Source organism: Candidatus Pelagibacter sp. HIMB1521, assembly GCF_052047875.1.
Lineage (GTDB): Bacteria > Pseudomonadota > Alphaproteobacteria > Pelagibacterales > Pelagibacteraceae > Pelagibacter.
The window spans coordinates 1-57,165 of the sequence record NZ_JBNAIZ010000008.1; the positions used below are offsets into that span (position 1 = coordinate 1).

The following is a 57,165-nucleotide window of genomic DNA, read 5'->3' on the forward strand; positions in this document are numbered from 1 at the left end:
CATTAAATTATAATATTCATTAGTTTGTTTTTTACATAGATTTTCTTTTTTATTTTTTTATCTATTAAATATTTAACAATCACTTTATCTTTGATAATTTGTTCAAAAATATCATCCTCTTTTGTATCTTTTTTAAAATTTAGGATATTTCTTTTTTTACATTTATTTGAACTACTATATTTGTTTCGTCTTCTTCAATTAAACTTTTGTTATATTGTGGCCATCTTAAATCTTGACTATCTTCAAGTTGATCAATGCACTCTGATGAAAAGTGAGGAATAATTATTGATATTGATATTAAAATTTTTTTATAATTTTCAATTAAGGTTGTAGATTTATAATTTTTTAAAAGTATCTTATTTAATGTAGAATGGGCTTCGTGCATGTTTGCTATGATAATATTGTAACTAAAATTTTTTAAATTATTTTCTAATTTGTGAATAAATTTGTTTGTAAATTTTATCAATTCATCATCTTGATCTTTTAAATATTTCTTATTTATTTCCTCGTGAAATTTACTATTTAATATCCAAAGTTTTTGAATAAATTTATATGATGCAGAAATCCCTTCCTCAGACCATTGCACGTCTTTTTCAGGTGGACTATCAGATAGTATAAATAATCTAACAGAATCTGCACCAAAATTATTAATAATATTTTCTGGATCAATAGTATTTTTTTTTGATTTTGACATCGACTCTGATGATCCAACTTTTATCAATTTAGAATTATCAGATTTAAGAACTTTTTTTCCATTAATTACTTCTATTTCATCAGGACTTAACCAATTATTGTTATTGTCTTTATATGTTTCGTGACAGACCATTCCTTGTGTAAACAAACCTTTAAAAGGTTCCTTTAGATTAAAATTTTTACTTTTATAAGATAAGGCGTTCATAAAAAATCTTGAATACAATAAATGTAAAATTGCATGTTCAACGCCACCAATATATTGGTCAACTGGCATCCAATAGTCAACATCTTCTTGACTAAATCCGTAATTATTATTTTTTGGAGAGCAGAATCTTAAAAAATACCAAGATGAATCTACAAAAGTATCTAAAGTATCGGTTTCTCTTTTAAAGTTATTATTATTAATTTTGATATTTTTCCAATCACTTATCCTGTCTAGAGGATTTCCAGTTTCATCTAATTTTTTAATCTCAGGTAATAATACCGGTAACATTTCCTTAGGAACTTTTTTTGGATTATTATTTTCATCATAAATTATAGGAATGGGGCATCCCCAATATCTTTGTCTCGAAATACCCCAATCCTTTAATCTAAAATTTATTTTTTTTTCTCCTAAATTTTCTTTTTCTAAGAATTCTATAGTTTTTAAAATTGATTCTGAAGGAGATTTTAATCCATCTAAGAAATCAGAATTAAAAATATATCCTGGTCCAGTATAGGCTTTGTCATTAATTACTAAATCTTCTCCTAATTTTGGTGTAACAACAGGTAAAATTTTTAAGTTATATTTTTTTGCAAAGTCCAAATCTCTTTGATCATGTGCTGGACATCCAAAAACCGCTCCTAACCCATAATCCATTAATACAAAGTTAGCAAAATAAACTGGAATTTTTATATTCTTGTCTAAGGGATTAATTGCAATTAAATCTGTTTTAAATCCTATTTTTTCAGCATTTGCAATCGCTTCTTCTGTTGTCCCAGTATTTGAACATTTATTTTTGAAATCTAGAAAGTCTTTATCTTCTTCGTAATATTTTGATAAGGGGTGGTCAATTGATAAAGCTAAAAATGATGAACCAAATAATGTATCTGGTCTTGTAGTAAAACATTTTATTTTTTCTATTGGTTTGGAGCTAATAATTTTAAATGACACTTCACATCCAAAGGATTTTCCAATCCAATTTTTTTGCATTATTTTTACTTTATTAGGCCATTCATCAAGTGTATCCAAGCTTTCCAATAACTCGTTTGAAAATTTTGTAATATTAAAAAACCATTGATTTAATTTTTTTCTCTCAACAGGATGACCCGATCTCCAACCTTTCCCATCTATGACTTGTTCATTAGCAAGTACAGTTTGATCTACTGGATCCCAATTTACATACTGTTCTTTACGATATACTAATCCTTTGTCATAAAGTTCTAAAAAAAATTCCTGTTGATGTTTGTAATATTCTGGTGAGCAAGTTGAAATTTCTCTATCCCAATCGATAGATAAACCAAGTTTTTTTAATTGTCTTTTCATATTGGAAATATTTTCTTCAGTCCATTGCTTTGGATTTAAATTGTTTTGTTTTGCAGCATTTTCTGCTGGCATACCAAAAGAATCCCAACCCATTGGATGCAAAACATTAAAACCTTGCAATTTTTTGAAACGTGCCAAAACATCACCAATAGTATAGTTTCTAACATGTCCCATATGAATTTTTCCTGAAGGATATGGAAACATTTCAAGACAATAAAATTTTTCTTTAGATTTATCAGTAGATGTTTGAAAAGTTTTATTTTCTTCCCAAAAATCCTGCCACTTCTGTTCGATTTCTTTAAAATTATATCTTGTCACAGAATGATTTAATCGTCATTTAGACTATTACCTGCGTAAGGCTTAAAATTTTTATCTTTATTTTGTTTTTTATATATCGCAGCTTTTTTTAAAATTTCTTTAGTTAGTTCAGATTTTAAATTTCCTTTATAATCTGAAATTGTACAGTTAACTAAATTTTCACATTTTTTATAAAAAATTTTTATGTCTAAAGCATCCGATCTTACTTCGTTACTTAAAAATCTTATTGTAACTTTGATTGCTTCATCGGGATTTTCAGAATACCAATCTGTTATAATTATCCCTCCACTATAATTTGCTGAAGTCAATGGCATAAAATCAATTATATCTAAAGAGGCTCTCCATAATTCATTTGAGCTTGCAAATTCAAAACTTCCAACACCACCACCTGACATATTTTTCATAGCAGTATCAAGTCTGAAACCTTTTCCTTCCTCTAAATTCTTTTTAACTCTTTCTCTTGGATCAGGGGGATTTTTTCTTGCATCTCCTCCTTTGCAATTTAACAGAAGTAAACTTGTTAAAACGGTTGCTAAGATAATTTTGAATAATTTATGAGACATCTTAATTGGTAATATAAAAGGGATTATATACATTAAAAAAAAAAATTAAAAAAACCTTATATTTTACTGTTATTAATAGTGTTGTAAAAATACAACATAAGGTAAAAAAAACCATTATTCTTGGATTTTAGGGAAAAAAAAACACTAAAAATGTTAAAAGTTCAGCGTTTATTATTAATAATAACAATTAAAAAGGAGTAATTAATATGAACAACTTTAAAAAAATTGGATTATCAGCATTAGCTGGTTCTCTAGTTGCTGTTTCAGCACAAGCTGCTGATGTATCACTTAGTGGTGGTGCTTCTGTTGCTTTTACAAGTGCTTTTGACAGTGACAAAACTGGTTACTACATGAATGACAGTGTAACTATGACAATTTCAGGTGAAACTGATAATGGTTTAACTGTTACTACTAGCTTAGAGCTAGATGGTGCTGGTGCGGCTTCTACAGGAAGTTTCGATAACAGAAGCATCAAAATTGGTAACGATGAAATGGGTACAATTACTTTTGCTGGTCACGGTGGTGATTCAGTAATAGGTGGTTGGGATGATGTGATGCCAACAGCTTATGAAGAAGTATTTGCTCTAACTAAGAAAAGAGCTGATGGTACTACTGATGGTAACACAGTAATCGCTGGTTATGGCGGAGATAACTTATGGAGATATGACTCACCAAGTATTAGCGGTGCATCATTCCATATGGCTTACCAATCAACTGGTACTACAGCTGCTTCAGGTGGAACTCCAGCTAGAGTAAGCTCATACAGTGATATGGGTATCCAAATAGCTCCAGAAATGGTTGAAGGTTTATCTATCGGTTATGCAGTTGGTGAGTATGACGAAACTGCTACTAAATCAATCGATGTTTCAACTTTATGGGTTAAATATGCAGTAGGTTCATTTACAGTTGGTGTTCAAGAATCTGAAAGAGATGGATCAGCAGCAACTGACCATGATTCTTCTGACTCTTGGGGTGTATCATACGCTGTGAACGATGACTTCTCAGTATCTTACGGACAACACACGTACGAAGAAGGTACAAGTACAACTGAACAGGAATCATCTGGTTTCTCTGCTTCTTATACATCTGGTGGTGTATCAATAAGTGCAGCGTTTAACTCGACTGATAACATTCAGAACAGTGCAACTGACGACGAAGATTCATACGAAATCGCGTTCTCATTTGCATTCTAATCTAGTTAGATTGTAATTTATAAAAAGGCCTCTTTTTTAAGAGGCCTTTTTTTTATTCAAAATAAGATATTCCAGCAAATTTAGATTGATTTAAAATTTTGAGTTTTTTTATATTTTTTTTAGAAATACCACCCAAAGTAACCACCTCTTTTTTTGTAAGCTTTGAAAGTAATTTAAATTTATTTATTCCTAAATAATTTTTATTCTTTTTAAATAATGATGATAAGAAAATTTGATCAACTTTTTGTATTTCTTTAATTTTTATTTCTTTAAGATTGTGTGCAGATCCTACAATTTTAAAATTTTTTTTTAAGGAATAGGATAAATGCTTTGTATAATTATTAAATGATGGAATATACGCCCCGTCTAAATTAAGTCTTATAGCAAGTCGAATGTTATTAGAGAGATAAAACTTTATTCTTTTTTTTTTACAATAGTTTTTAATTTTTAAAATAAGTTTTTCATCTGCATTTCCTGATGAATAGTTTCTATAAATAATAATAGTTTGCTTATCTTGTTTATCAATATTGTTTGTTTCAAATTTATTTATGAAGTAATATTTAGTATTTTTATGCATAACACTGTTAAAAATTTATTAGATATTGATAATAATATTCAAGTTAATCTCAATAAATTTAATATTAATAGAAGTCCTAAAATTATAGCAGTATCCAAAACTTTTGAAATTGATAAAATTTTACCACTTATAGAACATGGACATATTGATTTTGGAGAAAATAAAGTTCAGGAAGCAAACGAAAAATGGTCGGAAATTAAAAAAAATAATTTGCATATAAAATTACATATGATTGGAAAATTACAGACAAACAAAGTAAAATACGCAGTGAGAATATTTGATTATATCCATTCTGTTGATAGTGCGAAACTTGCCAAAAAAATTGTTGATGAACAAAATAAAATAAATAAAAAAATTAAAGTTTTTTTGCAGATAAACATAGGTGAGGAAGAACAAAAATCAGGTGTTAAAAAAGAAGAAACAGGGCAGCTAGTTTCTTACTGTAAAGAAATTGGATTAGATTTAATAGGACTCATGTGTATTCCCCCAGCAAATATTGATCCCAATAATTATTTTGAAGAGATGAGCAAACTCAATAAATCTTTCGACTTAAAGGAGTTAAGTATGGGTATGTCTTCTGATTATCTTTTTGCCATTAAACATTCCGCTACATATGTTAGAGTTGGTTCTAGTATTTTTGGTCGACGAAATTAAAAAATTTCAATTTTAGAATTTTTTTTGATTAATTTAAGTAGAATTAAAAAATCTTTTTTTTTTAAAGCAATACATCCAGCTGTAGGTTTAAAATCTTTCGTTAAGTGAATAAAAATGCAACTTCCTAGTCCAGTAACAGGTTTCTCAAAATTGTATTTAATTGGTATTAGCAAATCATATTTATGATCACTTCTTCGTAATTTTTCATGTCTAATTTTTTTTTTAATTTTGATAATTTTGTTATATTTTTTTGGAAAGTGAATATCATTGCACCAACCCATATTTCTTTTTATCTCAATTGTTTTAAGTTTTGTTAGTGGTTTTTTTAAACGATCTTTCCTAAAGTAAAGGTTTTCAAGTTTGAATGTGCCTTTTGGAGTTTTTTTGTCTCCCTCTTTCTTGTTTTTTGTTGATCCTTTTTTTCCTATACAACAGTTAAATGTAAATTCATCTAGTTGAAGAGTATGTTTATTTTTTACCAAAATTGTCATAATCTACATCGATGTTAACTCAGAATATAATAGTCTATAAATTTTTAGAATTATATCATATTTTAGAAGAACTTTGCTCAGATTTAAATTTTAACATTTTATATGCAGATGATAAAAATATTTTAAATGATAAATTAAAAAATCTTGATAATTATTTAGTTATTACAAATAATAAAAACTTAAATATCAATCGTCAATTTGTTTTAAATCAAACACCTATAAGTATTTATAAATTAACAGAAAAAATTAACATTGAATTTCTAAAAGCACAGTTCAATAACCAATCAGAAGTAAAAGTAAAAAATTATATTATTGATTTAAATTCTAGAGAAATGTTATTAAAAAAAATTAAGCTTAAATTGACTGAAAAAGAAATTAATACAATTATATTTTTATCTAAATCAAATAAACCAGTTAGCGTTGATGAGTTACAGGAAAAAGTATGGAGTTATCAATCTGATATAGAAACACATACTGTAGAGACTCATATATATCGCTTGAGAAAAAAAATTTTAAATACTTTTAAGGACAATGAATTTATAATTAGTAAAAAAAATGGTTATCAAATTAAATAAAAAAAATCCAATTGCTAAAGACTTATTTTCCAAAAAGTATATACCTAAGACAGTTAAGCCAAAAAAAGGTAAAGGAAGTTTTAAAAGAAAAAAAAATTAATCTAAAGTCTTGCACCGATTTGCTGTATTACTTTAGATGACATTTCGGTACCTTTCTCAAGGCATTTTTTTGTGTGTAATTTATTAATGTATCCATGTAAAAATCCAGCAGCAAATAAATCACCTGCGCCTGTAAGATCAATAATTTTTAAATTTTTTTGAATATCACTTTCAAATACCTCGTTCCCATCAACTGCAATTGCCCCTTTTTCACCTCTAGTTATAATGATTAATTTATTTAGTTGTTTTGAAAAACTTACAACTTCATCAAAATTTTTTGCTTCAATTAAGGATATGATTTCTTGTTCATTCGTAAAAGTTATATCAAGCTTGTTTTTAACTAAGTTTAAAAAATGAGGTTTATGTCTTTCTACACAAAATAAGTCAGAAAGTGACATAGCAACTTTTTTTGCATTATTTATTGCTTTATCGAAAGCTTTCTTAGGTTCTCCCTTGTCCCACAGATATCCCTCTAAAAAAATTATCTCACTTCTTTTAATAGCATTGGTATCAACATCGTTTTCATTAATTTTTCCTGCTGTACCTAAAAAAGTACACATAGTTCTCTCTGAGTCTGGAGTTATCAAGATTAAACATGTTCCTGTTGGTAATACTTCTTTTTTTTTTGAATAAAAATATTCTACGTTTTCCTTTTTTAAACCTTCTTCATAATTACTACCAAATTTATCATCTGAAATTTTTCCTATAAATCCAACTTTATTACCAAGTTGAGATATACCGACTATAGAGTTTGCAACTGATCCTCCAGAAACAGTTTTTTCTATTTTAAGATTTTTTAATAGATTTTTGAACTCATTTTCATCAAATAATAATTTCATAGTACTTTTTGTAAGATTATTTTGCTCAATGAAATTGTCATCTACTTTACAAATTACATCTACAATAGCATTACCTATTCCCAAAATTTTCATATTAAGCTTTTTTTGTAATAACAGGTTTTTTTCTATTTGGGTAGCACGTAGTACATATTTTACAACTTAGCCCATAACAATCTCTAGCTTTACAATATTCTCTACCATAAAAAATTATCTGTAAATGAAGTTTTGACCAGGTTTTTTTTGGAAAAATTCTTTTTAGATCTTTCTCAGTCTGAACTACATTTTTTCCATTTGTTAAACCCCATCTTTGTGCAAGTCTGTGAATATGAGTATCTATAGCAAAAGCTGGAAATCCAAAACCTTGAGACATTACTACACTTGCTGTTTTATGGCCCACACCAGGTAATTCTTCAAGTTCTTCAAAAGTTCTAGGTACTTTACCCTTATGTTTTTCTAGCACTTGTTTTGACATCAAGTAAATGCTTTTAGCTTTGACTCTAAAAATCCCAATTTTTTTTATTAATTTTTCAATTTTCTTTTTTCCTAATTTTACAAAATGTTCTGGCTTATAGTATTTTGGATATATATGTTTTGTTACATTGTTGACATTTATATCAGTACATTGAGCAGACAGTAAAACTGAAATTAAAAGAGTGAAAGTATTTTTACTTTTTAGAGGAACTGGTACTTTAGGATAAATTTTATTTAAAGTTTTGATAATTATTTTTGCTTTTTCTTTTTCATTCATTAAGAAAAGTTAAGTAAATCTCTCATTGAATATAATCCTGGTTTTTTTTTCATTAACCATTTTGATGCTGTTAAAGCTCCATCTGAGTAAAGTGCTCTATCAAAAGCCTCATGATTTAATGTAATTATTTCTTTACCGCTTGAGAATTTTACCTCATGTTCACCAATAATTTCACCTTTTCTAATTGAGTTAAAATTAATTTTTTTTCCATAAGGAAATGTTTTTTTATTCAAGAATTTCTTACCAATTAAATTATATAAATTTTTATTTTTTCCATCAGCAATTCCCCTTCCAAGCATTAATGCTGTACCAGATGGATAGTCTTTTTTATGTTTGTGGTGTACTTCAAATATTTTGCTCAAGTATTCCTCATTTAGTGATTTAGAGGCAATTTCAGTTAAATACATTAATAAATTTACACCCAAACTCATGTTACCAGCTTTTAAAATAGCTATTTTTTTTGAATATTTTTTAATTTGATTTTCTTGAGCTCTAGAAAATCCAGTGGTACCAATTACTACTTTTTTTTTTAATTTTGATGCTATTTTTAATATTTCAAGGGTGCATTTAGGAACAGTAAAATCAATAATTATATCAATTTTTTTAAAGGCTTTATCAGAATTTAATTCAGGTTTAATTCCATTAAATTTTTTATTTACCAATCTATTTTCTGTAAGTGTAACTAATTTGAAATTTTTATTTTTCTTAGATGACTCGATGAGTTGTTGACCCATCCTTCCCATGCATCCTGAAATAGCTAAATTAATTTTTTTCATTAAGTGATAAAATATAGAAGTATCATAAGAACAATTATAATGACACCCCAAATACTTAAATTTTTAAAAAATACTTTTTTTTTAAAGTTTGATTTTATGAAGCTAGGTAAAATTAGAATTAGTATTAATATTAAAGCTATTGATGGAATTATTTCCTCTAAACCCACAAATTAATTCTTCCAAAAGTCTTTTGCTTTTTGAAAAAACTTTTTAATACTTGGATTTGACTTGTCGTTTTCTATTTCTCTAAATTGTTCTAATAATTCTTTCTGTTTTTTGTTTAAATATACAGGCACTTCTGTTTTTACCTGAACATATAAATCACCAAAATCACCTCTTCTCATAAATGGCATTCCTTTACCTTTTAATCTAAATTGTTTACCATTTTGAGTTCCATCTGGAATTTTTATTTTTGCCCGCCCACCATCAATTGTTGGTATTTCAATAGTAGTTCCAAGAGCTGCATCAGCAAGAGATAGAGGAAATTCAAAAAATAAGTTTTCATCTGATCTTTTAAATAGTTCATGAGAATGAACATTTATAAATAAATATAAATCACCTGTAGCACCACCTCTGCTGCCAGCTTCACCCTTTCCAGCAAGTCTTATTCTAGTGCCATCATCTACTCCTTTCGGAATAGTTACAGATATTTTTTTGGATGCTTGTTTTTTGCCCTGACCATTACAATCATTGCATGGATTGGTGATTTCTTCACCATTACCATTACATTGTGGACATGTTTGTTGAACAGTAAAGAAACCCTGGTTAGATCTTATTCTTCCATTTCCTCCACAATAAGAGCACCTGTCTGGAGAATAACCTGGTTCTGAACCATTACCTTTACAGGTTCCACATTGCTCAGTAGTTGCAAATTTTATATCTTGTTTTTTCCCGTGATAAGCTTCCTCTAATGAAATTGACAAATCGTACCTTAAATCTGAACCTCTGTTGTTTGACCTTCTGTTTCTTGATCTCCCTCCACCTCCAAAATCACCAAAGAAATCTTCAAAAATATCTGAAAAATCAGCTCCACTAAAACCACCAAAACCGCCACCTGGTCTACCACCACCATTTTCAAATGCAGCATGTCCAAAGTTATCGTAGTTTTGTCTTTTTTCTTTGTCTGAAAGTATTCCGTAGGCTTCACTAGCTTCCTTAAATTTCTCCTCAGCCTTTGAATCACCTGGATTTTTATCTGGATGATATTTAACTGCTAGTTTTCTATATGCAGATTTTAGCTCATCAGGACTTGCGCTTTTCTTAACGCCTAGGACATCATAATAGTCTCTTTTAGCCATCAAATTACCCCAGACAATTAAATGTCAGTTTATGCGCTTTTTTCTTTATTCTCGTCTTTTACTTCTTCGAAATCAGCATCAACAACATTCTCGTCTTTTTTACCTGTATCATCTCCACCATCATCTTTTCCTGATTCTGGTTTAGCACTTTGTTGTGATTTGTAGATTGCTTCTCCAAGTTTCATTGAAGCTTGAACTAAAGCTTCTGTTTTTTTCTTGATATCTTCAATATCTTCACTTTTTAGAGCTTCTTTTACAGCAGATGATGCATCTTCAATTGCTTTTTTCTCTGCATCTGAAATTTTTGATCCATGCTCTTTTAAGTTTTTCTCAGTTGAATGAATTAAAGTGTCTGCTTGGTTTCTAACATCAACCGACTCTCTTTTCTTTTTATCAGCTTCTTTATTAGCTTCAGCATCTTTGACCATTTTTTCAATTTCTTCATCACTTAATCCACCAGAAGCTTGAATTTGTATCTTCTGCTCTTTACCTGTTCCCTTGTCTTTTGCCGAAACATTTACGATACCGTTAGCATCAATATCAAATGTAACTTCAATTTGAGGAACTCCTCTTGGAGCTGGCGCAATACCTACCAATTCAAAATTACCTAATAACTTGTTATCAGAAGCCATCTCTCTTTCACCCTGTAAAACTCTAATAGAAACAGCTGGCTGATTATCTTCAGCGGTTGAGAAAACTTGGCTTTTTTTAGTTGGAATTGTCGTGTTTTTATCAATTAGTTTTGTTGAAACACCACCAAGCGTTTCAATACCTAATGATAACGGTGTAACGTCTAATAAAAGAACGTCTTTAACATCTCCTTGTAAAACTCCTGCTTGAATAGCAGCACCCATTGCAACTACTTCATCTGGGTTTACACTCTTATTAGGGTCTTTTCCAAAAAAATTTTTAACTTCTGCTATAACTTTTGGCATTCTAGTCATACCACCAACCATAACCACTTCATCTATCTCACTTGCGGTAATTCCTGCATCTTTTAAAGCAGTCTGACATGGAGGCATTGTTCTAGCAATTAAGTCTTCAACTAAAGCCTCAAGTTTTGCTCTAGTCATCTTTAAATTAATGTGTTTCGGACCTGTTTTATCTGCAGTTATAAATGGTAAATTTATGTCTGTTTGTTCTGCAGATGATAATTCTATTTTTGCTTTTTCAGCCGCTTCTTTTAATCTCTGCAAAGCAAGTTTATCTGATTTAAGATCAATACCATTATCTTTCTTAAATTCAGAAATTAAATAATCAACGATAGCATTATCAAAATCTTCACCACCTAAAAAAGTATCTCCATTAGTTGATTTAACTTCAAATACACCGTCACCTAACTCAAGTATAGAAACATCAAATGTTCCTCCACCTAGATCGTATACAGCAATTTTTTTATTTTGTTTTTTGTCTAAACCATAAGCTAGCGATGCAGCAGTTGGTTCATTGATAATCCTCAAAACTTCTAGTCCTGCAATTTTACCTGCATCTTTTGTAGCTTGTCTTTGTGCATCATTAAAATATGCTGGTACAGTAATTACAGCTTTTGTCACTTCAGATCCTAAATATTTTTCAGCTGTCTCTTTCATCTTTTGTAATATGAATGCAGAGATTTGTGAGGGAGAATACTTTTCTCCTTTAGCTTCAATCCAAGCGTCTCCTTTTTCAGAGTTAACTATCTTAAATGGTGCAGCTTCAACATCTTTTTTTACTGTTGGATCATCAAAATTTCTTCCGATTAATCTTTTAACTGCAAAAATTGTATTTTCAGGATTTGTTACTGCCTGTCTTTTTGCAGGTTGACCTATTAATTTTTCATTTTCATCAGTAAATGCAACTACAGAAGGTGTCGTTCTTGCTCCTTCTGCATTTTCTAAAACCTTAGCTTGTGTCCCTTCCATTACCGCAACACAAGAGTTGGTTGTTCCTAAGTCTATTCCAATTATTTTGCTCATAACTTTATTTTCTCTCTTTCGTCATATAGGGTTTAAATTTGAAACTACAAGTTGATCTCATTATTATTTATCTCCTGAATTTTCCTGATTTTGTTCAGTTTTTTCTTCTTTTTTGGTAATTTTTTTTGAGACACCAACTAATGAAGGTCTTAAAAGTCTATCTTTAATAGTAAAGCCTTTTTGAATCTCTTGAACAATTGTTCCAGCTTCTTTAGTGTCATCTTCAATCTCCATCATTGCTTGATGAAAGTTAGGATCTAGTTTTTTGTTAATACAATCAATTGGTTTAATATTGTTTTTTTCAAAAATAGAAATTAAATCTTTCTTAATTATCTCTAAATGCTCCAGTGTCATCTTTAAAGCGTCTGTTTCTTTTAATTTGTCATCACTTTCTAAAAAATGTTTAGAACGATCTAAGTTATCAATTAAATTTAATGCTTCTTTAGCAAAACTAGAACCTCCATACTCAAAGGCATCCTCTTTTTCTTTTTCAAACCTTCTTCTTTGATTTTCCATTTCAGCAAAAGTTCGTGCCAGTTTATCTTCTAGTTCAGCAATTTTTTCTTCTGGAGTTGGTTCTTTAATTTCTTCTTTGGTTTCCTGAGGTGTTTCTTGTTTATTTTCACTCTTCGAGCTTTCCTTAGGTTTTTCAGTTTCTTTTTCTAAATTCTGATTTTCGTTTTTCGAAGTATTGTTTTGGTTTTCTTCTTTTTCCATAAGCTAATATATGGTAAGGAATTTAATTATTTCTAGATGTCTAAGCTAAAAATTAAACAATTACTCATTGGTACTAACAACAAGGGTAAATTAAGAGAAATTAGGAGTTTATTACCAAATTATATCAAAATTTACTCTACTTCTAATTTTAAACTTAAAAGTCCTGCTGAAAATGGAAAAACTTTTGAGGAAAATTCCTTAATTAAATCAAAACATTTCTCTAAAAAAACTGGTCTGATTTGTTTGGCTGATGACTCTGGTTTGGAGATAGATCATTTAGATAAAAGACCTGGAATTTATTCTGCACGATGGGGAGGAAAATCTGGGGATTTTAATAAAGCTATTAAAAAAGTATTTAGGGAGTTAGATAAAAAGGATAAGAATTGGAAAAATAAAAAAATTAAAGCAAGATTTGTTTGTGCTCTATCAATCTATCATTTAAATAAAAAAATTGCTTGTGTAGTAGGCAAAGTTGAGGGTCGAATATCAAATGAGCCAAAGGGGAAAAATGGATTTGGTTATGATCCAATTTTTATTCCACTAAAAAAATCTAAAACATTTGGTGAAATGAAATCATCTCAAAAATATAAAATGGACCATCGTTATCAAGCTTTCAAAAAGCTTAAAAGATTTCTGTAAGTTTTTTATCTTCTATTTTATAAAAATTTAATCTGTGATTAATTTTGTTATCTTTAATATCAAAAATTCCTATCTTACCTTTAAATGAATTTTTTTTCTTAAATAATTTATCCGTTTTCGAAAGATCTGATTTCAATGTAAGATAATATACTAAACCAACCAAATCATAACTTAACAACGAGAGATGGGATGGGTTTTGATTAAAAGCATTAAAATATTTAATTTTATAATTATCAAAATTTTCTTTATTAATTGATGGATAATAAATTGGTTGAATATTTGTCTCTTTCATTAAACTTTCATCAAACCATTGGTTAAGAGTTATAAAATATTTATTTTTTGGAGATACATCAGTGTAGAGCAAAGAGGTTGCAACACTTTTAAGGCTTTCATCAAAATCAGATATTACAACTGCATCAAAATTTACATTTCCAATCGTGTATTTTTTTTCCAAGCTTTTAATTTTTCTTTCTTTATTTGGTTCATTTGACTCTTGAACTCTTCTTATTTCATCAGCAAGATTTTGTTTCCTAATTTTGTATTTAGTTATTTTCTCAATTTGTTTTGTAAGTTTTGTTGGCTCAGTATTGTATTCAAAATTTTTAAAAACTTTTATTTTGGAATTTTTAACACCATCTTTGACTTCAAACTCAAAATTCTGAATTGGTGTTAAAAAAAGAGTTTTTTGTAAATTATTATTATCTAAAAATTTTTTTATAGTATTAAACTGTGATGTGGAATTTATACCAGCAGAAATTACATTTTCAGGTAAATCTAAAGTTTTATTTGTTAATGATAAAAAAGTTAAATCTTTCATTTCATCTAAATAAGTTAAACTTTCATGAAATATTGGTCCAATGACAATTTTTATTCCCATTTGTTTTAATTCAAAAGCAGACTTAAGAGTTTTGTTGGCTCTTGTTGCAGTATCTTTTGGATAAATTTCAATTAAATCATTATTAATATCTTTGACAGCTAAACTTACAGCCTTAATAATAGAAGTTCCTAGATCTTTATTTTCTCCAGTCATCGGAACTAACAGTCCAATTTTTATTTTTTCATTGGCATTAACTAAATTTAAGAAGTTTAATAATAAGAGAAGTAAAGAAATGGAAATAATTTTGATAATCTTTTTCATTTTGATGTTATTATATAATTTTTAAGCTGAATTATGTTCACAAAATCACAATTTAAATCAAATGATTATAAAAATGGGCTTTATTTAGTAGCAACACCAATAGGTAATTTAAAAGATATATCGTTTAGATCCTTAGAGATTCTGGAAAAATCAGATTATATACTTTGTGAGGATACACGTGTCTCTAAACATTTATTAGAAAAATATCAAATTAAATCAAAATTGATTTCAAACCATAAATTTAATGAAAAAAAAAATACATTACAAATAATTGAATATTTAAAATCAGGTAAATTAATTTCACTTATATCAGATGCAGGAACTCCAAGCATCTCTGATCCAGGCCTAGTATTGGTAAATGAATGTATAAGAAATAATCTTAACATATTTTCAATACCTGGACCCTCAGCAGTTACAACTGCTGTTGCAGCAAGCGGGTTTTCAGATAAGTTTATATTTTATGGTTTTCTACCAGAAAAAAAAAATCAAATTGAAGATGAATTGAAAAAACTATCAAATTTTAATCACAGTTTAGTTTTTTTTTCATCATCAAAAAAAATAAATAAACTTATTCCTGCATTTAAAAAATTTTTTAATGGAAGAAAAATAGTCTTCTGTAGAGAGCTGTCTAAATTATATGAAGAGTATATTAGAAAGAATATTGATGAATTGGAATTATTTAACAATGAATTAAAAGGCGAATTAACAATAGTTATTTCTGAAAAAAAAGAGGAAAAAGCTTCGCAAAATCTAAGTGAATCAGATATTAATTTAATTAAGAAAATGATTAACAAATTAACTACAAAAGAAATTACAGATTTAATATGTAACAATAAAAATATTCCCAAAAAAGTGGTTTATAATTTTTGTTTAAAATTAAAAAATGAAATTTAAAATTTTAATAATTATTTTTTTATCAATTATTCTATCAGGTTGTGTGCCAGGAGTTAGCTCAACTGGTTTATTTGGGACAGGAGTATCAGTAGCAATTGACCCAAGAACTGTCGGCACGCAAATAGATGACTCTATTATGCAAAAAACAATTTCAAGTAAAATACTTGCTATGGATAAAAAACATTTTTTAAAAGTTAAAACTAAAGTTTTGGATGGAAGAATATTTATTACGGGAAAAGTTGATGCACCAGAAGAAAAGTTAAAAATTACTAAAATTGCCTGGGAAACAAAAGGCGCAAGATCGGTAAGAAATGATATTAAAATAAAAGAGGAATTTAATTTTAAGCAGTCAGCAAAAGATTTACTTATAACATCTCAATTAAGAACTGCTTTGATAGTAAATAAAAATATAAAAGCAACAAATTATCAAATAGATACTTATAAAAAGAAAATTTACGTTTATGGAATAGCTTTAACTGATGAAGAAAAAGAAATGGTTATCAGTGAAGCAAAAGAAATTCTTGATGTAGAAGATGTTGTTGCAAGTATTTTGCTACTTGAAGATTTGAGAATTCAAAAAAATTAATCTATTTTATATTCAATTACCTCAGATGAATAAGCAGCAATTGAAGCTAAATTGATAATTTCTGATGTTGAAGATCTAAGAGGAGCAATTTCAATTGGCAAACCAAGTCCAATCAATAAGGGTCCTATAACTTTAGTATCACCTAAAGTTTTCATTAGTTTATAAGATATAGCTGCACTATGTTGTCCAGGCATTATCAGAATATTTGCTTTACCTACTATTTTTGCAAAAGGGTATAGTTCTTCATAATCAGGATTTAAAGCAACATCAGGCTGCATATCACCGTCAAATTCAAAATTAACTTGTTTATCTTTTAAAATATCTACTGCCGTACGAATATGTTTTGTTCTACTTGTCAAAGGTTGTCCGAATGTGGAATGTGAAACAAATGCTATTTTTGGATCAATTCCAAAAAGTCTTACCACTCTTGCAGCTGAAATTGCAATCTCAGCCATTTCTTCTGATGTAGGGTATTCATGAACGCTTGTATCTGCAATGAAAATAGTTTTCCCCTTATTGACAACCATGTTTAGTCCAAACATTATTTCACCTTTTCTAACATCAACAACTTGTTTAATTTTTTCAAGAGATGCTCCAAAACGTCTAGTATTTCCAGTAACTGCACCATCCGCATCTCCACAAGCGACCATGCTAGTAGCCCAGACAACTCTATCGTTTCTGACCATTCGATCGCAATCTCTTTCTAATAAACCTTGTTCTCTTTGAAGTTTTTTGAATAGATGATTTACATATTTTTTTCTTTTTTCTTCATCTTTTGAATTAGTAATTTCAATATCAAAATTTTCGCTGTAACCTATATTTTTAATCTGTTCTTTAATTTTACTTTCTTTACCAACCAAAATTGGAATACCAAGTTTTGAATTTTTAAATGCTATTGCAGCTTTTAAAGTATTTTCATCTTCTCCATCTGCAAAAACAATTCTTTTTTGATTTTTTTTTATGAACGAGTTTATACCTTGCATAATTGTAACTGTTGGGTCTAATCTTTGTTTAAGTTGCTCTTTGTAGATTTCAAAGTTATCAATTTTTTTTCTAGCAACTCCACTTTCAATAGCAGCCTGAGCTACAGCAGCTGGAATAACACTAATTAGTCTTGGATCAAAAGTTGATGGAATTATATAATCTTTTCCATAATGAGGTCTTTCACCTCCCATAGCTGCAACAACTTCATCTGGCACATCTTCTCTAGCAAGTTTTGCTATAGCTTCAGCAGCAGCAACTTTCATTTCTTCATTAATTGTTTTTGATCTTACATCTAGTGCGCCTCTGAATATGTAAGGAAATCCAATTAAATTATTTACTTGATTGGGATAATCTGATCTTCCAGTTGCAATAATTGCATCATCTCTTACTTCATTTATTTCTTCTGGTGTAATCTCTGGATCAGGATTTGCACATGCAAATATTATAGGATTTTTAGACATGCTTTTAACCATTTCTTTTTTCAAAACACCCTTTGAGGATAATCCTAAGAAGACATCAGCTCCTTTAATTGCATCACTTAAAGTTCTTAAATCTGTATTAATTGCAAATCTTGATTTCCATTGATCTATACCTTCCGCTCTTCCTTTATAAATCACACCTTTTCGATCTAGCATTATTACATTTTCAGATTTAACACCCGAGTTAATAAATAACTCCGTACAAGCCTGAGCAGATGCACCTGCACCATTAACCACAACTTTTATATCTTTGATTGATTTTCCACTTATGTCGAGTGCATTCAGTAAAGCTGCTGTTGTGATAATTGCTGTTCCATGTTGATCATCATGAAATACTGGAATATCTAATATTTCTTTAAGTTTTTGCTCTATGATAAAACAATCTGGTGCAGCTATATCCTCTAAATTTATTCCTCCGAAACTCGGAGCAAAGTTTTTAATTGAATTGATAATTTCATCAGCGTCTTTACAGTCTATTTCTAAATCAATCGAATCTATATCTGCAAACCTTTTAAATAGTACTGCCTTTCCCTCCATAACTGGTTTAGAGGCTAATGCTCCTAAGTTGCCCAATCCTAAAATTGCAGAACCATTACTAATTACGGCTACTAAATTTCCTTTACTCGTATAATCATAAGCTGCTTCTGGATCCTCACTTATTTTTTTAACTGGGGCAGCAACCCCTGGAGAATAAGCAAGAGCAAGGTCTCTTTTAGTAGTCATGTTCTTTGAAGAAATTATTTCGATCTTGCCAGGTTTCTTATCTTTATGAAAATCTAAAGCTTCTTTATCTGTGTAATGATCAATCTTTGTTTTTTTCATTTTTATTAAACTGAATACAAACTTTATCTATTTTATATTTTTTATTATTTGGAATATTTGATCTATATATTCTGATAATAAGTATACAATTAGGGTAAAATTAAGACTAATATGATTTATGAACTTAATTAAGTCAACAGGCACATTTGGCTTTTATACCATCATTAGCAGATTGCTTGGATATATTAGAGATATATTAATTGCAATATTTCTTGGAACAGGTTTGTTGGCAGATGCTTTTTTTGTAGCATTTCGAATTCCAAATACATTTAGAAGATTATTCTCAGAAGGAACCTTCAATGCAGCTTTTGTGCCTAGTTATACCTCTGAAATGAACAAAGGAAAAAAACCTGCGAACGATTTTGCAAATAATATTTTTAATCTTTTGTTTTTAGGTCTCCTAATTTTAACAATAGTCGTTCAGATTTTTACGCCTGGATTTGTATCAATTATTGCCCCAGGTTTTGTAGATGATTTAGAAAAAATGGATTTAGCTATCAGCTTAACAAGGATTACTTTTCCTTTTTTATTATTTATTAGTTTAGCATCTTTTTTTTCTGCAATATTAAATTCTCATAATAAATTTGCTGCAGCTTCAGCAGCACCAATTCTATTAAATGTTATTTTAATTATTGTTTTATTATTTTCTAAAGCTTTAGGAGATGAGCTTGTTTACTATTTATCTTATGGTGTATCTTTAGCAGGATTCTTACAATTAATTTTTTTATATTATTTTGTCAAAAGATTTTTTTCATTTAAATTTAATTTTAAGTTAGCAAGTGATGAAAAAATTAAGTTCTTTTTTAAAAAACTATTACCAAGCATTTTTTCATCTGGTGTGACGCAAATCAATATTTTGGTTGGAACAATTATTGCTTCCTTCCAAGCTAGCGCAGTTTCTTATCTTTATTATGCAGACAGAATTTATCAGATTAATCTAGCGATAGCTGGTATTGCCATTGGAGTAGTGATTCTGCCACAACTTTCAAGGTTTGTAGACTCTAAAAATGAAGAAAAAATTTCTCTTATTCAAAACAAAGCTTTAGAGCTTAGTTTATTTTTAAGTATTCCAGCAACAATAGCTTTAATGATTGGTTCAGAGCAAATAATTTCAGCGTTGTTTGGTTATGGTAATTTTAATAAAGAATCTGTTAATAATTCAAGTCTTGCTTTATTCTATTTTGCCTTAGGTTTACCCGCTTTTGCTTTGATAAAAGTTTTTTCAAGTTTTTTCTTTGCTAATCATAATACAAAAATACCATTTTATATTTCGTTGATTTCAGTTCTTTTAAATATTTTAATTAGTATTTATTATTTTAACAAAATAGGTTTTATTATAATTCCAATCGCAACTTCAGTCTCATCATGGTTTAATGCAGTAGTACTTTTTATATATTTAAAAAATAAAAATTTGTTTTATTTTAAAAATAATTTTATTTTAAATTTCTTTAAAATAATTTTTGCATCAATTTTAATGGGATTATTCTTTAATTTTCTATTAAACTTTTTTGAAAATCAACTTTCATTTTATTATAGCTTTAAATCAATTTATTTAATCTTAAACGTATTATTTGCACTATTCTTTTACATATTTATTTGTTATTTCATCAAAGCTTTTAAAATTAGTGATATTAAATTAAACTATTAAAAATATGGGTAAAAAAATATTTTCTGGTGTTCAGCCAACAGGCAATCTTCACCTCGGTAATTATTTAGGTGCAATCAAAAACTTTGTAGACCTTAATAATAACCCTGATAATGATTGTATATTCTGTGTGGTTGATCTGCACGCAATTACAGTTAAACAAGACCCAAAAGAGCTAAAAAATAATATTCGAGAGACCGTAGCTACTTTCATAGCAAGTGGAATTGATCCCAAAAAAAGCATTATTTTTAATCAATCTGGTGTAGCAGCCCATTCAGAGGGAGCTTGGATTTTGAGCTGTGTTGCTCGAATGGGTTGGTTAAATAGAATGACACAATTCAAGGAAAAAGCAGGTAAAGATAAAGAAAAAGCAAGCGTTGGACTATACTCATATCCTGTTTTAATGGCAGCGGATATTCTTTTGTACGATGCGACTCATGTCCCTGTCGGTGATGATCAAAAACAACATCTTGAGCTATGTAGAGATATTGCTCAAAAGTTTAATAACGATTTTGATCAAGATAACTTTTTGCAAGTACCTGAACCTTTAATTCAAAAAGAATTTTCTAGAATTATGAGTTTAAAAGATGGATCAAAAAAGATGAGTAAATCTGAATTATCAGATTTAAGCAGAATTAATTTAACAGATGACAGAGATGCAATTGTAAATAAAATAAAAAAAGCAAAAACTGATCCATTACCAATGCCAAGTAGTGTCGAAGAATTAAATGAGAGGTTAGAGGCAAGAAACCTTCTTGGCATATATTCTAGTTTAAATAATTCAACTTTACAAAATACAGTCGAAAATTTTTCAGGGAAAAATTTCTCTGAATTTAAAAATCAACTTTCTGATTTATTGGTTAAAAAGATTGAACCTATATCTTTAGAAATAAAAAAACTTTTAAATGATCAACCTTATTTAGATAAAATCCTTCTAGAAGGAGTTGAAAAAGCAAATTTAATTGCATCAAAAAAGATAGATAGAATTAAAGAAATACTAGGATTTTAATATAATTTAAATATCAAGTTTAAATTTTAGAAATAAGCTCTATATATATTTACAACATGTTCGTACAAACAGAAATAACGCCAAATCCTAATTCATTGAAATTTCTTCCCGGGAAGAAAGTATCAAATAGTGGTCCTTATGAAATCACAAATAAAGATCAGATAAATAATGATTTGGTTAGAAATATCTTATCAGTCAATGGGGTTGAGGGTATTTTTTTAGGACAAGATTTTATTTCAGTAAATAAAAATGACCAAATTAAATGGGACGAAATTAAACATATTGTTATTTCATTAATAAACGATTTTTATCTAGATGGTAAAGAATACGTCATTGATGAAAATGAAGAGGAAAAAAATAACAATTTTAGTGAAATTGAGAAAAAAATTGTAAAAATTTTAGATCAAAAAATTAGACCTGCAGTTGCGAGAGATGGCGGTGATATAAAATTTAAAGAATTTAAAGACGGAATAGTAAAAGTACAATTACAAGGAAGCTGTTCAGGCTGTCCAAGCTCGACAATGACTTTAAAGCAAGGAGTACAAAATCTTCTATGTCACTATCTTCCAGAGGTAAAGGAAGTTGTTGCAATATAAAAGTTTATGAAAAAAAATTTTATCAAATTTCAATTTAGTAAAAATAAAAGTATTAATTCTATTTCTAGATTTATGTTAAGTGGGATTTTTTTAATCTCATTTTTTTATGTAACACCGATTTTTATTAACTTTGCTGAAAAAAATTTTAATCATAAAGAATTTACAAATAATTCTAAAAATCTTTTATTAAAAAAACTTAATACAAATGGCTTAATTGAGGAAGATGTCTCAGGTGAAGTAGATGAGATGGATTTACTTTATGATATTTTAGAGGAAAATAATTCAGAAATTAATTTAGTTAGGTACACAACCTCAGAAATTAATTCATTATTTAAAGAGGTAAACTATAACTTAAAAGATGTGAGGGAAAATAAACTTGTAAAGCCTATCGATATAGGACTTCTTCCAAACGAAATAAATGACATCTCTAGTTCAAAGAAAAAAAAGGAAATGTTTATTAAAATAATCCTCCCATTGATTGTTAAAGAAAACACTAAAATTAGAGTAGATAGAAAAAGACTCTTTACGATTTTAAATAAAAGTAGCAATACCGACATCGAAAAAAAATGGCTTGAAAAAAAATTTAAGCAATATGGTGTTAGGCAAAATGATTTTTCATCATTAAAGGTAAGAATGGATGAAATTCCAGCCTCGTTAGCAATTGCTCAAGCAGCAAAAGAAACAGGTTGGGGAACTTCAAGATTTGCAAGAAAAGGAAATGCTTTATTTGGTCAATGGACATGGTCAGGTGAAGGTTTAAAGCCTAAAGAAGCTGAGAAAGGCGAAACTCATAAAGTAATGAAATTTAATAGTTTACAATTATCTGTGAGAGCATATTTAAGAAATTTAAATACTCATAAATCCTACATAAATCTGAGAAAAGCTAGAAGTGAATTGAGAAGTGACGATAAACCACTTGATAGTTTAATTTTATCTAAACATTTAGATAAATATGCAGAAACTGGAAGTCAGTACATTGAAGTACTACAAAAAATAATCAGTCAAAATAAATTGAAAGATTTTGATGAGGCAAGATTATTGCCATCTAGTAAGGATTTAGAAAGCTTGATTTAATTTTTCTTGATAGGAAATTGAACTCCAAACCATCTCCATTTACCATTATCGTTTAAAGAACAGTTGATCCTGCCTCTTCTAGGTTTAAAAGGTTCTCTAAATTCAATAGTTAAGATTTGATTAGATAAATTAGTTTTAGATTTATCCCACTTGTCTCCTTCGTTGGAATAACATGTAATATTGCTTAAATTTTTTTGTTCTTTAAAAAATTCAACTTTAAAATTTGGTGGATTATCATTTTTTGTAAGCTGTTTTTCACTTGGAGATAAACTTTTATATTCTAAAGGATAATAATTAATTATAGATTTAAATCTTTTAAGCTCTCCATATTTTTCATTTATCGGAAATCTTGGCAATTCAAATTTATTTTTGTTAAGATCAATAACCCCTGAATGTTGACCAAATGCGTATCCAAAGTTTTGAGAAATATAATCTCTCATAAATTTAGAATATTCACCAAATGGATAAGAGAATAGACTAGGAATATAATTAAGTTCGTGTTTAAAAATCTTGTTTGCAGTTTCTATATCTAAAATGAAATTTTCTTCAGTTTCTTCTATTAGGTATTCGTGGCTATGTGAATGGTGTCCAATTAAAGAAAAATCCACTGCATCAATTTCTCTAATTTGATCCCAGGTCATATAACCCTTGTTTCCAACTGGTTCTGTTGAAACAAAAAGTATAAATGGAATTTTGTTATCTCTTAAATATGGCCAAGCTTCATTGTAAAATGATTCAAATGCATCATCAATTGTTATCAATACTTCTTTTTCTGATTTTGAAGTTTTAAATTTTGTATCAAATTCATTAGGATTAAGAAAATTGTATTTAGAATTTTTAACAATTTCTATGTGCTTCTTAAATACCTCCATATTAATATTAGTTGATGGGTATTTATGTTCGTTAAAACGATGATACATTATCGATAAAATCCCATTATCTTCTGAATAAAATTTGATATTATTTTCATCTGATTTAGAACTAAAACTAAAAAACAAAGATAAAATGAATAAACTTATAATTGATGTAGCTGGAGATAAAATTTTTTTAATGATCATAGCTAATGATCATATTTACAATATTACTCATGAGAATACTAAAATAAATTATGAAAAATTAACTTTGATAATAAAAGAATTTTTAGAATTAAATAAATTCGAATTGAAGGATATCAACAAAATATACATTAACAGAGGCCCAGGAAGTTTTGCGGGGATCAGAAATTCTATTTCTGTTGTAAAGGCTCTAAAATTAGCAAAGAATATTGATTATTATTGTTATAGTTTAGAAGATTTTAAAGGTGAAAAAGATATAAAATATGAAAATGTCCCTCATTTGTGCGATAAATTTAAAATTAAAAAAAATTTGATTAACCCTATTTATATAAGTTAAAATTAAATTATGTCTGAAACAATTGAACAAAAATGTTTAGCAAAAGGTGTGAAATTGACAGACCAGAGAAAAATAATTGCTCAGGTCATGTCAGAGTCTACCGATCATCCTGATGTTGATGAACTTTACAATAGAGTTTCAAAGATTGATAATAAAATAAGTATTGCTACCGTCTACAGAACAGTAAAATTATTTGAAGAATCTGGAATACTTACTAAGCATGAGTTTAAAGGTGGAAAAGCAAGGTATGAAGAGCTTAATGAAGGACATCATGATCATTTAATAGATGTGAAGTCAGGTGAAATAATAGAATTTGTTGATGAAGAAATCGAAAAACTTCAAAAAAAGGTAGCAGATAAATATGGTTACACTTTAGTTGATCATAAGCTTGAACTTTATGGGATAAAAAAAAAATCCTAAACTAGAATGCAAAAAATTTTCATTAAAACGTTTGGTTGTCAAATGAATGAATATGATTCAAATAGAATTTTTGACTCAGTAAAGAAAATTGGTTATCAAAAAAGTGAAAATCTAGAAGAAGCTGACTGTTACTTATTAAACACTTGTCACATTAGAGATAAAGCAAAAGAAAAAGTTTATTCTGAAATAGGAAGAGTTAAAAAAAGCTTTAGAGCTAAAAAAAAACCATTAGTAATAATTGCAGGGTGTGTTGCTCAAGCAGAAAACCAAGAGATGCTTAAACGTGAGCCTTATATAGATTTAGTAATTGGCCCTCAAGCTTATCATAAGATTAACGAAACAATTCTGGATCATATTGAAAAAAGAAAAAAAATTGAACAAACAGATTTTGATGCTGTTTCAAAATTTAAATATTTTAGCAAAATAAAGAATGAGGCAGGTAAGGTTTCGTCTTTTTTAACTATACAAGAAGGATGTGATAAGTTTTGTCATTTTTGTGTGGTTCCATATACTCGTGGACCAGAATATTCTAGACCATTCAACCAAATAATTGAGGAGGCAAATTATTTATCAGATAATGGAGCAAAAGAAATCATACTTTTGGGACAAAATGTAAATGCTTACAATGATAAAAGTAAAAGATTATCTGATTTGATTTTAGAAATTGAAAAAATTAAAGATGTAAAAAGAATTAGATACACAACTTCGCATCCAAAAGATATGACTGATGATTTAATTGAAGTATATAAAATCTCAAAAAAGTTAATGCCTTTAGTCCATCTTCCAGTTCAGAGTGGATCCGATAGGATTTTAAAGTTGATGAATAGAAAACATAAAATAGATCATTATTTAAAAGTTTATGACGAATTGAAAAAAATTAATCAATCAATTGAATTTTCTAGTGATTTTATCATTGGTTATCCTGGTGAAACTGAAGAAGATTTCCAAAGTACAGTCGATTTAATTAAAAAAGTTAATTTTATAAATTCTTACTCATTTATTTTTAGTCCAAGGCCTGGGACAAAGGCAGAAGGTTTAGATTTAATTGATAAAAAAATTTCAATGGAAAGGTTAGAATTTGTTCAAAATTTATTATCTAAAAATCAAACCCAAATGAACAAAAAATTAGAAAATAGAACAATCGATGTTTTGGTTGAAAATTTAACTGAAGATAAATCCAAAGCTTTTGGCAGAACAGAATATATGACATCAGTAATTTTTAATGGTAAAAGAGAACATATTGGAAAAATTGTGAAAGTGAAAATTACAAATAGTAATAGAACCACATTGTTTGGAGAATTGTTTAGTAACCCAGATCAAAAGGTGGCATAATTTTTGAATAATACAATTAAAAAAAAAATCGATACCACTCTAAAATTTGTTTACTCAGACAATAATTCATTAAGTGTAATATTTCACAACAATGAATTACTCATGGGTGTTGCCGGAGAATTTAATAAAAATTTAAAAGAATTAGAAAAGATGACTAACTCTAGTCTGTATTCTAGGGGAAATTCAATAATGATAAAATCAGATCCACAAAAAAATGAGTTAATAAAAAATGCAATTCAATTTTTAACTAATCAATTTATAAATAATGGTTCAATTGAAAATAAAGATCTTATATCATCAGTTGATCAATTTATGATTAAAGAGAAGGTTAAAAATAACAATGTAACTGACATTATAAAAACACCAAAAAAATCAATTATTCCTAGATCCGAAAAACAAAAAAGCTATGTCAGAGCTCTAAGACAAAGTGATATTGTAATCTCAGCAGGTCCAGCTGGAACAGGAAAAACTTTTTTAGCTGTAGCAGTTGGTTTAACTATGTTGTTAGAGAAAAAAATAGAAAGAATTATTCTATCTAGGCCTGCTGTTGAAGCAGGAGAGAGACTAGGTTTTTTACCTGGAGATATGAAAGAAAAAGTAGATCCGTATTTAAGACCTTTATATGACTCCTTGTACGACTTATTTGATTTTGAAAAAATACAAAGAATGATCGAAATTGGTGATATCGAAATTGCTCCTTTGGCATTTATGAGAGGTAGAACACTAAAAAATTCTTTTGCTATATTAGATGAAGCGCAAAACGCAACAGATACACAAATAAAAATGTTTCTAACAAGAATCGGTGAAAATTCAAAAATTGTAGTTAATGGAGATCCTACTCAGATAGATCTTCCTAACAAAAGTATGTCAGGATTAGTTAGATCAAAAGAATTATTGGGGCATCTAAATGAAATTTCAGTTGTAGACTTTGATCATTCAGATGTAGTTAGACATCCATTGGTTTCTAAAATTGTAAAAGCCTACTCTAAAAATGATTAATTTAAACGTCTTCTCAGAAGAGAAGGCTTGGTCTAAAAAAATAAAAAAAAAAGATTTTTTTTTTAAAAGCATTTGCAATGCTTTTCCAAAAAAATATAAATTTTTAAATAAAAAAATAAGTTTATCTTTACTTCTTTCAAACAATAAAAAAATTAAAATTTTAAATAAAAAATTTAGAAATAAAAATAAATCTACTGATATTTTATCTTTCCCTTCTAACAAAATATTAAAAATATCAAAGCAAACTTACTTAGGAGATATAACTATTAGTTTTAATTTTATGAATAAACCAAAATCACAAACAGATAAACAATTTAAAGAAAAAATAATTAAAACTTTTATTCATGGTTTTTTACACTTGTTAGGATTTGATCATGTAAAAAATAAAGATTATTTAAAAATGTTAAAAGAAGAAGAAAAAATATTTAAATCAGTTATCTCAAAAATTAAGTAAATTGAAAAAAAATTTATATATTGATGTAGTTTATTTATTGTTTCTTGGAGCAATAACTTCATTAAGTTTACCACCTTTCAATTTGTTAATAATTAATTTTCTATCCTTTAGCTTATTCTTTATTTTTTTAACAAAAAAAAAGGATAGCAAACATAAATTATTTTTTTTCTATGGCTGGTTATTTGGATTTGGATATTTTCTAACAAATATATATTGGATCTCTATTTCATTAACATTTGATGAAAATTTTAAATTTTTAATTCCATTTGCTCTAATTTTAGTTCCCTCTTTTCTTGCCTTATTTTATGGTTTTGTTTGTTATTTGTTTATTTTCTTTAAACCAAATAAAACTTTGAGTTCAATTTTATTATTTTCTGTAATCTTTGGTTTTCTAGAATTCATTAGAGGTTCAATTTTATCAGGTTTTCCTTGGAATTTAATTGCATATAGTTTTTCAAACCATTTAGAAATTCTAAGCATAACATCTTTAATAGGCACATATTCTTTCAACTTATTTTGTATAACTTTGTTTCTAAGTCCTGCACTTTTCATTTTACGGAATGATAAAAAAGATTTAATTTTTTGTTTAATTTTACCTTTAATATTTTTACTATTTTATTTCTTTGGATATTCAAATAAGCAGGATTTTTACAATGGTGACGTAGAAAAACTTGATTATAAAATAAGATTAGTTGGTACTGATATTTCTTTAGATAGGTTTTATTCAGGAGAGGGGCCTTTATCAACTATAGAAGATCTTATAAATATTAGTTCACCAAATAAAAAAGAGAAAACAATTTTCATTTGGCCAGAGGGTATATTGCCTGGAATTTCCCAGGATCAAATTCAAAGTTATGATTATTTATTTAATGAAAGTTTTAACGAAAATCACTTGTTCATCTTAGGCATCAACAACAAATCAAAAGTTAATGATCAAGTTAAGTATTACAATACTTTATCTGTTTATGATCATAATCTTAATTTATTAAATTATTATAATAAAATAAATCTTGTACCGTTTGGCGAATTTTTACCTATGGAAAATTTATTAAAAAAAGTAGGTTTCAAATCTTTAACTAACAATTATCAATCCTACTCAAAAGGTCAAAAAAGAGAAATTATAGAGTTAAATAAAAATAATTTCTCTATAAAATTTTTACCATTAATTTGTTATGAGATAATTTATTCTGGAAAATTATATAAAAATCATGACTTTGATATAATAGTAAATATTTCAGAGGATGGATGGTTTGGTCAATCAATAGGACCAGAACAACACTTTGTTCATAGTATATTTCGAGCTATCGAAAGTGGAAAATATGTAATTAGGTCAGCTAATAACGGAATAGCTGCGATAGTAAATCCTATCGGTATCGTTGAGGAAAAAATAAACTTCAATGAAGTTGGATATATTGATTTTACGAAAATGATAAAAATTCAACCAACAGTCTTTTCTAAATATGGGAATAAAATTTTTGGTTTAATAATTTTGTTGTATATTTTTTTAATATTTTCATTTAATAGAATTAAAAATGAGTAATTTAAAAAATTTCCTATTTACAAGCGAGTCTGTTTCAGAGGGACATCCAGATAAAGTATCAGATAGAATTTCTGATATGGTTGTTGATAGTTACATTTCTGGAGATCCTTATTCAAGAGTTGCTTGTGAAACTTTAACGACAACAAACAAAGTTGTGCTTGCAGGTGAAGTAAGAGGACCTGAGATTAAAAAAGATGATTTAATAGAAAAAGTAAGGAATTGCATAAAAGATATTGGATATGATCAGGAAGGATTTACCTGGAAAGAAGCAACAAAAATAGAAAGTCATTTGCATTCTCAATCTGCTGATATTGCAATGGGTGTGGACTCATCTGGAAATAAAGATGAGGGTGCTGGAGACCAAGGTATAATGTTTGGTTACGCATGCAATGAAACAGATGTATTTATGCCTGCACCAATTCATTATTCGCACAAAATTTTAAGACTTATGGCTGAGGATAGAAAATCTGGTAAATTAAAAGATATCGAACCAGATTCAAAAAGCCAAGTTACATTCGAATATGTAGATGGTAAACCGACTAAAGTAAAATCTGTTGTTATATCATCTCAACATTCTTCTGATGTTAATCAAGCCCAGGTAAGAGAATTATTAAGACCGTATATGTTAAAATCAATTCCAGAAAAATTTCTTAAAGACTTTAACGAGGAAGAGTTTTATGTAAACCCAACTGGTAATTTTGTAATAGGTGGTCCAGATGGGGACTGTGGTTTAACAGGAAGAAAAATTATTGTGGATACCTACGGTGGAGCAGCACCTCATGGAGGAGGAGCATTTTCAGGTAAGGATCCTACAAAAGTAGATAGATCTGCTGCTTATGCGGCAAGATACATTGCTAAAAATGTTATTGCTTCAAAAATAGCAGATAAATGTTTGATACAGTTAGCTTATGCAATAGGTGTTTCAAAACCTTTATCAATTTATGTTGATTTGTTTGATAATGATTTAGATAAAAACAAATTTGTTGTTGAAAAGATTAATGAAAATTTTGATCTCAGTCCTAGAGGAATTAGAGAGATGTTAAACCTTAATAGACCTATATATGAAAAAACAGCAGCCTATGGTCACTTTGGTAGAACTCCAGGAGATGATGGATCATTTTCATGGGAAAAAACTGATAAAATCAACGTTTTTTCTAAATAGTTTCAGTTGAATTAAAAAAAAACTTTACTATATTGCCTTTACATTGTTGAATTATCAAAATGGGCTCTGGCCCATTTTTTTTTGGAGCAGATAAAAAATGTTAAATAAAAGAGCAGATAAATTAGAATTATTAAGAATTGCTGAAGCAGTAGCTTTAGAAAAATCGATAGATAAAGAACTTATAATTAGTTCTATGGAAACAGGAATAGCTAAAGCAGCTAAATCTAAGTTTGGTCAAGAAAATGAAATTAAAGTTTCAATCAATAGAAATAATGGAGATATAGAATTGTTCAGAAAGCTCGTTATTTCTGAAAATCCTGAAAATGCAAATACAGAAATAAAATTAGAAGATGCGATAAGTCTTAATGAAAATAATAAAGATAAATCAATCGGTGATGAAGTTCTTCAGCCATTACCATCTTTTGATTTTGGTAGAATAGCTGCTCAAACTGCAAAACAGGTAATAAGCTTTAATGTTAGAGAAGCAGAGAGAGAAAGACAATTTAACGACTTTATTGATAAAAAAGATACAATTTTAAGTGGTATTGTTAAGAGATTAGAGTTTGGAAGTGTTATTGTTGATCTAGGAAGAACAGAAGCAATCATTCAAAAAAATGAATTAATTCCTAGAGAAAATATTAAAGCTGGTGATAGAGTGAAAGCTTATTGCTATGACGTAAGAAGAGAGCCAAGAGGTCAACAAATCTTCTTGTCTAGAGCTCATCCAAAATTTATGGAAAAACTTTTTGTTCAAGAAGTGCCAGAAATATATGATGGATTAATCGAAATTAAATCTTCTTCAAGAGACCCTGGAAGTAGAGCAAAGATTTGTGTTAAAGCAGTTGATACATCATTAGATCCAGTTGGAGCTTGTGTTGGTATGAGAGGTTCTAGAGTTCAGGCAGTTGTAAATGAACTTCAAGGAGAAAAAATTGATATTGTGAATTGGTCAGAGGATGCTGCAATATTAGTATCAAATGCTTTGTCGCCTGCAGAAGTTCAAAGAGTGAATGTTGATGCGGAAAGAAAAAAACTTGATGTAATTTTAACTGAGGAAAATTTGAGTAAAGCGATTGGTAGAAGAGGTCAAAATGTAAGGTTGGCGACTAAATTGTTAAATTATGAAATTAATATTATGACTGATGCAGAAGACTCCGAAAGAAGACAATTAGAATTTAAAGAAAAGACAGATAACTTTGTTAAAAACTTAGAATTAGATGAAACTTTAGGTCAGTTATTAGTTGCCGAAGGTTTTTCAACAATAGACGATATTAAAGATAGCTTACCAGAAAACTTAACTAAAATAGAAGGAATTGAGGAAGAAACAGCTATTGCGTTAATTGATAGAGCAAAAGAGTTTCACCAAAAAGATCAAGAAGATATATCGGAAAGAATTAAAGAGCTTGGTCTACAAGATGCTCTTATTAACCTTAAGGGCCTTACCCCAGGAATGTTAGTTACATTGGGTGAACAAAAAATATTAACATTAGAAGATTTTGCAGATCTGGCATCTGATGAACTTACTGGTGGCTACGATATAGTTAAAGGAGAGAGAGTTAAAATTCAGGGTTATCTAGAGGATTTTGCTTTATCTAAAGAAGAGGCAGATGAATTAATTATGTCTGCTAGAAATATAATTTACAAAGATTGAGAGATGAGCAATGGAGAAAAAAACAAAATTAACAATATCCGGCTCTGCAAAGAAATCTATAAGAAATATTGAGATAGCTAAAACTCAAGGAAAAAATTCTAGAGTAATTGAAAAACAAGGTGGAAAATTCACTAATAGAGGTGGATCGTTTAGACCTGGTGTAGGCAAGTCAAAAACTACTACTTCATTTAATAAAGGCGCACCATTAAAACCGTCTTTTGCACCGAAATCTCCTCCAATTACAAGCGATTTTGAAAGAAGAAAACTGGCAGAGCAAAGAGCCACCAAAAGACTTAAGGGAGATAGTGAAAAAGATAAAAAAACATTAAAAGCTGGAACAAAAAAAAGAGAATTAAAATTAACTGTTTCAAGAGCATTAAGTGACGAAATAGAAGCAAGAGAAAGAAGTTTAGCATCAGTTAAAAGAGCTCGACAAAAAGAGATGAAAAACTCTTCCAAAGAAGAGGCACAAGAAAATTCAAAACCAGTAAAAAGAGACATCAATATTCCAGAAGCAATTACTGTTAGAGAGTTAGCTAATAGAATGGCGGAGCAATCTAGCAATGTAATTAAATATTTATTTGGAATGGGAGTAACTGTAACAATCAATCAAACTTTAGCTGCTGACACAGCTGAATTTTTAGTTAAGGAATTTGGACATAATCCAATAAGAGAAGAAAAAGCAGAAGAAATTATTCAAAAAATAAAGGCTACTAGAGTAGAAAATTTAAAAAATAGACCACCTATTGTTACTGTTATGGGCCATGTTGATCATGGTAAGACTTCTGTTTTAGATGTTTTAAGAAGTGCAAATGTAGTTTCAGGAGAGTTTGGTGGAATTACTCAGCATATAGGAGCATACCAAATTGAAAGTCAAAATAATAAATTAACTTTTATAGACACTCCAGGTCACGCAGCTTTTACTGAAATGAGAGCTAGAGGGTCAAAACTAACAGATGTAGTAGTTTTGGTTGTTGCAGCTGATGATGGAGTTAAGCCACAAACAGTCGAGTCTATAAAACATGCAAAAGCTGCGAATGTTCCAATTGTAGTTGCTATAAATAAGTGTGATCTTCCTGAAGCTGATCCACAGAAAATTAAAAACCAATTACTTGAACATGAATTGATAGCAGAGGACTTATCTGGTGATACTTTAATGGTTGAAGTTTCTACAAAAACTAAACAAAATTTAGATAAGTTAGTTGAGTCTATAATTTTACAAGCTGAAATTTTAGATCTTAAGACTGATTATGAGTCTAAAGCAACAGGAATCGTTTTAGAGTCAAAAATAGACATTGGCAGAGGACCGGTTGCAAATATTATTGTAACAACAGGTACTCTTAAAAAGGGAGACTTTTTTGTAAGTGGTTTAAAATGGGGAAAAGTTAGAGCAATAATTAATGATAAAGGTCAAAATATTAGTGAGGCTCCACCATCAACCCCTGTAGAAGTTTTGGGTATAAATGGTGCTGCTAAAGCGGGAGATGATTTTATTGTTTTAGACACTGAAAAAGAAGCTAAAACTTTGAGTGAAAATAGAGCTCAAGAGAGCAAAGATGGAAAAAACCCATTAACGTTTGCAACACAAGATTCTGCTTTTTCAGATAAGTCTTCTGAGGAATTAAATTTAATTATTAAATCCGATGTACAAGGATCATCTGAGGCTATCAAAAATGCAATTGCTCAAATTAAACATGAAGAAGTGAAACCAAAAATAATTTTAGCAGACATTGGAATGGTAACTGAGACCGATGTTACATTGGCCAAAGCATCTAATGCTGTTCTAATAGCCTTTAATGTTAAACCGAGTAAAGAGGCTAAAAAACTTGCTGAAAATGAAAAAATAAAAATCTCTTCTTATAATATCATTTATGAAGTGTTGGATTATGTTAAACAAAAAATGTCTGGGCTATTATCTCCTGATGTTCAAGAAACAATTACTGGAACAGCGCAAATTCTTGAGATATTTAAAGTTTCAGGTGCTGGAAAAGTTGCAGGCTCAAAAATTACAGAAGGTGAAATAAATAGCAATTCTGATGTAAGAATTATTAGAGACGGTGCAATAATTTATACAGGAAAAGTTTCAACAATTTTCAGAGAAAAAAACCAAGTAAAACAAGTTAGTGATGGTCAAGAATGTGGAATTACCGTTAAAGATTATATGGATTTCCAAAAAAACGACACAATAGAGGCATTTAGTGTTACATCTACAGAGAGATCAATTTAATGGCTGACAGAATAGGAAAACCAGTATCACAAAGACAGCTTAGAGTTGGAGAGATGATTAAGCAGTCTTTAAGCATGATTTTTATAAGAAATGAGGCTAAGGTGCCAAATTTAGAAACAAATACTATAACAGTTACTGAGGTTAGAATGAGTCCTGATTTAAAAATTGCTAAAGCATATGTTCTTCCATTGGGAGGAAAAGATGCTGAAGAAACAATTAATGTTTTGAAAGAATACTCGTTTTTAATAAGAAAAATTTTATCACAAAAAGTGGTTATGAAATTTTTACCAAAATTACTTTTTAGAAAAGATGAGTCTTTTGAGTATGCGGAAAAAATAGAAAACTTAATAAAACAAACAAATAAATAGGAAGAAAGAGGCATGAATAAAAAGGCACAAGAATTAGCAATGCACGATAAAGATACTGGATCTTCAGAAATCCAAATCGCTTTGCTAACAGAGAAAATTGAAACTCTCTCTAAGCATATTAAGCAATTCAAGAAGGATAAACATTCATCTGTTGGATTGTTGAGAGCGGTAAATAGAAGAAAGAAATTGTTGGAATACCTAAAAAAAAACAAAATGGATTCTTACAAAAATGTACTGTCGAAATTGAATTTAAGAAAATAGAAGTCAAGATAGATAGAATGGAATGGAACGAAACGAACGAAACGAAATGGAAATGAAATGTTTAAAGTATACAAGAAGGAAATTGAAGTAGCGGGAAAGAAGATAAGTTTAGAAACAGGTAAAGTAGCAAGACAAGCAGACGGTGCAATAATCGCAACATGCGGAGAGACAGTCGTACTAGCAACAGTAGTGGGGGCAAAAAAAGTAAATCCTGATATGGATTACTTTCCATTATCTGTAAATTACCAAGAGAAATATTATGCAGCTGGAAAAATTCCAGGTGGATATTTTAAAAGAGAAGCAAGACCAACTGAGAGCGAAACATTAATCTCTAGATTAATTGATAGACCAATCAGACCTTTGTTTCCAGATGAATTTAAAAATGAAGTACAGTTATTACCAACTGTAATTTCATACGATAAAGAAAACGAACCAGATATTTTATCAATCACTGCTTCATCGGCAGCATTGGCTATATCAGGTATGCCATTTATGGGACCTGTAGGAGCCTCAAGGGTTGGATTCATTGATGGAAAATATGTTTTAAACCCATCTAAAGCAGAGTTAGAAAAATCAAAATTAGATTTAGTTGTAGCAGGTACAAAAGACGCTGTGCTTATGGTTGAATCAGAAGCAAGCGGTTTAACTGAAGAAGAAATGTTAAATGCAGTTAAATTTGGTCATGAAGGTTTTGTTCCAGTGATTGAAATGATTGAGGAGCTTGCAAAAGAATGTAGAAAACCTGAATGGACAGTTGAGAAAAAAGATTTATCTGAAGTTAAGAAAAAACTTGAGGAAACTTTTACTGAAGATCTTAAAAAAGCTTTTGCTACAAGAGATAAACAAGATAGATCAAATCAAATTTCCGAAATTACTGATAAAGCTAAAAAACTTTATGAGGAAGATGAAAACTACACAGATCTTGATGTTAACAGTCAGCTAAAAAGCCTAGAAAAATCAATTGTTAGAACTGATATTCTAAAAAATAAAAATAGAATTGATGGAAGAGGTTTATCTGATGTAAGACCTATCGAGTGTGAAGTGGGTATTTTACCTAGAGCTCATGGCTCTGCATTATTTACTAGAGGAGAAACCCAAGCAATTGTTGTGGCAACTCTAGGAACTTCTGATGACGAACAAAGAATTGAAAGTTTAGATGGGCTTCAGAGAGAACGATTTATGCTTCACTATAATTTTCCTCCTTTTTCTGTTGGAGAAACTGGAAGAATTGGAACTGGCAGAAGAGAAATCGGACATGGTAAATTAGCTTGGAGAGCGATTAACTCTTCATTACCAACGAAAGAGGCATTTCCATATACTTTTAGAGTAGTTTCAGAAATAACGGAGTCTAATGGTTCTTCTTCTATGGCTACTGTTTGTGGAACGTCTTTAGCGTTAATGGACGCTGGAGTGCCAATTAAAGAGCCAGTTGCAGGTATTGCAATGGGTTTAATTAAAGAAGGTGATGATTTTAGTGTCTTATCAGACATTTTAGGTGATGAAGATCACCTTGGTGACATGGACTTTAAAGTTGCTGGAACTAAAGATGGAATTACTTCTCTTCAAATGGATATCAAAATTACAGGTATTACATTTGAAATCATGGAGCAAGCATTAAGCCAAGCTAAAGATGGAAGAGTTCATATCTTAGGAGAAATGAACAAAGCATTATCAGCTTCAAGATCTGATGTTGGAAAACATACTCCAAAAATGGAACAAGTTAATGTTGATAAAAAAGACATTGCTGCTGTCATTGGAAAAGGTGGTGCAACAATCAGAGAGATAGTTGAAAAATCAGGTGCGAAAGTAGATGTAAATGACGAAGGTGTAGTAACAGTTGCTGCTCCAGATGAAGAGTCTAGAAACATCGCCATGCAGATGATTAAAGACATAACTGCAAAAGCTGAACTCAATAAAATTTATTCAGGTAAAGTAATGAAGATTATGGAATTTGGTGCATTTGTTAATTTCTTAGGAAAACAAGATGGACTTGTTCATATTTCAGAACTTGCAGACAAAAGAGTTGCTAAAGTTACTGACGTTGTCAAAGAAGGCGATGAAGTAAAAGTTAAAGTGATTGGTTTCGATAGAGGTAAAGTTAAACTTTCTATGAAACAAGCTACTGAATAATTAATAGCTTAAATTTAAATCCTAAACCCCCTGAATGAGAGTTCTGGGGGTTTTTTTTTAACTAAAATTAACTAAATTTAGCTAATATTTTTTGGGTCAGGCATTCCAACTTTGTTATATCCTGCATCTACATAGTGAATTTCACCAGTAACTCCGTTTGCAAGATCACTTAATAGATATAATGCTGAATTTCCAACATCATGGATATCTACGTTTCTTTTGAGAAAAGAATGGTCTTCATTCCATTTATATAGGAATTTTGCATCTCCAATCGCAGAAGCTGCTAATGTTTTAATAGGGCCTGCACTTATTGCATTTACTCTCATACCCTTGTCACCCAAATCTCGAGCTAGATACTTAACACTAGCTTCTAAAGCTGATTTACAAACACCCATTACATTATAATTTGGAATTGCTTTAGTAGACTCGTAAGTTAAAGTTAATAAACTTCCGCCTTGTTTCATTACCTTTGAGGCTTCTTTTGCTACTTCAGTAAATGAAAAGCATGAGATTAACATACTTCTTAAAAAGTTTTCTCTAGTGGTATTTAAATATTCACCTGATAACTCTGATTTATCAGAGAAAGCAACCGCATGAACTACAAAGTCAATTTCACCCCATTGGGATTTGATATCTTCAAATAATTTTACAACCTCTTCTTTTTTTTCAACATCACAACTAAATGTAACGTTTGAATTTAATTTTTCTGCTAAAGGAACTACTCTTTTTTTCAAAGCATCGCCTAAATATGTAAATGCTAGTTCTGCCCCTGCTTCAGCAAGTTTTTGAGATATACCCCAGGCAATAGATCTCTCATTTGCAACACCCATGATTAATCCCTTTTTGCCTTTCATTAAACTCATAAATTAAACCTTTTCAAAAATTAAAGCTGCATTAGTTCCACCAAAACCAAAGCTATTTGACATTACTGTATTTAAAGTTGCTCCCGTTTCAGTTTTTGAAACTATAGGAAATTTCTTAGCTTCTTCATCAATCTCACTTATGTTTGCAGAGCCAGCTATGAAATTATTCTTCATCATTATCAAACAGTAAATTGCTTCATGAACTGAAGCCGCACCAAGTGGATGTCCCGATAAAGATTTTGTCGAACTAATCTTTGGGATATTGTCTCCAAAAGTATTTTTAACTGCATTTAGCTCCGTGATATCTCCAACCGGAGTAGAAGTTCCATGAGTATTGATATAATCAATTTTATTTTTAGCAGTAGACATTGCCATTTGCATACATCTGACAGCACCTTCTCCTGATGGAGCTACCATATCGTATCCATCTGAAGTTGCTCCATAACCAGTTAATTCTGCGTATATTTTAGCACCTCTTGCTTTAGCGTGTTCATATTCCTCTAGCACTAACACACCTGCACCACCTGCAATTACAAAACCATCTCTTGTTTTGTCATATGCTCTTGATGCTGTTTCTGGAGCATCATTATATTTTGATGATAAAGCAGTCATCGCATCAAACATTGCCGTCATAGCCCAATGAACTTCTTCACTTCCACCTGCAAAAACAACATCTTGTTTTCCCATTTGAATTAATTCCATTGAATTACCAATACAGTGGCCACTTGTTGCGCAAGCAGAACTCATTGTGTAGTTGGTTCCTTTAATTTTAAATGGAACAGCAAGTGTTGCAGAAGCTGTACTTGCCATTGTTCTTGGAACAATGAACGGCCCCATTAATTTTGGAGTTTTAGCCCTCGTTTTATCCGCAGCCAAAATAACATTTTCAATTGATGGACCACCAGAACCCATAACTATTCCAGTTTTAAAATTGCTAACTTCAGTTTCTTCTAATCCAGAATCCTCAATAGCTTCTTTCATTGCAATATAATTATAAGCTGAACCTGAACCCATAAATCTAATTGTTTTTCGATCGATATGATCTTCTAATTTTATATTTGGTTTGCCATGAACATGACTTTTAAGATTATGTTCTTTATATTCCTCAGCATAAGAAATTCCTGATTTTGAATTAATTAATGATTGATGAACTTCCTCTTGGTTGTTTCCCAAACAAGAGACAATTCCTAATCCTGTAATTACTACTCTTCTCATTATTTAAATAACCCCACTTTCAAACTTTCTGCTGAATATATTTTTTTGTCATCAGCAAGTACAATTCCATTGGCAAGACCAACAGTTGTTCCACCTGGCGACATAATTTTTTTCATATCTATTTCGTACCTTACATTTTTAACATTTTGTAAAACTTCACCAGTAAATTTTACAGTACCAACTCCTAGAGCTCTACCTTTGCCAGGATTTCCTAACCAGCCGAGAAAAAATCCAACTAGTTGCCACATAGCATCCAAACCTAGACACCCAGGCATGACTGGATCCTCTTTAAAATGACAGTCAAAAAACCATAGATCGTTTTTTATATCTAATTCAGCCTTTAAAGAGCCTTTATTGAAAGCTCCATTATTCTCGTTGATTTCAGTTATTCTATCAAACATCAACATTGGAGGAAGTGGTAATTTTGCATTACCTGGTCCAAAAAGATCACCATTTCCACAACTTATTAGATCGTCATATGAGTAGGAATTTTTTTTCATATTTTTTGAGAGACCTTATTACTTGATTTAATGCCAATATAATATAATAAAACTGTATATTTTTATTCATACATTAGAATAATTATAAAATAAAATGGTAAAAAACTGTAATTTTGTTGAAAAATTAAGAGATTTAGGACTTAGACCCACTAAACAAAGGGTTAAAATGTGTGAAGTTCTATTTAATAGAGAAAAAACTTTTCATTTTACAATCAATGATCTCGTAAAAATGATTTCTGAGGAGATGAATGAAAAAATTTCATTAGCAACAGTTTACAACACTGTTCATGCATTTCAGAAAAAAGGTTATTTAAAAGAAATTTCGATTAACAGCGATAAAAGTTATTTTGATACAAACACATCTGTTCATCATCATTTTTATGATGAAGATACTCATCAGCTAATTGATTGTGATGAAAATGATATAGACCCAGTAAATATTAAAAAAAATATTACAGGAAAAAAAATAAATTCTGTTGAAGTTTTGGTTAAAGTTGCGAGTGATAATCAAACTCAAAAATAATTCAATTAAATCAATTATATAAAATCTAGATTATAATAATTCTAAACTATTGACAATAAAGTTTTAGACACTATATGGTCTATAAAGTTAAATTAAGGAGAAAAAAATGTCTTTAAAAGGAAGTAAAACAGAAGAAAACTTAAAAGCAGCATTCGCTGGTGAGAGTCAAGCAAATAGAAGATATCTTTATTTTGCACAAAAAGCTGACATCGAAGGTTATAATGATGTAGCTACAGTATTTAGATCAACAGCAGAAGGTGAAACTGGTCACGCACATGGTCACTTAGAATACCTTGAACAAGTTGGAGATCCAGCTACTGGGAAACCAATTGGTGAAACTAAAGCAAATTTAGCTTCAGCAATTGAGGGAGAAACGCATGAATATACTGACATGTACCCAGGTATGGCTAAAACTGCAAGAGAAGAAGGTTTTGAAGAAATTGCAGATTGGTTTGAGACTTTAGCAAAAGCTGAAAAATCTCATGCTGGTAAATTTCAAAAAACTTTAGAGTCTATTGCCTAAATAATATTCATTAGTGGGCGTTTACCGCCCACTAAATTTAACAAAATTTCTAAAATCAAAAAAAATGAAAGAGCAACTTTTACAATTAATAAAAGATTGGTTTAATGAACCAGTGGTATTAGTTTCTTTATCATTAATTATAATTTCTAATATAATCGTATGAGCAAAGAAGGAAGTCTAGACGCCCCAATACGTCACCCTATTGATTTTGAGCATCCAGATTTTTTAAATCCTGAAAAATTAGATGCAGAAATGCGAAGAGTGTTTGATATTTGCCATGGATGTCGAAGATGTTTTAATCTTTGTGATTCCTTTCCAAAATTGTTCGATATGATTGATGAGTCAGAAAATGAAGACGTAGAAAGTTTAAAAAGTGAGCAATTTGCTCCAGTTGTTGATGCCTGTACTCTTTGTGACATGTGTTTTATGACCAAATGTCCTTATGTACCTCCTCATGATTTTGATCTTGATTTCCCTCATTTAATGTTGAGGTACAGAACGGCACAGAAAAAATTAGGTAAATTACCAAGTGTTCCAATGCAATTAGCCCAAATAGATAGAAACGCAAAAATTGGGGTTTTATTTTCTAAAATAATTAATTGGGCATCAGATATAAAAAATAAGTTGTTCAGAAAAATATTAGAGGTAGTTGCGGGTATCGATAAAAGGGTTCAACTTCCAAAATACAATTCAGATACTTTTTCTAACTTTTTTAAGAAAAATAATGACAAAATAAACTACGATACAAAAACTAATGACAGAAAAGTTGTAATTTATTCTACCTGTTTTGTTAACTTTAATAAAAAAAATACAGGTGTTGCAGCTTTAAAAGTTCTAAAGAAAAATGGTGTAGAAGTTCAAGAGGCCTATCCTGGATGTTGTGGAATGCCGTTCTTAGAGCAAGCTGATCTTCCTAAAGTTGTGGAACAGGCTAAAAAAGTTTCTAAAGATTTAGTTGAATGGATTAACAAAGGTTACAAAGTTGTTACATTAACCGCTAGTTGTGGTTTAATGTTAAAATTTGAATGGCCATTGCTTTTACCTAATGATGATAAAATAAAAAAATTATCTGCAAATGTTATGGATATTGATGAGTATGTTGTTGATATTGCAAACAATGAGGGATTAGCAGATGGTTTAGAAGAAATAGATGGTGGAGTGACAGTGCACCATGCGTGTCACGCAAGAGCACAAAACATGGGTATCAAAGCGAGAGATATGCTTAAACTTATCCCAAATGTTAAAATTGATGTTGTAGAGAAATGTGCTGGGCATGGTGGAACTTTTGGTGTGATGAAAGAAACACATGATCTGGCCAATAAAGTAGGAAGACCAACTGCAAGACAAATTAAAACAAAAAATAACAAGTACATGGCTTCTGATTGTCCTTTAGCAGGTAAGCACTTAAAGCAGCTTGAAGTGGATACTAACATCTCCAATGATGAGGCACTACATCCTATCGAATTGATGGCTAAAAGTTATAGATTATGATTATGCCAAGAGAAAAAAGAGAGATACAAAAAGAAGACATCATGCCATTGGATGTCTACACAAAAAATAGAAGAGAACTGAGGAAAAATATTGTTGATTTTAAAAAAAATAGAAGAATTGCATTAGGTCCTTATGCAACTTTTTATTTTGAAAGTTACGAGACAATGTTAGCTCAAGTTCAAGAAATGTTATATATTGAAAAAGGTGGAGATGAACAACTTAAAGATGAGTTGTCAGCATACAATCCTCTAATACCAAATGGTAAAGAATTAACAGCTACTTTGATGTTTGAAATAGACAATCCTATATCACGTGCAGCTTTCCTAGGAAAAGTGGGTGGAATAGAAGAAACAGTGTTTATGAAAATTAATGGAGAAAAAATAAAAGCTATTCCAGAGGAAGATGTTGATAGAACATCAGCTGAAGGAAAAGCTTCTTCAGTTCAATTCATTCATTTTAATTTTTCAGATGACCAAATAGCTAAATTTAAATCTGAAGAAATTGAAGTTGAAATAGGAATAGATCATAAAGAATATTCCCATACTACCAAACTGTCTTCAGAGAACAAAAAGTCACTTTCTGCTGATTTTAGTTAATTAAATCCCCAGATATTATCTGTTTTAACCCAACCTTGAAATTTTCCAGATGTTATCTCACACCATTTTTCCTCACACTTTTCTAATATTAATAACCTACCTTCCTTAATAAGAGCAATTGGTTTTGCAAAAGATGTAGGGTTTTTAAATAAAATTTTATCCTTTGTTGCTATTAAAGAATTATTTTTTTTTAATTGAGATATATGTATCCACCCACCATTATTTTTAAGGTCTATAATTCTTCTAAAGTTTTCTTTTTTATCTATTTGTTTTAAAGGAAGGTTAATTTTTTTGTAAACATATTTTACATCTGAATCAAAACTTGGACCGTACCTAACGTTTACTTTATTTTTTTTTAAAGAAACAAATATTTCATCAGCTAAACTTATTGAAATTGATAAGATAAAAATTAAAAATATTCTTATAATTAATTGCATAGACAGTTTTTTCTTTTTTTAATTTTTGCTTTTCTAAAATTTAAATTTAGTAAATCAATAATTAAAATATAATTATTTAAACTTTGGCCTATATTTAAAATATTTTTTAAAATTTCATTAGCTTGCATCGTGCCAACTATCCCCGCTACAGTTCCTAGGATTCCTTCATATTCACAATTGAGTATTTCATCTGATATTTTTTCCTCTTGATAAAAACATCGAAGGCATGGTTCTTTTTTATTTTTGAAATTAAATGTAAAGATATGACCATCAAATTTACTTATAGCACCAGTTACCAAAAACTTTTTATACTTTAAACTTAAATCATTAATTAGAAATTTACTTTCAAAATTATCAGTCCCATCAACAATATAATCGTAATCTTTAATAATTTTTTGAAAATTAGATTTATTTAATTTGTAATTAAAAATTTTTATTTTTGTTAAAGAATTAATGTTGTTTAATTTTTTTTTAGCTATTTTTACTTTTAGTTGATTTAAATCTTTCTGATTGAATAAACTCTGCCTATGAATATTTGAAAGGCTTATTCGATCATGATCCACAATTCCTAATGAGCCAACCCCTGACCTAGTCAAGAATTCTGCTACTGGGCACCCGAGACCACCCATGCCTATTATTAATACTTTTGCATTTGTAATTTTATTTTGACCTAAAATACCAATATTTTTTAATATGATCTGTCTTGAAAAACGTTCGATTTGTTTTTTGTTTAATTTTTTGCTCATTTTCCTGTTGAGCCAAATCCGCCTTCGCCTCTAATTGTTTCTGGAAGCTCATCTGTTTCTTCAAAATTCATTTTTATCACTGGTGTGAGAACCATTTGAGCTATTCTGTCTTTATTGTTTATTAAAAAATCTTCTTTTCCGTGATTGTAAAGTATTACTTTTATCTCACCCCTGTAATCACTATCTATTGTTCCTGGTGTATTTAAAACACTAATATTATTTTTTGCTGCTAAACCTGATCTAGGTCGTATTTGAATTTCAAATTCATTTGAAAAAGCAACGGCAATTCCAGTTGGAACTAAACAAGAATTTTGGGATTTAAGTATAATAGGTTCTTTTATAAATGCCATAAGATCCATTCCCGAAGCCCCTTCTGTTTTGTAGGCAGGTAGCTCTATTGAGGGATCTAATTTTTTAACAAGGATTTTTGCCATTAATTTAATTGATCAATTATTCTATCAACTATTTCTTCAGAAATTTCAGATTTTCTTTTGTATGGTAGGACTTCATTTTTTAAAGATTTATTTTTGTAGTGGATTACAACTTCATTATAATCTGAGTTAAATCCAATATTTTTTTTAGAAACATCATTAGCAATTATCCAATCACAATTCTTTTTATTTAATTTTTCTTCTGCATTTTTTAAAACTTCGTTTGTTTCTGCTGCAAAACCAATCACAATTTCAGGCCTCATAGAATTATGATTTGATATGTAATTTAAAATATCAATATTTTTTTCTAAATTTAAATTTAATGCTTCTTCTTTTTTTATTTTTGTTTGAGATTTATTTTTTACTTTAAAGTCTGATACTGCTGCTGAAAAAATTGCTACATCTACAGGTAAATTCTCTTGTGTAGCACTAAACATTTCATCTGCTGTTTCAACTTCAATGAGTTTAATATCTTTTTCTACTTCTAGATTAGTTGGTCCTGAAATCAGTGTTGTATCAAAACCTTTTTTCGATAGACATTTAGCTAGTTCATATCCTTGTTTGCCACTTGATTTATTTGTTATAAAACGCACAGGGTCGATATACTCATTTGTTGGACCCGCAGTAACTAAAGCTTTAAATTTTTTATTTTGACTTTGGTTTAAAAAAAATTGGTTTAACTCATCCACAATTTTTAATGGTTCTGACATCTTACCTTCTCCGTATTCACCGCATGCCATATCTCCTATTTCTGGACCAATAAACTTATAACCAAAATCTTTTAATTTTTTTAAATTAATCTTTGTAGATTTATGCTCCCACATTCTAACATTCATCGCTGGTGCTAAATAAATTTGTTTATTTGAAGCAAGTATTACAGTAGAAGCCAAATCATCTGTAGTACCTTGTGCTAATTTTGAAATTGTATTTGCTGTAGTTGGTGCAACGATAACTATGTCTGCCCATCTAGAAAGTGAAATGTGATCCATTTCAGTTTCATTTTCTAAGCTAAACAAATCACTATAAACTTTACCTTGAGATAATGATGCTACTGATAATGGAGTTACAAATTCTTTAGCACTAGAAGTAAGTATAGTTTTTATTTCTGCACCATTTTTTTTTAATAATCTAATCGTTTCAAGACTTTTATAAGCTGAAATACCACCACAAATAATAAAAAGAATTTTTTTGTTATTAAGATTTTTCATTTGCAGAATTAAAATACTATAAGACCAAAAATTACAAGAAGTAATAAACCAATAATAGATTGGTTTCTAAATGCTATCATTTCAGATTTTTTATCGTTTAAAGCCGTATAAGAATTGGAGTTTTGAGGAATTTGTCCGCTAGCTAAAAATGTTAGAGCTTGATTTGCTTTGTCCATGATTTCAGGTAACTCAGGTAATCTTTTAATTACTTCAGTACTATTTTTAAGTGTTTCGTTAAAATTATTTATAGGATCTTTTGTTTCTCTTAACCAATTTTCAAGAACTGGTTTAGAGGTTGTCCAAATATTAGTGTTAGGATTTAATTTTCTTGCAACACCCTCAACTACAACCATTGTTTTTTGTAACATCAACAATTGAGGTTGAGTTTGCATATTGAATTTTTCTGTAACATCAAAAAGCTGTTTTAATAATTTTCCACCTGAAATATCTTTAACCTCTTGACCAAATATTGGCTCTCCTATTGACCTTAATGCTTGTGCAAGATCATCTATTGGCACATTTTTAGGGACTAATCCTGCTACCAAGTGAACCTCAGCAACTTTTTTATAATCTCTTTGTATAAATCCAAATAAAATTTCAGCTAAAAAACGTTTACTCATTTTGTCTAATCTACCCATTATGCCAAAATCTATTGGAGCTATTTGACCGCTATCATCAATAAATATATTTCCTTGGTGCATATCAGCATGAAAAAAACCATCCCTTACAGCATGTCTTAAAAAATGCTGGATAATATCTTCAGCAATTTTATTAGTATTTAGATTTCTTTTTTTCAGCTCTTCTGTTTCACGAATAGATACTCCGTCTATCCAATCTAATGTCATCACATTCTCACTAGTAAAGTTCCAATAAATTTCAGGAACTTTGAATCCAGCATCATTTTTTGTATTTTCTGCATATTCATTTGCGGCTGCTGCCTCAAACCTTAAATCCATTTCTAGGTTGGTTATTTCTTTCAACAAAAAAACAACTTCCACAAGTTTTAATCTTTTAGTTTTTTTTAAAAATGACTCAATGATAAATGCAAATAACATCATCGCATCAATTTCTTCATTAAATATTTTTTTTATGTCTGGTCTTATAATTTTTATTGCTACATCTTTAATTGTACCATTGTCATTTATTTTAGCTTTATGAACTTGTGCTATTGATGCAGCAGCAACTGGCTCACTTAAATCAATAATAGAATTGTAAGCATCATTGCCTAAATCATTTTTAATTATTTCTTTTGCCTGATCAATAGAGAATGGTGGTACACGATCTTGTAATTTTTCCAGCTTTGTAGAAAGTTCTTCTCCTATAATATCAGGTCTAGTAGCTAAAAATTGACCTAATTTTATAAAAGTTGTACCCATCGACTCTAATGATTTCGAAAGTCTTTCACCATCATCTAGCGCATGATGACTCAATTCTTTTTTTTCAAAAGATATTGCTAATAGCTGAAATAAAATTGTGATCCCGACTGGCGGTTTTTTAAATTTAGAGGCAATATCTAAAATATCAGATTTTGCAATCTTTCTTCCTAATTTAAATAAAGTAATTAATTTTCTTAGCATTATATTTTCCAACCACTATGGATAGAAACTATACCACCTGAAAAGTTCCTATAATTACATTTCGTAAAATTATGCTTTTTCATTAAGTCAATTAATTCTTCTTGATTAATAAATTCTTCAATACTTTTTACTAAATATTCATATGGTTTTTTATCGCCAACAATAAATTGACCAATATGAGGAATTATTTTTGAATAGTTTTTATAAACAAAATCTAGGTTAGAGTTTTGAATTTTTGAAAATTCTAAACATAGAAATCTTCCACCTGGTTTTAATACCCTATAAGCTTCAGATAGAGCTTTATCTAAATTCTTTGTATTTCTAAGACCAAAACTTATTGTGTAATAATCAAATTCGTTGTCTTGAAGTGGAAGCTTCTCAGCAGCTGCATTGATCCATTTTATATTTTTATAATTAGATAATTTTTGTTTGCCTTGATTAATCATACCTTTATTTGGATCTATACAAGTGACTTCTGACATTTGATTTGTACTATTCAAAAATAATTTACCAATATCTCCAGTTCCACAAGCAACATCTATTAACTTTCTATTTGGAGATGGTTTCATTATATTGATTAGACTTTTTTTCCAAAATCTATGAATGCCCAGTGACATGAAATCATTCATCAAGTCGTATTTACTATAAACTTGATCGAAAACACCTTCCACAAGGCCTTTTTTATTTTGAAGATATTGTTGCATAAAAAAATATATATTGAATATAGTGAGAAATGCCAGAATTACCAGAAGTAGAAATTGTTAGACAATCTTTAGACAAAAAAATTAAACAAAAAAGTATTAAAAAAGTAATTATTAGAAATAAAAATCTTAGGTTTCCACTTCCAAAAAATTTTAGTTCTTTTTTAATGAATAAAAAAATTATTAAAGTAGAGAGATTTTCCAAGTATTTAATATTGAATTTTAAAAGTGGAGAGTTTTGTTTGATACATTTGGGTATGTCTGGAACTATACACATCATTGATAGTAAAAAAAAATTAAAATTTACTAATGCTAGTTTTTATCATTCTCCTATATTACCAAAAAAACATAATCATATTGAATTAATATTTAATTCTTTGAAAGTAATTTATAATGACCCAAGAAGATTTGGTTTTTTTGAGTTAGTAGAAAATAGTGAAAAATTAGAAAATAGATTTAAAAATTTGGGACCAGAACCATTCAATTTAAATTTTAATTTGAATTATGTTTTTAATTACTTCAAAGGAAAGAATAAAAATATTAAAACATTTTTATTAGATCAAAAATTTGTTTCTGGAATTGGGAATATTTATGCAAGTGAAATTTTATTTCTAAGTAAGATTTATCCATTTAAAAAAGCAAGTTTGTTAACTAGAGAAGATTGTAAAAAAATTATTTACTATTCAAAAAAAATTTTATTAAGAGCAATTAAAAAAGGTGGTTCAAGTATTAGAGATTTTAAGGATACACTGGGATCTTCTGGAAACTATCAAAAAGAGTTTAAAGTATATCAGCAAGAAGGATTAAGATGTAAAACTATAGGATGCACAGATACTATACAGAAAAAAATTGTATCAAATAGATCTACTTTTTTTTGTAATTCCTGCCAAAATTAGCCAAATATTTAGTTGACCGTTTTCAGTTCTCAAGCTATACCCCTGCGCATGGCAAATACAAAATCAGCTATTAAACGTATAAGACGAATTTCTAAGCAAACAGCAGTTAATAAAGCTAGAAAAAGTAGATTTAGAAATGCATTAAAGAAAATGAACGCTTTAATTGATACCAAAAAGAAAGATGAAGCGTTAAAATTCTTACCTAAATTAAACTCTGAGTTGATGAAAATTGCAAAGACTGGTGTAATTAAAAAACAAAATGCATCAAGAAACGTTTCAAGAATAACTAAAAAGATTGCAGCAATTTAAAAACCTTAAGTTGTTTCGAAGATAAATTTCACAAACACATTATATAAGATCTAAATATTTTAAATTACTATATTTAGATTTAGTAAATCTTTGATCTGACACAATACAATCAATGTTTGATTCAATCTGTATTTGATTCAATCAAAAATTTTATTTCTAAGAAAATTTAAAACTAATTTAAAAATTTATGTCCATAAAAAAAAATGATTGTGACAATAAATTCTACAATTGCAGATTTAATTTTTTTTTAATTTTAAATTTAATACTTGTTGCAAAATTTTTTAAATAGTTCTAACTGAGATCTTCCCTTAAGTTATGAATAAATCTTTTACAAATAAAAATATTAATAATTTTGCTTCAGAAGAGATCGATTGGCAACAAATTCAATCTGAAATGAAGAATAAATTAGGTTTGGAAATTTATGAAAGTTGGTTAAAAAAAATATCATTTCTTGAGGAGCATAATAATTATTTACTTTTATCTGTTCCAACTAGATTTATTAGAGACTGGATTACTTCGAGATATTTAGACCAAATTCTGAAAATAATTAAATTGTATAAAAAAGATATAATTAGAATTGAATTTAAAATTATTGATCAAAAAGTTGATAAGGATTTAAAAGAAACAACAAATATTGAAAATACCCAAAATGAAAATGTTTCATTTATAAAAGACTCGTACCTTCAGTACAACCGAATAGATCCAAACAAACGATTTGATAACTTTATAACTGGATCAAGCAATAAACTTGCATATGAAGCTTCTATAAAGGTTACAGAAACTATCTCTCATTATAATCCACTCTATATTTATGGTGGTGTAGGAATGGGGAAAACTCACTTATTAAATTCTATTGGTTTTGAGATGAAGAAAAAAAATAAAGTGATGTTCATTTCAGCTGAACGTTTCATGTATCAGTTTGTAAAATCAATTAAATCAAACGATATGGTTAAGTTTAAAGAATATTTTAGAAACACTGATATTTTATTAATAGATGACATCCAGTTTATTAGCGGCAAAGAAGCAATGCAGGAAGAATTTTTTCATACATTCAATGCTTTGTTAGATAAAGGATCGCAAATTATAGTATCTGCTGATAGAGCACCTAATAAATTAATGCGTATTCAAGAGAGAATTAAATCTAGATTTTCAGGTGGATTGGTTGTTGACATTCAAAAACCTGATTTAGAATTACGAAAAAAAATAGTTCAAAAAAAAACAGAAGAATTAAACAATTTATATTCAGATCAGCTTCAAGTATCAAAAGATATACAAGATTTTATCAGTAATGAGATCTCAGGAAGTGTTAGAGAATTAGTTGGAGCAGTTAATCGAATAGTATCCTTTTCAAGAATTTATAACAAAGTTCCAAATTTACCTGAAACTAAAGTGGTATTAAAAGATCTTTTAAATATCTCAGAAAACAAAGTAACAATTGACTTAATACAGACTATTGTGTGTAAGTTTTTTAAGATAAGCAAAAATGAAATGCTTTCTTCAAGAAGATCAAGATATCTTGTAAGACCTCGACAGACAGCAATTTACTTAACTAAAATTTTAACTTCAAAATCATTACCAGAAATAGGTAGAGAATTCTCGAATAGAGATCACACAACAATTATCCATTCTGTTAAAACAATTGAGAAAATTAAAGAAAAAGATCCAGAAATGGTAGATAATATCAATAAACTTAAAAATCAGATATTATACAATAACAAAGAAAATGAAATTTAACGTCAACCAACAAGACCTTCAGCAAGCACTAAATTATTGTCAGGGTGTAATTGAAAAGAGAAGCACGTTACCAATTTTATCTAATATTTTATTAGATGCTAGTAATTCTAAATTAACAATTACTGCTACAGATCTTGATTTAATTTTTATACACCAGCTAAATAATGTTGAAATTCTTGAGGAAGGAAAAACAACAACAACCTCGTCAATTATGTATGACATAATCAGAAAATTAACATCAGGAAAAAAAATTAATCTTACTCTTACCGATGTAAGTAAATTACAAGTAGAATCGGAAAAATCTATTTTTAATTTGAATTGTATTAGTGCTACCGAGTTTCCATTGACTGATGAAAATTTTAATGAAAATGAATTTATTATAAAATCAAAACAATTATTGAAACTTCTAAACAAATGTAAGTTTTCTGTTTCAAATGATGAAACTCGACATTATTTAAGTGGTATTTATTTTCACCAAACCGAAGTTGAAGATAAAAATTATTTAACAGCTGTTGCTACTGACAGTCATAGAATGTCGATTTCAAAAATCAGGCTAGATGAAAAAATTGAATTTGACCCTATTATACTTCCCAAAAAAACAATTTTTCAACTTTGTTCACTGTTAGATAGTTATGATGGTGATGTAAAAGTATCAAATCTAAAGTCAAAAATTAAGTTTGAACTGAATAATAGTATTTTAATTTCAAAACTTATCGATGGAAAATTCCCGAACTACATTCAGGTAATACCTAAAAATAATCAAAAAAAATTAGAAATTGATTTAAAACTTTTCTTAAACTCAGTTGATAGAGTGGCCTCTGTATCTCTGGATAAAAAAGATGGTGTAAAATTTAATTTATCAAATGATACTCTTAACCTTTCGGTAAATAATACTAATAGCGGAGACGGAAAAGAAACATTAAATGTTAAATTTGATCACGACTTAGAAATAAGTTTTAATTCCAGATATTTGATTGATGTAGCTTCACAATTAGATGGTGATAGAGTCGAAATCTTCTTTAATGATACGGGTTCACCAGCTTTAATAAAAGATCCAGGCGATTTTGATAGTATTTATGTTGTGATGCCAATGAAGGGTTAATTTATTAAATCTAATTCTTGATAGATATTTTTTTCTAGAGTTTTTAAAAATTCATTTTTTTCTAGCCCAGCTGAAATAGGTTTTAATATTGATATAGTAATTGTTCTATTACTATTTTTTCCACCTTTTTTTGGCCATACGTAACCAGAGTTTATGGCTACTGGTAAACAATTTATTTTTAATTCTTCATATATCCTTGAGGCTCCTTTTTTAAATGGAGTTCTATCATCAGGTAATACCCTGGTACCTTGAGGAAAAATAATTAATGGACGATTTGATTGTGATATTGTGTTTGAAATATCATTAAAAAAACCCAAATTATCTTTAGTTGTTTTATTTCTATTTATTGAAATTGATCCTATTTTTTTTAAATACCAACCAAATATTGGAATTTGGAGAAGCTCTTTTTTTAAAATAAAAACTGGTGAATTAAAAATAGTTTGCAAATAAAAAGTTTCAAACATTGATTGATGAGATGCAGCAATAAAAAATTTATCCTCTTTGATTATATTTTCTTCACCTTTGATAAGGATTTTTACTGAAAGGATAAACCTTAAGCAAACACCAGTCCAATAGCCCATTAATTTGCCACCAATTAAAACTATTTTTCTTGGTAGGAAAAAAGAAGGTAAAAAAATTATAGAAATAAAAATAATTCCAGTAAAAAAAATTATTGAAAATAAAATGTTTCTTATCATTGTCTCAAAAGCTAAATTAAATCTTTATGCTTTTGTCTTTTTCTAATTATTTTTATTTTGTTGTTTTTAATTAATATTTCTAATGGTTTTGTTCTTAAGTTATAATTCGAACTTAGTGACATTCCGTAGGCACCAACATCACATATTGCAACATAGTCTTTTTCTTGAAGTTCCTGAAAGTTTTTAATAGTTACAAACTTGTCTGTAGTTTCACATATAGGTCCTACAAATTCATAAGTTTTTTTGGAAACTTTTCCAGATTTAATAACAGGTAAAGTTTTGTGAATTGCACCATATAATGCTGGTCTCATTAAATCATTCATTGCTGCATCTAATATAATGAATTTTTTACTTTCACTGTCTTTTATATAAATTACTTTTGTAATCAATGTTCCAGAATTTCCTATTATAGATCTTCCTGGTTCAAATATAATTTTACATTTTTTATTTTTTAAAAATTTTTTAATAGCTAAATTATATTTTTTATAATTAAGTTTTTTATTTTTATCTGCATAAGAAATTCCCATACCACCACCTAAATCGATGTATTCAAATGTATGAGATGTTTTCTTTAAAATATTATCGACTACTTTAAGCATCTTTTCATAAGGCTTATGATCTAAAATTTGGCTTCCAATATGAACACTTAGGCAATTAAGATCTATATTTTGTGAACTTTTGCAATATTCAATTATTTCATAAAATGTTTTTTCATTTACACCAAACTTATTCTCTTTTTTACCAGTCGAAATTTGGCTTAATGTTTTTGCATCAGTATTAGGATTTAATCTTAAACCAATTTTTACAATTTTATTTTTTTGTCTAGCCACTCTATTTATTTCTACTACTTCACTTTTAGACTCTGCGTTTATTAGTAAAATTTTTTTATCTATTGCGTAACTTATTTCATTTGTAGTTTTGCCAACTCCTGAAAAGACAATTTTTTTTGGACTAATACCCGCTTTAAGAGCCATCATCATTTCACCAACAGATACTACATCAGCTCCAAAACCAAATTTTGATATCTCATTTATTAAATTTACATTGGTATTTGATTTAACTGCGAAACATATCAATGGTGATATTGATTTAAAATTTTTTTTAAAATTTAAAATATTTTCTTTTAACCTTGAGTAAGAATAGCAATATGTTGGTGTACCATATCTTTTTGCAATTTTTAAAAAGTTAACTTTATCAATAGATAATTTTTTATTTATGTATTTCATTACACTCTATTTTTAGAGAATAGATTTAAATAAACTTGTTTTTTGTCTTCTTGGTATATAGGGTCACCTTTCTTGCCACATGAAAATAACAGCAGCAACATAACTAACGTAAATGTGATTTTTTTTATCATTTTAATTTCTTATATTTAGTTATCATTTTTTTTATATTTTCAAAAGAAGTTCCCCCAAATGATTTTTTTGAATTTATAGAGTTTTTTAAATCGAAAATTTCTAAAACCTTTTCTGTCAATTTTGGCTCAATTTTTTTAAGTTCATTTAAACTTAATTCGTTTAAATTTTTCTTTCTTTTTTCAGCCATGTTAACAATAGCTGCTGTTTTTTGATATGCCTTTCTAAATGACATGTTGTGTTCTCTAACTAAATAATCAGCTAGATCTGTTGCTGTAATATGACCCTTATTTGCAAGTTCAAGCATTTTCTTTTTATTTGCACTGCAATTTTTTAAAACTTCATCAAATATTTTTAAGCAATTTATGAGAGTGTCATTAGAATTAAAAACTAATTCTTTATCATCCTGTAAATCTTTAAAGTAGGATAGTGGCAAGCCTTTTAGTATCGTTAACATAGAAAAAAAATTTCCGTAAGAAGTACCAGTTTTTCCTCTTAGATATTCTAAGAGATCAGGATTCTTTTTTTGAGGCATAATCGAAGAGCCTGTAACAACTTTATCTGACAGGTTTATTAAGTTAAATCCATCCGAATTCCATATAATTAACTCCTCTGCAATTCTAGAAATATGCATTGAACATACTGAAACAGCGTAAAGAAAATCCAGCACAAAGTCTCTATCTGAAACTGTATCTATTGAATTATTGGTTGGTCTTTTAAATCCAAGTTTTTTAGATGTAAAATTTCTATCTATATTAAATGAAGTGCCTGATAGAGCCGCTACACCTAATGGACTTTCATCTAAGCTATCTAAATTGTTTAAAAATCTTTTTTTATCTCTAGTAAACATTTCCACATAAGCCATTAAATAATGGCCAAATGATATAGCTTGAGCATTTTTAAGATGAGTGAAACCTGGCATAATGGTCTCAACATTTTTTTCAGCCAGTTTAATTGTGCTTTTGATTACTTTATCTATATTGTTATTAATATCTTTTGTTGCAGTTTTAATCCAAATTTTAAAATCAGTTATTACCTGATCATTTCTTGATCTAGCTGTATGAATGTATCCGGCTTCATCACCAATTATTTGAAATAATCTTTTCTCTATATTCATATGAATGTCTTCATATTTTTTATTAAATTCAAATTTTTTGTAATTTATTTCTTTATAAATTTTATTTAGACCATAAATAATTTTATTTTTTATTTTAAAGGAAATTATTTTTTGTCTAAAAAGCATTTCAACGTGTGCAATGGATCCTTGTATGTCTTCTTTGTAAAGTCTCTTGTCTATGTCAATAGAATTACCAACTTTTTGAAATAGGTTTGACGCCTCTTTTTGTATTCGCGTGTTCCATATTGCTTGGTTGTTTTTATTTTTTGCCATGATATTTAGTTATACCTAATTAATATGAGAATTTTAGCATTATTTATTTTTTTAATTACAACTGTAGAAGCCAGTGATTTACCGAACATTAAAAATATTGTTATTCATAAAGTTCCAAAAACGTATGAAAATGTATTTTTTTTAAATAAGAAAAATGAAAAAATTAAAATTAATGATTTCAAAGGAAAATTGTTAGTATTAAATTTTTGGGCTACTTGGTGTCCCCCGTGCAAAGAAGAGATGCCTTCATTAGACAATATGCAAGCAAATTCATCACTTAATAATTTAAAAGTTTTTCCTATTAATATTGGGAAAGAAAAACTGAATAAAGTTGAAGAATTTTTTGTAAAATTAAACTTAAAAAATTTGGAACCTTTTTTTGATCCAGAAGTAACTTTAGCTAAAACTTTTTCTCTAAGAGGAGTTCCAACATCAATATTTATAAATAAAGAAGGCAAGGAATTTGCTAGGGTTCTTGGTGACATAGACTTTAATGACAAAGATTTTTTAAAGTGGATTGAGAAATATAATTAGTTTTTAAAAAAATATGCGAAAGCTACCAAAACAAGTATGGCCACAAATTGCAGCAGTACTCTAAGCTGCATTAGTTTATTTGAATATTTTTTACTTGTTTCTCCACCTTTAAATAAAGTTCCAATACCCAAAACCAAAACTATTCCAACAGCTATTAAAAGAGCTATAGATAAAATTTTAACTAATATTCCAGAAAACATATTATTATTGTAGTGTGTTTTTAAAAATAAAAAACATAATAAATCATCTATGACATTTTGCCTTAATTCAATCATCATCAAACCAGAAGAAGGAACAGAAATTAAGAATGCGATAATTTTACTTCATGGGTATGGTGGAGATGGAAAAGACATAAGTATGTTAACTTTAAATTGGAAAAGACATCTGCCAAACACTATTTTTATTTGTCCTAATGGACATGAAAAGTGTGCAATTAATCCATCAGGATATCAATGGTTTGATTTAACCAAAGAAGATCCATCTTATATTCTTGAAGAGTCAATTAAAGCTGAAAATGTTATTAAAAAATTTATTGAGGAAGTTAAAACTGAATACAACTTATCAAATCAACAAATTTGCTTATCAGGTTTCAGCCAGGGCTGCATGATGTCTTTGAATGTTGGTCTTACCTCAAATGAAAAATTTTTATGTGTCGTGGGATTTTCAGGAAAAATAATAGATCAAATTAATTTGAAAGATAGAATCAAAAATAGCACAGATACATTGCTAATACATGGTGATGTTGACCAAATTGTTCCATCAACACATTTACTTGAAGCTAAAGATTTTTTAATTCGAAATAATATTCCTGTTGAAACGTTATTAATAAAAAATTGTGACCATCACATTCCTATCGAGGCATCAAGTACAGCATTAAATTATATTTTAAAAAAAATTTAACATCTGATCATATTGATTATGATGCTAAACTAAGTTAATGTTTTAATGTGAACAACTTTATTGAACAAGATGTATCATTAGAAAAATGTCCTGCATTAGTTCTTAATGCTGATTACAGACCTCTAAGTTATTACCCACTATCATTATGGTCATGGCAAGACACTGTGAAATCAGTTTTTCTTGATAGAGTTATAATTGTAAGTCATTACGATAGAACTATCAGAAGCCCTTCATTTAATATGAAGCTACCAAGTGTTATAGCTTTAAAAGACTATATTGTTCCTCAAACGAAACCAAGTTTTACTAGATTTAACGTTTTTTTAAGAGATAAATTCTCTTGTCAATATTGTGGAAGTAATGAGGAACTTACTTTTGATCATTTGCTTCCAAGATCTAAAGGTGGAGAAACAAATTGGGACAATGTTGTTACAGCTTGTTCAGCTTGTAATGTAAAAAAAGGTGGAAAATTATTAAAACATTCAGGAATGAAATTAAATCAATATCCATTCAGACCTTCAACAGAAGATTTACATAAAAATGGTAAGAACTTTCCTCCTAACTTTTTACACAAAAGTTGGATGGATTATTTGTATTGGGATGTTGAATTAGAAAC

Annotated in this window: 58 protein-coding genes and 1 pseudogene (1 of these 59 only partly in view); 33 read left to right on the forward strand and 26 right to left on the reverse strand. The window is 28.9% G+C overall.

Annotation, left to right across the window (positions count from 1 at the left end):
* Positions 1–2 precede the first annotated feature (2 nt).
* Together leuS and ACTTA5_RS04055 are read right to left on the reverse strand one after the other, a co-directional pair.
* Positions 3–2,536, reverse strand: a pseudogene (leuS, locus tag ACTTA5_RS04050) (leucine--tRNA ligase).
* An 8-nt stretch (positions 2,537–2,544) separates the two neighbouring features.
* Positions 2,545–3,099 carry a DUF3576 domain-containing protein gene (locus tag ACTTA5_RS04055; protein ID WP_440648134.1) on the reverse strand — a complete coding sequence of 185 codons (555 nt, stop codon included), beginning with the start codon at positions 3,097–3,099 and terminating at the stop codon, positions 2,545–2,547.
* A gap of 206 nt (positions 3,100–3,305) precedes the next feature.
* Here ACTTA5_RS04055 and ACTTA5_RS04060 point away from each other — a divergent pair, with 206 nt between their 5' ends.
* Positions 3,306–4,292, forward strand: a complete 987-nt coding sequence (locus tag ACTTA5_RS04060; RefSeq protein ID WP_440648136.1) for a porin — start codon at positions 3,306–3,308, stop codon at positions 4,290–4,292.
* Positions 4,293–4,344: 52 nt separating this feature from the next.
* On the opposite strand, the gene ACTTA5_RS04065 is transcribed toward ACTTA5_RS04060, so the two are convergent.
* Complete coding sequence (locus tag ACTTA5_RS04065; RefSeq protein ID WP_440648138.1) at positions 4,345–4,869, reverse strand: thiamine phosphate synthase; 525 nt, start codon at positions 4,867–4,869, stop codon at positions 4,345–4,347.
* On the opposite strand from ACTTA5_RS04065, the gene ACTTA5_RS04070 reads away from it, so the two are divergent.
* Entirely contained in the window at positions 4,864–5,523 is a 660-nt protein-coding gene (locus ACTTA5_RS04070; RefSeq protein ID WP_440648140.1) for a YggS family pyridoxal phosphate-dependent enzyme, read from the forward strand. The genes ACTTA5_RS04065 and ACTTA5_RS04070 overlap by 6 nt on opposite strands.
* On the opposite strand, the gene ACTTA5_RS04075 is transcribed toward ACTTA5_RS04070, so the two are convergent.
* Positions 5,520–6,014: a L,D-transpeptidase family protein gene (locus ACTTA5_RS04075; RefSeq protein WP_440648142.1), complete on the reverse strand. Its 495-nt coding sequence runs from the start codon at positions 6,012–6,014 to the stop codon at positions 5,520–5,522. The genes ACTTA5_RS04070 and ACTTA5_RS04075 overlap by 4 nt on opposite strands.
* Before the next feature lie 11 nt (positions 6,015–6,025).
* Here ACTTA5_RS04075 and ACTTA5_RS04080 point away from each other — a divergent pair, with 11 nt between their 5' ends.
* The gene (locus ACTTA5_RS04080; RefSeq protein WP_440648144.1) at positions 6,026–6,589 is read left to right on the forward strand and encodes a DNA-binding response regulator; all 564 of its coding nucleotides are present in this window, start codon (positions 6,026–6,028) and stop codon (positions 6,587–6,589) included.
* Positions 6,590–6,690: 101 nt separating this feature from the next.
* Here ACTTA5_RS04080 and ACTTA5_RS04085 read toward each other — a convergent pair whose 3' ends face one another.
* The 6 genes from ACTTA5_RS04085 to ACTTA5_RS04110 form a co-directional block, all read right to left on the reverse strand.
* Entirely contained in the window at positions 6,691–7,620 is a 930-nt protein-coding gene (locus tag ACTTA5_RS04085) for an adenosine kinase (protein WP_440648146.1), read from the reverse strand.
* Position 7,621: 1 nt separating this feature from the next.
* Complete coding sequence (gene nth / locus ACTTA5_RS04090; protein ID WP_440648148.1) at positions 7,622–8,275, reverse strand: endonuclease III; 654 nt, start codon at positions 8,273–8,275, stop codon at positions 7,622–7,624.
* Positions 8,275–9,051 (reverse strand): 4-hydroxy-tetrahydrodipicolinate reductase, encoded by a 777-nt coding sequence (dapB, locus tag ACTTA5_RS04095; RefSeq protein WP_440648150.1) that lies wholly within the window; start codon positions 9,049–9,051, stop codon positions 8,275–8,277. The genes nth and dapB overlap by 1 nt, the downstream gene beginning before the upstream one ends.
* 170 nt (positions 9,052–9,221) lie before the next feature.
* On the reverse strand, positions 9,222–10,349 hold the full coding sequence (gene dnaJ, locus ACTTA5_RS04100) for a molecular chaperone DnaJ (protein ID WP_440648152.1): 1,128 nt from the start codon (positions 10,347–10,349) through the stop codon (positions 9,222–9,224).
* 29 nt (positions 10,350–10,378) lie between these two features.
* Complete coding sequence (dnaK, locus tag ACTTA5_RS04105; protein ID WP_440648154.1) at positions 10,379–12,304, reverse strand: molecular chaperone DnaK; 1,926 nt, start codon at positions 12,302–12,304, stop codon at positions 10,379–10,381.
* 63 nt (positions 12,305–12,367) lie between these two features.
* Positions 12,368–13,021, reverse strand: a complete 654-nt coding sequence (locus tag ACTTA5_RS04110) for a nucleotide exchange factor GrpE (protein ID WP_440648156.1) — start codon at positions 13,019–13,021, stop codon at positions 12,368–12,370.
* Positions 13,022–13,057: 36 nt separating this feature from the next.
* On the opposite strand from ACTTA5_RS04110, the gene rdgB reads away from it, so the two are divergent.
* A complete protein-coding gene (gene rdgB, locus ACTTA5_RS04115) occupies positions 13,058–13,660 on the forward strand; it encodes an RdgB/HAM1 family non-canonical purine NTP pyrophosphatase (protein ID WP_440648158.1) in 603 nt (200 codons plus the stop codon).
* On the opposite strand, the gene ACTTA5_RS04120 is transcribed toward rdgB, so the two are convergent.
* Complete coding sequence (locus ACTTA5_RS04120) at positions 13,644–14,798, reverse strand: ABC transporter substrate-binding protein (RefSeq protein WP_440648160.1); 1,155 nt, start codon at positions 14,796–14,798, stop codon at positions 13,644–13,646. The genes rdgB and ACTTA5_RS04120 overlap by 17 nt on opposite strands.
* Positions 14,799–14,831: 33 nt before the next feature.
* Here ACTTA5_RS04120 and rsmI point away from each other — a divergent pair, with 33 nt between their 5' ends.
* A complete protein-coding gene (gene rsmI / locus ACTTA5_RS04125) occupies positions 14,832–15,692 on the forward strand; it encodes a 16S rRNA (cytidine(1402)-2'-O)-methyltransferase (protein ID WP_440648162.1) in 861 nt (286 codons plus the stop codon).
* Positions 15,682–16,278, forward strand: a complete 597-nt coding sequence (locus ACTTA5_RS04130) for a BON domain-containing protein (protein ID WP_440648164.1) — start codon at positions 15,682–15,684, stop codon at positions 16,276–16,278. The genes rsmI and ACTTA5_RS04130 overlap by 11 nt, the downstream gene beginning before the upstream one ends.
* Here the strand turns inward: ACTTA5_RS04130 and ACTTA5_RS04135 are convergent.
* The gene (locus ACTTA5_RS04135) at positions 16,275–18,563 is read right to left on the reverse strand and encodes an NADP-dependent malic enzyme (RefSeq protein WP_440648166.1); all 2,289 of its coding nucleotides are present in this window, start codon (positions 18,561–18,563) and stop codon (positions 16,275–16,277) included. The genes ACTTA5_RS04130 and ACTTA5_RS04135 overlap by 4 nt on opposite strands.
* A 118-nt stretch (positions 18,564–18,681) precedes the next feature.
* Here ACTTA5_RS04135 and murJ point away from each other — a divergent pair, with 118 nt between their 5' ends.
* The 4 genes from murJ to ACTTA5_RS04155 are packed head-to-tail and all read left to right on the forward strand — an operon-like array spanning position 18,682 to position 22,887.
* The gene (gene murJ, locus ACTTA5_RS04140; protein WP_440648168.1) at positions 18,682–20,211 is read left to right on the forward strand and encodes a murein biosynthesis integral membrane protein MurJ; all 1,530 of its coding nucleotides are present in this window, start codon (positions 18,682–18,684) and stop codon (positions 20,209–20,211) included.
* A 4-nt stretch (positions 20,212–20,215) separates the two neighbouring features.
* On the forward strand, positions 20,216–21,217 hold the full coding sequence (gene trpS, locus ACTTA5_RS04145) for a tryptophan--tRNA ligase (RefSeq protein WP_440648170.1): 1,002 nt from the start codon (positions 20,216–20,218) through the stop codon (positions 21,215–21,217).
* A 56-nt stretch (positions 21,218–21,273) separates the two neighbouring features.
* Positions 21,274–21,813, forward strand: a complete 540-nt coding sequence (locus ACTTA5_RS04150) for a NifU family protein (protein WP_440648172.1) — start codon at positions 21,274–21,276, stop codon at positions 21,811–21,813.
* 6 nt (positions 21,814–21,819) lie between these two features.
* Positions 21,820–22,887: a glucosaminidase domain-containing protein gene (locus tag ACTTA5_RS04155; protein WP_440648174.1), complete on the forward strand. Its 1,068-nt coding sequence runs from the start codon at positions 21,820–21,822 to the stop codon at positions 22,885–22,887.
* Here the strand turns inward: ACTTA5_RS04155 and ACTTA5_RS04160 are convergent.
* Positions 22,884–23,885: a polysaccharide deacetylase family protein gene (locus ACTTA5_RS04160; protein WP_440648176.1), complete on the reverse strand. Its 1,002-nt coding sequence runs from the start codon at positions 23,883–23,885 to the stop codon at positions 22,884–22,886. The two genes, ACTTA5_RS04155 and ACTTA5_RS04160, sit on opposite strands and share 4 nt — an antisense overlap.
* Positions 23,886–23,892: 7 nt before the next feature.
* Here ACTTA5_RS04160 and ACTTA5_RS04165 point away from each other — a divergent pair, with 7 nt between their 5' ends.
* The 12 genes from ACTTA5_RS04165 to pnp all read left to right on the forward strand — a co-directional run bounded on the left by ACTTA5_RS04165 (position 23,893) and on the right by pnp (position 36,823).
* Positions 23,893–24,279 carry a peptidase M22 gene (locus tag ACTTA5_RS04165; protein WP_440648178.1) on the forward strand — a complete coding sequence of 129 codons (387 nt, stop codon included), beginning with the start codon at positions 23,893–23,895 and terminating at the stop codon, positions 24,277–24,279.
* Positions 24,280–24,288: 9 nt separating this feature from the next.
* A complete protein-coding gene (locus ACTTA5_RS04170; protein ID WP_262590055.1) occupies positions 24,289–24,699 on the forward strand; it encodes a Fur family transcriptional regulator in 411 nt (136 codons plus the stop codon).
* Between the two features lie 6 nt (positions 24,700–24,705).
* Positions 24,706–26,031: a tRNA (N6-isopentenyl adenosine(37)-C2)-methylthiotransferase MiaB gene (miaB, locus tag ACTTA5_RS04175; RefSeq protein WP_440648180.1), complete on the forward strand. Its 1,326-nt coding sequence runs from the start codon at positions 24,706–24,708 to the stop codon at positions 26,029–26,031.
* Between the two features lie 3 nt (positions 26,032–26,034).
* A complete protein-coding gene (locus tag ACTTA5_RS04180) occupies positions 26,035–27,030 on the forward strand; it encodes a PhoH family protein (RefSeq protein WP_262590057.1) in 996 nt (331 codons plus the stop codon).
* Positions 27,023–27,484 (forward strand): rRNA maturation RNase YbeY, encoded by a 462-nt coding sequence (gene ybeY / locus ACTTA5_RS04185; protein WP_440648182.1) that lies wholly within the window; start codon positions 27,023–27,025, stop codon positions 27,482–27,484. Before ACTTA5_RS04180 ends, ybeY begins: the two co-directional genes overlap by 8 nt.
* A gap of 1 nt (position 27,485) precedes the next feature.
* Entirely contained in the window at positions 27,486–29,024 is a 1,539-nt protein-coding gene (gene lnt / locus ACTTA5_RS04190; protein ID WP_440648184.1) for an apolipoprotein N-acyltransferase, read from the forward strand.
* Positions 29,017–30,186, forward strand: coding sequence for a methionine adenosyltransferase (gene metK / locus ACTTA5_RS04195; RefSeq protein ID WP_440648186.1), 1,170 nt, complete (start codon positions 29,017–29,019; stop codon positions 30,184–30,186). The genes lnt and metK overlap by 8 nt, the downstream gene beginning before the upstream one ends.
* Before the next feature lie 97 nt (positions 30,187–30,283).
* On the forward strand, positions 30,284–31,837 hold the full coding sequence (nusA, locus tag ACTTA5_RS04200) for a transcription termination factor NusA (protein WP_440648188.1): 1,554 nt from the start codon (positions 30,284–30,286) through the stop codon (positions 31,835–31,837).
* A gap of 10 nt (positions 31,838–31,847) precedes the next feature.
* Positions 31,848–34,064: a translation initiation factor IF-2 gene (gene infB, locus ACTTA5_RS04205; protein WP_440648190.1), complete on the forward strand. Its 2,217-nt coding sequence runs from the start codon at positions 31,848–31,850 to the stop codon at positions 34,062–34,064.
* On the forward strand, positions 34,064–34,432 hold the full coding sequence (gene rbfA, locus ACTTA5_RS04210) for a 30S ribosome-binding factor RbfA (protein ID WP_075485631.1): 369 nt from the start codon (positions 34,064–34,066) through the stop codon (positions 34,430–34,432). The genes infB and rbfA overlap by 1 nt, the downstream gene beginning before the upstream one ends.
* 12 nt (positions 34,433–34,444) lie before the next feature.
* On the forward strand, positions 34,445–34,693 hold the full coding sequence (gene rpsO / locus ACTTA5_RS04215) for a 30S ribosomal protein S15 (protein WP_075485648.1): 249 nt from the start codon (positions 34,445–34,447) through the stop codon (positions 34,691–34,693).
* Between the two features lie 57 nt (positions 34,694–34,750).
* Positions 34,751–36,823 carry a polyribonucleotide nucleotidyltransferase gene (pnp, locus tag ACTTA5_RS04220; RefSeq protein ID WP_440648192.1) on the forward strand — a complete coding sequence of 691 codons (2,073 nt, stop codon included), beginning with the start codon at positions 34,751–34,753 and terminating at the stop codon, positions 36,821–36,823.
* 77 nt (positions 36,824–36,900) lie between these two features.
* Here the strand turns inward: pnp and ACTTA5_RS04225 are convergent, their stop codons facing one another.
* The 3 genes from ACTTA5_RS04225 to fabA are packed head-to-tail and all read right to left on the reverse strand — an operon-like array spanning position 36,901 to position 39,401.
* A complete protein-coding gene (locus tag ACTTA5_RS04225; RefSeq protein ID WP_440648194.1) occupies positions 36,901–37,686 on the reverse strand; it encodes an enoyl-ACP reductase FabI in 786 nt (261 codons plus the stop codon).
* A 3-nt stretch (positions 37,687–37,689) separates the two neighbouring features.
* Entirely contained in the window at positions 37,690–38,901 is a 1,212-nt protein-coding gene (gene fabB, locus ACTTA5_RS04230; protein WP_440648196.1) for a beta-ketoacyl-ACP synthase I, read from the reverse strand.
* Positions 38,901–39,401: a bifunctional 3-hydroxydecanoyl-ACP dehydratase/trans-2-decenoyl-ACP isomerase gene (fabA, locus tag ACTTA5_RS04235; RefSeq protein ID WP_428079165.1), complete on the reverse strand. Its 501-nt coding sequence runs from the start codon at positions 39,399–39,401 to the stop codon at positions 38,901–38,903. The genes fabB and fabA overlap by 1 nt, the downstream gene beginning before the upstream one ends.
* A 94-nt stretch (positions 39,402–39,495) precedes the next feature.
* On the opposite strand from fabA, the gene ACTTA5_RS04240 reads away from it, so the two are divergent.
* The 4 genes from ACTTA5_RS04240 (at position 39,496) to ACTTA5_RS04255 (ending at position 42,534) form a co-directional block, all read left to right on the forward strand.
* A complete protein-coding gene (locus tag ACTTA5_RS04240; protein ID WP_262590069.1) occupies positions 39,496–39,924 on the forward strand; it encodes a Fur family transcriptional regulator in 429 nt (142 codons plus the stop codon).
* Between the two features lie 106 nt (positions 39,925–40,030).
* Entirely contained in the window at positions 40,031–40,447 is a 417-nt protein-coding gene (locus tag ACTTA5_RS04245; RefSeq protein ID WP_262590070.1) for a rubrerythrin family protein, read from the forward strand.
* Between the two features lie 159 nt (positions 40,448–40,606).
* Complete coding sequence (locus ACTTA5_RS04250) at positions 40,607–41,938, forward strand: (Fe-S)-binding protein (RefSeq protein ID WP_440648199.1); 1,332 nt, start codon at positions 40,607–40,609, stop codon at positions 41,936–41,938.
* Between the two features lie 2 nt (positions 41,939–41,940).
* Positions 41,941–42,534, forward strand: a complete 594-nt coding sequence (locus ACTTA5_RS04255) for a DUF3501 family protein (RefSeq protein ID WP_440648201.1) — start codon at positions 41,941–41,943, stop codon at positions 42,532–42,534.
* On the opposite strand, the gene ACTTA5_RS04260 is transcribed toward ACTTA5_RS04255, so the two are convergent.
* Genes ACTTA5_RS04260 through ubiE form a run of 6 tightly spaced genes read right to left on the reverse strand, consistent with a single transcriptional unit; the run spans position 42,531 to position 47,637 of the window.
* Complete coding sequence (locus ACTTA5_RS04260) at positions 42,531–42,971, reverse strand: SH3 domain-containing protein (RefSeq protein WP_440648203.1); 441 nt, start codon at positions 42,969–42,971, stop codon at positions 42,531–42,533. The two genes, ACTTA5_RS04255 and ACTTA5_RS04260, sit on opposite strands and share 4 nt — an antisense overlap.
* On the reverse strand, positions 42,962–43,717 hold the full coding sequence (locus tag ACTTA5_RS04265; protein ID WP_440648205.1) for a HesA/MoeB/ThiF family protein: 756 nt from the start codon (positions 43,715–43,717) through the stop codon (positions 42,962–42,964). Before ACTTA5_RS04265 ends, ACTTA5_RS04260 begins: the two co-directional genes overlap by 10 nt.
* Positions 43,714–44,151 carry a dUTP diphosphatase gene (dut, locus tag ACTTA5_RS04270; RefSeq protein WP_440648207.1) on the reverse strand — a complete coding sequence of 146 codons (438 nt, stop codon included), beginning with the start codon at positions 44,149–44,151 and terminating at the stop codon, positions 43,714–43,716. Before dut ends, ACTTA5_RS04265 begins: the two co-directional genes overlap by 4 nt.
* A complete protein-coding gene (gene coaBC / locus ACTTA5_RS04275; RefSeq protein WP_440648209.1) occupies positions 44,151–45,356 on the reverse strand; it encodes a bifunctional phosphopantothenoylcysteine decarboxylase/phosphopantothenate--cysteine ligase CoaBC in 1,206 nt (401 codons plus the stop codon). Before coaBC ends, dut begins: the two co-directional genes overlap by 1 nt.
* 8 nt (positions 45,357–45,364) lie before the next feature.
* On the reverse strand, positions 45,365–46,933 hold the full coding sequence (gene ubiB / locus ACTTA5_RS04280) for a 2-polyprenylphenol 6-hydroxylase (RefSeq protein ID WP_440648211.1): 1,569 nt from the start codon (positions 46,931–46,933) through the stop codon (positions 45,365–45,367).
* Positions 46,933–47,637, reverse strand: a complete 705-nt coding sequence (ubiE, locus tag ACTTA5_RS04285; protein ID WP_440648213.1) for a bifunctional demethylmenaquinone methyltransferase/2-methoxy-6-polyprenyl-1,4-benzoquinol methylase UbiE — start codon at positions 47,635–47,637, stop codon at positions 46,933–46,935. The genes ubiB and ubiE overlap by 1 nt, the downstream gene beginning before the upstream one ends.
* 29 nt (positions 47,638–47,666) lie before the next feature.
* On the opposite strand from ubiE, the gene mutM reads away from it, so the two are divergent.
* From mutM to dnaN, 4 genes are all read left to right on the forward strand, one after another.
* Complete coding sequence (gene mutM / locus ACTTA5_RS04290; protein ID WP_440648215.1) at positions 47,667–48,530, forward strand: bifunctional DNA-formamidopyrimidine glycosylase/DNA-(apurinic or apyrimidinic site) lyase; 864 nt, start codon at positions 47,667–47,669, stop codon at positions 48,528–48,530.
* Positions 48,531–48,578: 48 nt separating this feature from the next.
* Positions 48,579–48,839 (forward strand): 30S ribosomal protein S20, encoded by a 261-nt coding sequence (gene rpsT / locus ACTTA5_RS04295; protein ID WP_262590084.1) that lies wholly within the window; start codon positions 48,579–48,581, stop codon positions 48,837–48,839.
* A 315-nt stretch (positions 48,840–49,154) separates the two neighbouring features.
* Positions 49,155–50,573, forward strand: a complete 1,419-nt coding sequence (gene dnaA / locus ACTTA5_RS04300) for a chromosomal replication initiator protein DnaA (protein WP_440633236.1) — start codon at positions 49,155–49,157, stop codon at positions 50,571–50,573.
* Positions 50,563–51,675, forward strand: coding sequence for a DNA polymerase III subunit beta (gene dnaN / locus ACTTA5_RS04305; protein WP_440648217.1), 1,113 nt, complete (start codon positions 50,563–50,565; stop codon positions 51,673–51,675). Before dnaA ends, dnaN begins: the two co-directional genes overlap by 11 nt.
* Here the strand turns inward: dnaN and ACTTA5_RS04310 are convergent.
* From ACTTA5_RS04310 to argH, 3 genes are all read right to left on the reverse strand, one after another.
* Positions 51,672–52,373: a lysophospholipid acyltransferase family protein gene (locus tag ACTTA5_RS04310; protein ID WP_440648219.1), complete on the reverse strand. Its 702-nt coding sequence runs from the start codon at positions 52,371–52,373 to the stop codon at positions 51,672–51,674. The two genes, dnaN and ACTTA5_RS04310, sit on opposite strands and share 4 nt — an antisense overlap.
* An 11-nt stretch (positions 52,374–52,384) precedes the next feature.
* Positions 52,385–53,599: a diaminopimelate decarboxylase gene (gene lysA, locus ACTTA5_RS04315; RefSeq protein ID WP_440648221.1), complete on the reverse strand. Its 1,215-nt coding sequence runs from the start codon at positions 53,597–53,599 to the stop codon at positions 52,385–52,387.
* A 127-nt stretch (positions 53,600–53,726) separates the two neighbouring features.
* Positions 53,727–55,118 (reverse strand): argininosuccinate lyase, encoded by a 1,392-nt coding sequence (gene argH / locus ACTTA5_RS04320; protein WP_440648223.1) that lies wholly within the window; start codon positions 55,116–55,118, stop codon positions 53,727–53,729.
* Between the two features lie 24 nt (positions 55,119–55,142).
* On the opposite strand from argH, the gene ACTTA5_RS04325 reads away from it, so the two are divergent.
* A complete protein-coding gene (locus ACTTA5_RS04325; RefSeq protein ID WP_440648225.1) occupies positions 55,143–55,652 on the forward strand; it encodes a TlpA family protein disulfide reductase in 510 nt (169 codons plus the stop codon).
* Here the strand turns inward: ACTTA5_RS04325 and ACTTA5_RS04330 are convergent.
* On the reverse strand, positions 55,649–55,852 hold the full coding sequence (locus ACTTA5_RS04330; protein ID WP_262590092.1) for a twin transmembrane helix small protein: 204 nt from the start codon (positions 55,850–55,852) through the stop codon (positions 55,649–55,651). The two genes, ACTTA5_RS04325 and ACTTA5_RS04330, sit on opposite strands and share 4 nt — an antisense overlap.
* A gap of 49 nt (positions 55,853–55,901) precedes the next feature.
* On the opposite strand from ACTTA5_RS04330, the gene ACTTA5_RS04335 reads away from it, so the two are divergent.
* Positions 55,902–56,552, forward strand: a complete 651-nt coding sequence (locus ACTTA5_RS04335) for an alpha/beta hydrolase (RefSeq protein ID WP_440635135.1) — start codon at positions 55,902–55,904, stop codon at positions 56,550–56,552.
* 47 nt (positions 56,553–56,599) lie between these two features.
* On the forward strand, positions 56,600–57,165 hold the 5' portion of the coding sequence (locus tag ACTTA5_RS04340) for an HNH endonuclease (RefSeq protein ID WP_262590094.1). 4 nt of this gene lie beyond the right edge of the window; the window shows 566 of its 570 coding nt (coding positions 1–566); it begins with the start codon at positions 56,600–56,602; its stop codon lies off the right edge, out of view.

Excerpts from the sequence above, each read along its gene's own strand:
- ACTTA5_RS04055 (WP_440648134.1), bottom strand. The coding sequence starts at position 3,099 with ATGTCTCATAAATTATTCAAAATTATCTTAGCAACCGTTTTAACAAGT.
- ACTTA5_RS04060 (WP_440648136.1), top strand. The coding sequence starts at position 3,306 with ATGAACAACTTTAAAAAAATTGGATTATCAGCATTAGCTGGTTCTCTA.
- ACTTA5_RS04070 (WP_440648140.1), top strand. The coding sequence starts at position 4,864 with ATGCATAACACTGTTAAAAATTTATTAGATATTGATAATAATATTCAA.
- ACTTA5_RS04065 (WP_440648138.1), bottom strand. The coding sequence starts at position 4,869 with ATGCATAAAAATACTAAATATTACTTCATAAATAAATTTGAAACAAAC.
- ACTTA5_RS04075 (WP_440648142.1), bottom strand. The coding sequence starts at position 6,014 with ATGACAATTTTGGTAAAAAATAAACATACTCTTCAACTAGATGAATTT.
- ACTTA5_RS04080 (WP_440648144.1), top strand. The coding sequence starts at position 6,026 with ATGTTAACTCAGAATATAATAGTCTATAAATTTTTAGAATTATATCAT.
- ACTTA5_RS04085 (WP_440648146.1), bottom strand. The coding sequence starts at position 7,620 with ATGAAAATTTTGGGAATAGGTAATGCTATTGTAGATGTAATTTGTAAA.
- nth (WP_440648148.1), bottom strand. The coding sequence starts at position 8,275 with ATGAATGAAAAAGAAAAAGCAAAAATAATTATCAAAACTTTAAATAAA.
- dapB (WP_440648150.1), bottom strand. The coding sequence starts at position 9,051 with ATGAAAAAAATTAATTTAGCTATTTCAGGATGCATGGGAAGGATGGGT.
- dnaJ (WP_440648152.1), bottom strand. The coding sequence starts at position 10,349 with ATGGCTAAAAGAGACTATTATGATGTCCTAGGCGTTAAGAAAAGCGCA.
- dnaK (WP_440648154.1), bottom strand. The coding sequence starts at position 12,304 with ATGAGCAAAATAATTGGAATAGACTTAGGAACAACCAACTCTTGTGTT.
- ACTTA5_RS04110 (WP_440648156.1), bottom strand. The coding sequence starts at position 13,021 with ATGGAAAAAGAAGAAAACCAAAACAATACTTCGAAAAACGAAAATCAG.
- rdgB (WP_440648158.1), top strand. The coding sequence starts at position 13,058 with ATGTCTAAGCTAAAAATTAAACAATTACTCATTGGTACTAACAACAAG.
- ACTTA5_RS04120 (WP_440648160.1), bottom strand. The coding sequence starts at position 14,798 with ATGAAAAAGATTATCAAAATTATTTCCATTTCTTTACTTCTCTTATTA.
- rsmI (WP_440648162.1), top strand. The coding sequence starts at position 14,832 with ATGTTCACAAAATCACAATTTAAATCAAATGATTATAAAAATGGGCTT.
- ACTTA5_RS04130 (WP_440648164.1), top strand. The coding sequence starts at position 15,682 with ATGAAATTTAAAATTTTAATAATTATTTTTTTATCAATTATTCTATCA.
- ACTTA5_RS04135 (WP_440648166.1), bottom strand. The coding sequence starts at position 18,563 with ATGAAAAAAACAAAGATTGATCATTACACAGATAAAGAAGCTTTAGAT.
- murJ (WP_440648168.1), top strand. The coding sequence starts at position 18,682 with ATGAACTTAATTAAGTCAACAGGCACATTTGGCTTTTATACCATCATT.
- trpS (WP_440648170.1), top strand. The coding sequence starts at position 20,216 with ATGGGTAAAAAAATATTTTCTGGTGTTCAGCCAACAGGCAATCTTCAC.
- ACTTA5_RS04150 (WP_440648172.1), top strand. The coding sequence starts at position 21,274 with ATGTTCGTACAAACAGAAATAACGCCAAATCCTAATTCATTGAAATTT.
- ACTTA5_RS04155 (WP_440648174.1), top strand. The coding sequence starts at position 21,820 with ATGAAAAAAAATTTTATCAAATTTCAATTTAGTAAAAATAAAAGTATT.
- ACTTA5_RS04165 (WP_440648178.1), top strand. The coding sequence starts at position 23,893 with ATGAATAAACTTATAATTGATGTAGCTGGAGATAAAATTTTTTTAATG.
- ACTTA5_RS04170 (WP_262590055.1), top strand. The coding sequence starts at position 24,289 with ATGTCTGAAACAATTGAACAAAAATGTTTAGCAAAAGGTGTGAAATTG.
- miaB (WP_440648180.1), top strand. The coding sequence starts at position 24,706 with ATGCAAAAAATTTTCATTAAAACGTTTGGTTGTCAAATGAATGAATAT.
- ybeY (WP_440648182.1), top strand. The coding sequence starts at position 27,023 with ATGATTAATTTAAACGTCTTCTCAGAAGAGAAGGCTTGGTCTAAAAAA.
- metK (WP_440648186.1), top strand. The coding sequence starts at position 29,017 with ATGAGTAATTTAAAAAATTTCCTATTTACAAGCGAGTCTGTTTCAGAG.
- nusA (WP_440648188.1), top strand. The coding sequence starts at position 30,284 with ATGTTAAATAAAAGAGCAGATAAATTAGAATTATTAAGAATTGCTGAA.
- infB (WP_440648190.1), top strand. The coding sequence starts at position 31,848 with ATGGAGAAAAAAACAAAATTAACAATATCCGGCTCTGCAAAGAAATCT.
- rbfA (WP_075485631.1), top strand. The coding sequence starts at position 34,064 with ATGGCTGACAGAATAGGAAAACCAGTATCACAAAGACAGCTTAGAGTT.
- rpsO (WP_075485648.1), top strand. The coding sequence starts at position 34,445 with ATGAATAAAAAGGCACAAGAATTAGCAATGCACGATAAAGATACTGGA.
- pnp (WP_440648192.1), top strand. The coding sequence starts at position 34,751 with ATGTTTAAAGTATACAAGAAGGAAATTGAAGTAGCGGGAAAGAAGATA.
- ACTTA5_RS04225 (WP_440648194.1), bottom strand. The coding sequence starts at position 37,686 with ATGAGTTTAATGAAAGGCAAAAAGGGATTAATCATGGGTGTTGCAAAT.
- fabB (WP_440648196.1), bottom strand. The coding sequence starts at position 38,901 with ATGAGAAGAGTAGTAATTACAGGATTAGGAATTGTCTCTTGTTTGGGA.
- fabA (WP_428079165.1), bottom strand. The coding sequence starts at position 39,401 with ATGAAAAAAAATTCCTACTCATATGACGATCTAATAAGTTGTGGAAAT.
- ACTTA5_RS04240 (WP_262590069.1), top strand. The coding sequence starts at position 39,496 with ATGGTAAAAAACTGTAATTTTGTTGAAAAATTAAGAGATTTAGGACTT.
- ACTTA5_RS04245 (WP_262590070.1), top strand. The coding sequence starts at position 40,031 with ATGTCTTTAAAAGGAAGTAAAACAGAAGAAAACTTAAAAGCAGCATTC.
- ACTTA5_RS04250 (WP_440648199.1), top strand. The coding sequence starts at position 40,607 with ATGAGCAAAGAAGGAAGTCTAGACGCCCCAATACGTCACCCTATTGAT.
- ACTTA5_RS04255 (WP_440648201.1), top strand. The coding sequence starts at position 41,941 with ATGCCAAGAGAAAAAAGAGAGATACAAAAAGAAGACATCATGCCATTG.
- ACTTA5_RS04260 (WP_440648203.1), bottom strand. The coding sequence starts at position 42,971 with ATGCAATTAATTATAAGAATATTTTTAATTTTTATCTTATCAATTTCA.
- ACTTA5_RS04265 (WP_440648205.1), bottom strand. The coding sequence starts at position 43,717 with ATGAGCAAAAAATTAAACAAAAAACAAATCGAACGTTTTTCAAGACAG.
- dut (WP_440648207.1), bottom strand. The coding sequence starts at position 44,151 with ATGGCAAAAATCCTTGTTAAAAAATTAGATCCCTCAATAGAGCTACCT.
- coaBC (WP_440648209.1), bottom strand. The coding sequence starts at position 45,356 with ATGAAAAATCTTAATAACAAAAAAATTCTTTTTATTATTTGTGGTGGT.
- ubiB (WP_440648211.1), bottom strand. The coding sequence starts at position 46,933 with ATGCTAAGAAAATTAATTACTTTATTTAAATTAGGAAGAAAGATTGCA.
- ubiE (WP_440648213.1), bottom strand. The coding sequence starts at position 47,637 with ATGCAACAATATCTTCAAAATAAAAAAGGCCTTGTGGAAGGTGTTTTC.
- mutM (WP_440648215.1), top strand. The coding sequence starts at position 47,667 with ATGCCAGAATTACCAGAAGTAGAAATTGTTAGACAATCTTTAGACAAA.
- rpsT (WP_262590084.1), top strand. The coding sequence starts at position 48,579 with ATGGCAAATACAAAATCAGCTATTAAACGTATAAGACGAATTTCTAAG.
- dnaA (WP_440633236.1), top strand. The coding sequence starts at position 49,155 with ATGAATAAATCTTTTACAAATAAAAATATTAATAATTTTGCTTCAGAA.
- dnaN (WP_440648217.1), top strand. The coding sequence starts at position 50,563 with ATGAAATTTAACGTCAACCAACAAGACCTTCAGCAAGCACTAAATTAT.
- ACTTA5_RS04310 (WP_440648219.1), bottom strand. The coding sequence starts at position 52,373 with ATGATAAGAAACATTTTATTTTCAATAATTTTTTTTACTGGAATTATT.
- lysA (WP_440648221.1), bottom strand. The coding sequence starts at position 53,599 with ATGAAATACATAAATAAAAAATTATCTATTGATAAAGTTAACTTTTTA.
- argH (WP_440648223.1), bottom strand. The coding sequence starts at position 55,118 with ATGGCAAAAAATAAAAACAACCAAGCAATATGGAACACGCGAATACAA.
- ACTTA5_RS04325 (WP_440648225.1), top strand. The coding sequence starts at position 55,143 with ATGAGAATTTTAGCATTATTTATTTTTTTAATTACAACTGTAGAAGCC.
- ACTTA5_RS04330 (WP_262590092.1), bottom strand. The coding sequence starts at position 55,852 with ATGTTTTCTGGAATATTAGTTAAAATTTTATCTATAGCTCTTTTAATA.
- ACTTA5_RS04335 (WP_440635135.1), top strand. The coding sequence starts at position 55,902 with ATGACATTTTGCCTTAATTCAATCATCATCAAACCAGAAGAAGGAACA.